The sequence below is a fragment of the Tabrizicola flagellatus genome, from assembly GCF_046295235.1.
Classification (GTDB): domain Bacteria; phylum Pseudomonadota; class Alphaproteobacteria; order Rhodobacterales; family Rhodobacteraceae; genus Tabrizicola; species Tabrizicola flagellata_A.
In genome coordinates this window covers 1-42,950 of sequence record NZ_JBKBLV010000031.1, presented here as the reverse complement: position 1 = coordinate 42,950, position 42,950 = coordinate 1, and the positions used below count along the sequence as shown (strand labels likewise).

The 42,950-nt window shown below is 66.1% G+C and carries 46 protein-coding genes and 1 pseudogene; 34 read left to right on the top strand and 13 right to left on the bottom strand.

The genetic code is table 11. The features are described 5' to 3' along the window. Positions 1-253, top strand: a pseudogene (locus ACK4IU_RS13885) (hypothetical protein); the annotation flags it as partial. 58 nt (positions 254-311) lie between these two features. Here the strand turns inward: ACK4IU_RS13885 and ACK4IU_RS13880 are convergent. Continuing rightward, the gene (locus tag ACK4IU_RS13880; RefSeq protein ID WP_409736210.1) at positions 312-815 is read right to left on the bottom strand and encodes a very short patch repair endonuclease; all 504 of its coding nucleotides are present in this window, start codon (positions 813-815) and stop codon (positions 312-314) included. 67 nt (positions 816-882) lie between these two features. Between ACK4IU_RS13880 and ACK4IU_RS13875 the strand changes: the two genes are divergently transcribed. From ACK4IU_RS13875 to ACK4IU_RS13835, 9 genes are all read left to right on the top strand, one after another. Further along, positions 883-2,436, top strand: a complete 1,554-nt coding sequence (locus ACK4IU_RS13875; RefSeq protein ID WP_409736214.1) for a DNA cytosine methyltransferase — start codon at positions 883-885, stop codon at positions 2,434-2,436. Between the two features lie 73 nt (positions 2,437-2,509). Then, complete coding sequence (locus tag ACK4IU_RS13870) at positions 2,510-4,003, top strand: ATP-binding protein (RefSeq protein WP_409736208.1); 1,494 nt, start codon at positions 2,510-2,512, stop codon at positions 4,001-4,003. Further along, on the top strand, positions 4,000-6,735 hold the full coding sequence (locus tag ACK4IU_RS13865; RefSeq protein ID WP_409736206.1) for a Z1 domain-containing protein: 2,736 nt from the start codon (positions 4,000-4,002) through the stop codon (positions 6,733-6,735). Before ACK4IU_RS13870 ends, ACK4IU_RS13865 begins: the two co-directional genes overlap by 4 nt. After that, entirely contained in the window at positions 6,722-7,696 is a 975-nt protein-coding gene (locus ACK4IU_RS13860; protein WP_409736204.1) for a PD-(D/E)XK motif protein, read from the top strand. The genes ACK4IU_RS13865 and ACK4IU_RS13860 overlap by 14 nt, the downstream gene beginning before the upstream one ends. Then, on the top strand, positions 7,693-9,762 hold the full coding sequence (locus ACK4IU_RS13855; RefSeq protein ID WP_409736202.1) for an AIPR family protein: 2,070 nt from the start codon (positions 7,693-7,695) through the stop codon (positions 9,760-9,762). The genes ACK4IU_RS13860 and ACK4IU_RS13855 overlap by 4 nt, the downstream gene beginning before the upstream one ends. Before the next feature lie 400 nt (positions 9,763-10,162). Beyond that, positions 10,163-11,425 (top strand): site-specific DNA-methyltransferase, encoded by a 1,263-nt coding sequence (locus ACK4IU_RS13850; protein ID WP_409736200.1) that lies wholly within the window; start codon positions 10,163-10,165, stop codon positions 11,423-11,425. After that, positions 11,422-12,795: a site-specific DNA-methyltransferase gene (locus tag ACK4IU_RS13845; protein WP_409736198.1), complete on the top strand. Its 1,374-nt coding sequence runs from the start codon at positions 11,422-11,424 to the stop codon at positions 12,793-12,795. The genes ACK4IU_RS13850 and ACK4IU_RS13845 overlap by 4 nt, the downstream gene beginning before the upstream one ends. Next, positions 12,792-13,001 (top strand): hypothetical protein, encoded by a 210-nt coding sequence (locus ACK4IU_RS13840; protein WP_409736196.1) that lies wholly within the window; start codon positions 12,792-12,794, stop codon positions 12,999-13,001. Before ACK4IU_RS13845 ends, ACK4IU_RS13840 begins: the two co-directional genes overlap by 4 nt. Positions 13,002-13,229: 228 nt before the next feature. After that, positions 13,230-13,610: an HNH endonuclease gene (locus tag ACK4IU_RS13835; RefSeq protein WP_409736194.1), complete on the top strand. Its 381-nt coding sequence runs from the start codon at positions 13,230-13,232 to the stop codon at positions 13,608-13,610. Positions 13,611-13,624: 14 nt separating this feature from the next. Here the strand turns inward: ACK4IU_RS13835 and ACK4IU_RS13830 are convergent, their stop codons facing one another. From ACK4IU_RS13830 to ACK4IU_RS13815, 4 genes are all read right to left on the bottom strand, one after another. Then, on the bottom strand, positions 13,625-14,185 hold the full coding sequence (locus ACK4IU_RS13830; RefSeq protein ID WP_409736192.1) for a DUF3489 domain-containing protein: 561 nt from the start codon (positions 14,183-14,185) through the stop codon (positions 13,625-13,627). A gap of 95 nt (positions 14,186-14,280) precedes the next feature. Continuing rightward, positions 14,281-14,505, bottom strand: a complete 225-nt coding sequence (locus ACK4IU_RS13825; RefSeq protein WP_409736190.1) for a hypothetical protein — start codon at positions 14,503-14,505, stop codon at positions 14,281-14,283. Between the two features lie 112 nt (positions 14,506-14,617). After that, complete coding sequence (locus ACK4IU_RS13820; protein WP_409736188.1) at positions 14,618-14,839, bottom strand: hypothetical protein; 222 nt, start codon at positions 14,837-14,839, stop codon at positions 14,618-14,620. 13 nt (positions 14,840-14,852) lie between these two features. Continuing rightward, positions 14,853-15,047: a DUF6900 domain-containing protein gene (locus tag ACK4IU_RS13815; RefSeq protein ID WP_409736186.1), complete on the bottom strand. Its 195-nt coding sequence runs from the start codon at positions 15,045-15,047 to the stop codon at positions 14,853-14,855. A gap of 123 nt (positions 15,048-15,170) precedes the next feature. On the opposite strand from ACK4IU_RS13815, the gene ACK4IU_RS13810 reads away from it, so the two are divergent. The 4 genes from ACK4IU_RS13810 to ACK4IU_RS13795 are packed head-to-tail and all read left to right on the top strand — an operon-like array spanning position 15,171 to position 19,423. Then, positions 15,171-15,707 (top strand): hypothetical protein, encoded by a 537-nt coding sequence (locus ACK4IU_RS13810; RefSeq protein WP_409736184.1) that lies wholly within the window; start codon positions 15,171-15,173, stop codon positions 15,705-15,707. Further along, entirely contained in the window at positions 15,655-17,697 is a 2,043-nt protein-coding gene (locus ACK4IU_RS13805) for a phage terminase large subunit family protein (protein ID WP_409736182.1), read from the top strand. The genes ACK4IU_RS13810 and ACK4IU_RS13805 overlap by 53 nt, the downstream gene beginning before the upstream one ends. Further along, the gene (locus ACK4IU_RS13800; RefSeq protein WP_409736180.1) at positions 17,697-17,909 is read left to right on the top strand and encodes a phage head-tail joining protein; all 213 of its coding nucleotides are present in this window, start codon (positions 17,697-17,699) and stop codon (positions 17,907-17,909) included. Before ACK4IU_RS13805 ends, ACK4IU_RS13800 begins: the two co-directional genes overlap by 1 nt. A gap of 2 nt (positions 17,910-17,911) precedes the next feature. Then, a complete protein-coding gene (locus tag ACK4IU_RS13795) occupies positions 17,912-19,423 on the top strand; it encodes a phage portal protein (RefSeq protein ID WP_409736178.1) in 1,512 nt (503 codons plus the stop codon). A gap of 14 nt (positions 19,424-19,437) precedes the next feature. On the opposite strand, the gene ACK4IU_RS13790 is transcribed toward ACK4IU_RS13795, so the two are convergent. Together ACK4IU_RS13790 and ACK4IU_RS13785 are read right to left on the bottom strand one after the other, a co-directional pair. Further along, complete coding sequence (locus tag ACK4IU_RS13790) at positions 19,438-19,836, bottom strand: PIN domain-containing protein (protein ID WP_409736176.1); 399 nt, start codon at positions 19,834-19,836, stop codon at positions 19,438-19,440. After that, positions 19,833-20,081: an AbrB/MazE/SpoVT family DNA-binding domain-containing protein gene (locus ACK4IU_RS13785; protein WP_409736174.1), complete on the bottom strand. Its 249-nt coding sequence runs from the start codon at positions 20,079-20,081 to the stop codon at positions 19,833-19,835. Before ACK4IU_RS13785 ends, ACK4IU_RS13790 begins: the two co-directional genes overlap by 4 nt. A 60-nt stretch (positions 20,082-20,141) precedes the next feature. Here ACK4IU_RS13785 and ACK4IU_RS13780 point away from each other — a divergent pair, with 60 nt between their 5' ends. The 8 genes from ACK4IU_RS13780 to ACK4IU_RS13745 all read left to right on the top strand — a co-directional run bounded on the left by ACK4IU_RS13780 (position 20,142) and on the right by ACK4IU_RS13745 (position 25,089). Continuing rightward, the gene (locus ACK4IU_RS13780; RefSeq protein ID WP_409736172.1) at positions 20,142-21,479 is read left to right on the top strand and encodes a S49 family peptidase; all 1,338 of its coding nucleotides are present in this window, start codon (positions 20,142-20,144) and stop codon (positions 21,477-21,479) included. A gap of 81 nt (positions 21,480-21,560) precedes the next feature. Continuing rightward, positions 21,561-21,941 (top strand): head decoration protein, encoded by a 381-nt coding sequence (locus ACK4IU_RS13775; RefSeq protein WP_409736170.1) that lies wholly within the window; start codon positions 21,561-21,563, stop codon positions 21,939-21,941. Between the two features lie 49 nt (positions 21,942-21,990). Next, positions 21,991-23,016 carry a major capsid protein gene (locus ACK4IU_RS13770; protein WP_409736168.1) on the top strand — a complete coding sequence of 342 codons (1,026 nt, stop codon included), beginning with the start codon at positions 21,991-21,993 and terminating at the stop codon, positions 23,014-23,016. Between the two features lie 11 nt (positions 23,017-23,027). Next, entirely contained in the window at positions 23,028-23,342 is a 315-nt protein-coding gene (locus tag ACK4IU_RS13765) for a hypothetical protein (protein ID WP_409736166.1), read from the top strand. After that, positions 23,339-23,968 (top strand): DUF6441 family protein, encoded by a 630-nt coding sequence (locus ACK4IU_RS13760; RefSeq protein ID WP_409736164.1) that lies wholly within the window; start codon positions 23,339-23,341, stop codon positions 23,966-23,968. The genes ACK4IU_RS13765 and ACK4IU_RS13760 overlap by 4 nt, the downstream gene beginning before the upstream one ends. A gap of 63 nt (positions 23,969-24,031) precedes the next feature. Beyond that, positions 24,032-24,289: a type II toxin-antitoxin system ParD family antitoxin gene (locus ACK4IU_RS13755; protein ID WP_409736162.1), complete on the top strand. Its 258-nt coding sequence runs from the start codon at positions 24,032-24,034 to the stop codon at positions 24,287-24,289. Then, positions 24,289-24,633: a type II toxin-antitoxin system RelE/ParE family toxin gene (locus ACK4IU_RS13750; RefSeq protein ID WP_409736160.1), complete on the top strand. Its 345-nt coding sequence runs from the start codon at positions 24,289-24,291 to the stop codon at positions 24,631-24,633. Before ACK4IU_RS13755 ends, ACK4IU_RS13750 begins: the two co-directional genes overlap by 1 nt. Before the next feature lie 33 nt (positions 24,634-24,666). Next, on the top strand, positions 24,667-25,089 hold the full coding sequence (locus tag ACK4IU_RS13745) for an acyl-CoA transferase (RefSeq protein ID WP_409736158.1): 423 nt from the start codon (positions 24,667-24,669) through the stop codon (positions 25,087-25,089). Positions 25,090-25,145: 56 nt separating this feature from the next. On the opposite strand, the gene ACK4IU_RS13740 is transcribed toward ACK4IU_RS13745, so the two are convergent. Together ACK4IU_RS13740 and ACK4IU_RS13735 are read right to left on the bottom strand one after the other, a co-directional pair. Next, entirely contained in the window at positions 25,146-25,346 is a 201-nt protein-coding gene (locus tag ACK4IU_RS13740) for a hypothetical protein (protein WP_409736212.1), read from the bottom strand. 45 nt (positions 25,347-25,391) lie between these two features. Beyond that, a complete protein-coding gene (locus tag ACK4IU_RS13735; RefSeq protein ID WP_409736156.1) occupies positions 25,392-25,835 on the bottom strand; it encodes a thermonuclease family protein in 444 nt (147 codons plus the stop codon). A gap of 76 nt (positions 25,836-25,911) precedes the next feature. Between ACK4IU_RS13735 and ACK4IU_RS13730 the strand changes: the two genes are divergently transcribed. The 3 genes from ACK4IU_RS13730 (at position 25,912) to ACK4IU_RS13720 (ending at position 27,532) form a co-directional block, all read left to right on the top strand. Continuing rightward, positions 25,912-26,850: a phage tail tube protein gene (locus tag ACK4IU_RS13730; protein ID WP_409736154.1), complete on the top strand. Its 939-nt coding sequence runs from the start codon at positions 25,912-25,914 to the stop codon at positions 26,848-26,850. 2 nt (positions 26,851-26,852) lie between these two features. Then, on the top strand, positions 26,853-27,290 hold the full coding sequence (locus tag ACK4IU_RS13725; protein ID WP_409736152.1) for a hypothetical protein: 438 nt from the start codon (positions 26,853-26,855) through the stop codon (positions 27,288-27,290). A 98-nt stretch (positions 27,291-27,388) separates the two neighbouring features. Further along, a complete protein-coding gene (locus ACK4IU_RS13720; RefSeq protein ID WP_409736150.1) occupies positions 27,389-27,532 on the top strand; it encodes a hypothetical protein in 144 nt (47 codons plus the stop codon). On the opposite strand, the gene ACK4IU_RS13715 is transcribed toward ACK4IU_RS13720, so the two are convergent. Both ACK4IU_RS13715 and ACK4IU_RS13710 read right to left on the bottom strand, forming a co-directional pair. Next, complete coding sequence (locus ACK4IU_RS13715; RefSeq protein WP_409736148.1) at positions 27,522-27,902, bottom strand: type II toxin-antitoxin system VapC family toxin; 381 nt, start codon at positions 27,900-27,902, stop codon at positions 27,522-27,524. The genes ACK4IU_RS13720 and ACK4IU_RS13715 overlap by 11 nt on opposite strands. After that, positions 27,902-28,114 (bottom strand): AbrB/MazE/SpoVT family DNA-binding domain-containing protein, encoded by a 213-nt coding sequence (locus tag ACK4IU_RS13710; RefSeq protein ID WP_409736146.1) that lies wholly within the window; start codon positions 28,112-28,114, stop codon positions 27,902-27,904. Before ACK4IU_RS13710 ends, ACK4IU_RS13715 begins: the two co-directional genes overlap by 1 nt. Before the next feature lie 69 nt (positions 28,115-28,183). On the opposite strand from ACK4IU_RS13710, the gene ACK4IU_RS13705 reads away from it, so the two are divergent. The 9 genes from ACK4IU_RS13705 (at position 28,184) to ACK4IU_RS13665 (ending at position 39,846) form a co-directional block, all read left to right on the top strand. Continuing rightward, positions 28,184-30,625 (top strand): phage tail tape measure C-terminal domain-containing protein, encoded by a 2,442-nt coding sequence (locus ACK4IU_RS13705; RefSeq protein ID WP_409736144.1) that lies wholly within the window; start codon positions 28,184-28,186, stop codon positions 30,623-30,625. Further along, positions 30,625-31,251 (top strand): TIGR02217 family protein, encoded by a 627-nt coding sequence (locus ACK4IU_RS13700; protein WP_409736142.1) that lies wholly within the window; start codon positions 30,625-30,627, stop codon positions 31,249-31,251. The genes ACK4IU_RS13705 and ACK4IU_RS13700 overlap by 1 nt, the downstream gene beginning before the upstream one ends. Then, on the top strand, positions 31,248-32,132 hold the full coding sequence (locus tag ACK4IU_RS13695) for a DUF2163 domain-containing protein (protein WP_409736140.1): 885 nt from the start codon (positions 31,248-31,250) through the stop codon (positions 32,130-32,132). The genes ACK4IU_RS13700 and ACK4IU_RS13695 overlap by 4 nt, the downstream gene beginning before the upstream one ends. After that, the gene (locus tag ACK4IU_RS13690) at positions 32,129-32,575 is read left to right on the top strand and encodes an NlpC/P60 family protein (RefSeq protein ID WP_409736138.1); all 447 of its coding nucleotides are present in this window, start codon (positions 32,129-32,131) and stop codon (positions 32,573-32,575) included. Before ACK4IU_RS13695 ends, ACK4IU_RS13690 begins: the two co-directional genes overlap by 4 nt. A gap of 9 nt (positions 32,576-32,584) precedes the next feature. Further along, entirely contained in the window at positions 32,585-36,583 is a 3,999-nt protein-coding gene (locus tag ACK4IU_RS13685; RefSeq protein WP_409736136.1) for a glycoside hydrolase TIM-barrel-like domain-containing protein, read from the top strand. Between the two features lie 11 nt (positions 36,584-36,594). Beyond that, positions 36,595-38,517: a DUF2793 domain-containing protein gene (locus ACK4IU_RS13680; RefSeq protein WP_409736134.1), complete on the top strand. Its 1,923-nt coding sequence runs from the start codon at positions 36,595-36,597 to the stop codon at positions 38,515-38,517. Between the two features lie 33 nt (positions 38,518-38,550). Continuing rightward, positions 38,551-38,859 carry a hypothetical protein gene (locus ACK4IU_RS13675; protein WP_409736132.1) on the top strand — a complete coding sequence of 103 codons (309 nt, stop codon included), beginning with the start codon at positions 38,551-38,553 and terminating at the stop codon, positions 38,857-38,859. A 70-nt stretch (positions 38,860-38,929) separates the two neighbouring features. Beyond that, positions 38,930-39,604: a YcbK family protein gene (locus tag ACK4IU_RS13670; protein WP_409736130.1), complete on the top strand. Its 675-nt coding sequence runs from the start codon at positions 38,930-38,932 to the stop codon at positions 39,602-39,604. Further along, entirely contained in the window at positions 39,601-39,846 is a 246-nt protein-coding gene (locus ACK4IU_RS13665) for a hypothetical protein (RefSeq protein WP_409736128.1), read from the top strand. The genes ACK4IU_RS13670 and ACK4IU_RS13665 overlap by 4 nt, the downstream gene beginning before the upstream one ends. A gap of 353 nt (positions 39,847-40,199) precedes the next feature. Here ACK4IU_RS13665 and ACK4IU_RS13660 read toward each other — a convergent pair whose 3' ends face one another. Together ACK4IU_RS13660 and ACK4IU_RS13655 are read right to left on the bottom strand one after the other, a co-directional pair. Next, the gene (locus ACK4IU_RS13660) at positions 40,200-41,429 is read right to left on the bottom strand and encodes an McrC family protein (RefSeq protein WP_409736126.1); all 1,230 of its coding nucleotides are present in this window, start codon (positions 41,427-41,429) and stop codon (positions 40,200-40,202) included. Between the two features lie 86 nt (positions 41,430-41,515). Then, a partial coding sequence (locus ACK4IU_RS13655; protein ID WP_409736124.1) for an AAA family ATPase occupies positions 41,516-42,950 on the bottom strand: 1,435 nt, incomplete at its 5' end.

Below are 42,950 nucleotides of genomic sequence, written 5' to 3'. Positions count from 1 at the left end.
CGTCGTCGGCACCGAACGCATCCGGGCGCGCGGGCAGGGTGCGCACGCCAAATGGAAGACCGTCGAAATCCTTGCCTGCCCCGTCACATTTGCCCCCCATCCACATCAGATCGAGGCCGCCAGGCGCGGCTATGACGACTGGCGGCAGGCGCTGGACTGGGTGCGCGAGGGGCTCAGCGCGGGCAGGATGTTGAGCGAACTCGAAGTGACCATGGCGATGCCGAAGATTCGACCTTGGGAAGGGAGCCGGTGACATGTCAGACAGACCGTCATTTGGCCGCTCCGGACTTTCCGACCTGTGCTCAGACGGTTCATGTCCGTTCAGACCCTGCCAGGCCGCTTCTCCGGTCTTTGGGCGCCCCGATGTCCGTCTCTCCGACTTCAAGCTCTCGACCATCACCTGGAAGCCATCCCGAAACGGCGTCCCGGACGGCTGCAACACCAGCCTCGGTTCGCAAGGCGCATTCCCAGATTGTCGCAACCCTCCAACCGGCCAGCAACAGCGCCGATCTAACGGCACTGTCCCGTGCCACATTCGCGCTGAACTTCGACGCCCAGAATTCCGAGCGTGTTGCCGGAGTAGTTGCGTAACGGCAGCGCGGGTGCCGGTGCCAGAAGCACCCGTGCACGAAGATGACGGTCTTGTATTTCGGCAGCACGAGATCAGGCTTCCCAAGTATACCCTTGGCATGGAGCCGATAGCGAAAGCCCAGCGCATGCAAGGACCGCCGGAGGGCCAGTTCCGGCTTCGTGTCCTTTCCGCGGATCCCGGCCATCATCCGGGAACGGGTCTGGCTGTCGACGATGTCGGTCATTTGCCTCCTGGCCTCGGCCGGTGGACTTGGTATACAGCCTATGATCCGAATTCGAGAGGTCTCTGATTTGCCAGCCACTTTCGGCATTGTCGATCTGTTTGCAGGTCCGGGAGGCCTTGGAGAGGGGTTCGCCTCGCTGGAGGCTGGCGGCCAGCATCCGTTCCATATCGGGATTTCCGTTGAGAAGGAGGCATCGGCACATCGGACACTTCGGCTCCGCGCCTTTCTGCGTGATCATGTCTCGCGACACGGCACCCTGCCGGAAGCCTTCGTGAAGTTTCATGCTGGTCTGACGGATGAACCTGACTGGTCCGGGGTGGACGCCGCCGCATGGGCAGAGGCGACAGCCGAAGCTCGCTGTCTCGAGCTGGGCAGTGAAGCAGCCGCAGCAGCCATCGACGAGGCTATCGGTCGGCTGCGCCAGCGCTTCGACGACACGATCCTGATCGGGGGCCCTCCCTGCCAGGCCTATTCGCTGGTCGGACGGGCCCGTTCGCGCGGCAAGACGGACTACGTCCCGGAGGAAGACCACCGGCATTACCTTTTCCGCGAGTACATCCGGGTTCTGGACCGGTTGAGACCGGCCGCCTTCGTCATGGAAAACGTCAAGGGCATGCTGTCCTCGACCGTCGAAAGCCGACTGGTCTTCGAGATGATGATGGAAGACCTCGCCTCGCTGGGTACGGGTCACGGCCATCACTACGAGCTTCGAACGATCCGCCTTGCCGATGGAACAGCCACCCTGCAAGAGGCGGCACAGCCATCCGACTTCATCGTGCGGGCCGAACAGTTCGGCGTTCCGCAGCGCCGCCACCGCGTCATCATCGTCGGCATCAGGTCCGATCTGGCGGCCCGGGCGGTCGGCGCAAGCATTTCGGTGTCGGGCTCAACCCGGACGGTCGATGAGACCATCGGCAACATGCCGCCTCTGCGCAGCGGCATCAGCCGCGCGTCAGACACCGCCGAGGCATGGAAAAAGGAGGTCGCAGGGTTCGCCGGACTGCTCGCGAAGATTTCCAAGAGCGCCGAAGACGGTACCCTCGCTTCGGAATTCCGCGAGATCAATGAAGTCCTGAAGCACGGCGCCGAAACCCGCCGCTCCTCCGCCATGCTGCCTTCGGCCTACGGAACGTCGAATGACGACTTGATGCGCTGGTTGGAGCGTCCCGGCTTGTGCGCGCTGGCCCAGCACGAAACCAGGGGCCACATGGCCACGGACCTGGGTCGCTACCTGTTTGCCGCAGTCTTCGGCAAGGTGCGTGGTTACAGCCCAAAGGCGGCCGACTTCCCGATGGCCCTCAGTCCGGATCACCGTAACTGGTACAGCGGCGTCTTCAATGACCGCTTTCGCGTCCAGCTTGCACACGAGCCTTCGACGACCGTGACCAGCCACATCTCGAAGGACGGTCACTACTTCATCCACCCGGACCCGCTCCAGTGCCGCAGCCTGACGGTGCGCGAGGCTGCCCGGTTGCAGACTTTCCCCGACGACTACCTGTTCCTCGGCAACAGGACACAGCAGTATGTGCAGGTTGGAAATGCGGTCCCGCCTTTCCTTGCAAGGCAGATTGCAGCGCTCGTCCATGCATCCCTGACAAAACCGGACACCCTCAAGCTCTGAGGCACCTCCCGCACCTTGTAACGACGATCCGTTCACGCCAGAGTAGATCGTGATCGTACTGCCAAGGGTTCGCATGCAGGAAATTGTCGTTTCAAGACGGGCAGATGCCACTCCTCACGCCGCGGCATTGATCGAGGGCCTGAGGGATATCGGTTATTCCCTCGAAACGGCCATTTCAGACATCATCGACAATTCGATTACCGCTGGTGCGCAGCGGATCGAGATTGTCACGGAGACCTATTCGGACGAGCCCTATATCGCGATCATCGACGATGGCCTGGGCATGACCGAAGACGAACTTGTCGCAGCGATGCGACCCGGCAGCAGGAACCCGCTGGCCACACGTGATGAACCGGACCTCGGTCGGTTTGGTCTCGGCCTGAAGAGCGCCAGCTTCTCTCAGTGCCGTCGGCTCACGGTCGTGTCCCGGCGCTCCGAGCAAACCAGCGCAGCCATCTGGGACCTTGATGATGTTGCCGAACGGAACGAATGGGCGGTCCAATTGCCCGATCATTTCGATCTCATCCCGGGCGTCGAGAAGCTGGGGCAGCATGGTACGCTGGTGCTCTGGCAGAAACTTGACCGACTGACTGGCGGTTATTCCCACAATGCGGCCAAGCGCGCGGAGGTCATCAACCAGAGGATCGCTGAAACAGAGCGCCACCTGCGCCTCGTGTTTCATCGGTTCATGGAGGATGCCAAACCGCTGCGCATTCTCCTGAACGGGCGACTGCTTCGTCCCCTTGATCCGTTTGCCAGAAAGAACCCCGCGACCATTTCAGACCCGGAAGAAAAGCTGACCCTTATCAGGGGCGACGTGGAGATCCAGAGCTTCACGCTTCCCCATCACAAGCAGATGGGAAAGACGGAATGGGAGGATATCGGCGGGCCTGAGGGTCACCTGAAATCACAGGGCTTCTATCTCTATCGCGGCAAGCGCCTGATCCTGCATGGCACATGGTTTGGCCTGTGCCGCCAGTCCGAACTGACCAAGCTGTCCCGGGTCAGGATCGACATTCCCAACAGCATGGACGCGGACTGGAAAATCGACGTCAAGAAGTCCTCGGCACAGCTTCCGCCTGTCGTGCGCGATCGACTGAAAAAGATCATCGAACGCATTCTTGCCGGTTCGAAGCGCACCTACAGCAAGCGGGGACAGAGGCTCGTCGATCATGAACGGCTGCCCATGTGGCACCGGATTCAGGCAGATGGGCAGATACGCTACCGACCGAACATCGAACACCCGGCGTTTGCCGATTTCGCCGAAAGCCTGCCCCCGGACCTCCGGCGTGGCTTCTTCAACTGCATTGCTCTGGTCGGGGCGTCATTGCCCATCGAAACGTTGCACGCAGACATGGCAGGCACGGCCGAACAGATCGTCCCGGATCGGGTGGACGAAGACACGCTCGCCCAAGCCGTGCAGGCAACCCTCTCGGTCCTTCTGGGCGCGCGCAAGGACATCAAGGAAATCAAGTCGCTGATGAAGGACGTCGATCCGTTCAGATCGGCCTGGGAAGACACGGAACGCATCATCGCCGCGACGATCGAGACAAAGGAAGACACGTGAAGCAGATCCTGAGCAGCCTCGAGGGCATGACATCCATGTACATGGCGTCGCAGCCCGGCCCCCATACGGCGCAGTCGATCCGGGAGATCATCGCCCAACTGCGTGTCATGCCGTTGTTCGCAGGCCAGGTCGAAGATGATGACGCAGAGGAACTCGCACGCCTGATCGAGGAGAAATACGGCATCAGCATGGGCTTTGGCGCCATTGTCGATGCAGAGGATTTCCGTCCCTGGCTGCATGACGCCCGGATCAACGGCGAGATCGGAGACTTCTATTGGGGCCGGTACCGCAAACTCTTGAATCTGAAGGGACTGCCGAAGTCGGTGATCGACGCGACGGACGAGGTGACGGATCGTGTGCTGGATCGTCTTGGCGATCCGCGCAATTTGAGCGCTTGGAGCCGCCGCGGGATGGTGGTGGGACATGTGCAAAGCGGCAAGACCGCCAACTACACGGGGTTGATCTGCAAGGCGGCGGATGCAGGCTATCGCCTGATCGTCGTGATCGCGGGCATCCACAACAACCTTCGCAACCAGACCCAGGCCCGCATCGACGAGGGCTTCATCGGCCGGGATACCGGGCGGCTGGCCCATGCCAACAGGGCGCAACGCCAGAAGATCATCGGAGTCGGCCAGTTCGATCAGCGCGAGTTTCCGGTGTCTCTCACAAACACCCTGCGCGATTTCAACAAGGCGACGGCCACCACGAACACCAGCCAGATCGGGCAATACAACGTGCCCGTCGTGCTGGTGATCAAGAAGAACTCCAGCACACTGAAGAACCTTCTGGAATGGCTGAAGGAACATTCCGTCCATCAGGGCACTCAGATGGTCAGCCAGCCGATGCTGCTGATCGACGACGAAGCGGACAATGCCTCAATCAACACGGCCTATGCGCGTGATGAGGTGACCCGCATCAACGGCCAGATCCGCGAACTCCTCTCGCTTTTCCACCGCAGCTGCTACGTCGGCTATACGGCCACGCCCTTCGCCAACATCTTCATCGACCCGGATACCGACGACGAGACGCTGAAGCAGGACCTGTTCCCGCGGCACTTCATCATCGGCCTCGACGCGCCGTCGAACTACTTCGGGGCGCAGAAGGTGTTCCTTGATGCCCGAGAACGGCATGTCCGCCTGATCGACGACAATGAGGACATCCTGCCGATGAAGCACAAGATCGACCATCCGGTCGATGTGCTGCCGGAAAGCCTCATCCGTGCCGTGCGCGCATTCATCGTCGCGCGGGCGATCCGGAATGCCCGGGGCCAACAGGGCGCGCATGCCTCGATGCTGATCAACGCCTCACGCTTCACGGATGTCCAGGGGCGGTTGCGGTCCCGGGTGGCTGATGTGGTCGACAGGATGCGAGACGCGGTCGCGGTTGATGGTGCCAAGGGCAAGGCAGCGCTGCGCAACCCCGAGATTGCTGCCCTGCATGCGGTCTGGGAGGCCGAGTTCGCCGAGGCCGAGGGCGCGGACTGGCCCAACGTCCAGGCTCGCCTGCACGAGGTTCTGGTTGCCGCGCGTGTTGTCGAGGTCAACGCCTCAAAGCGGTCGCAGCCGCTCGACTACGACCAGGGCGGGGAACATGGCGTGACGGTGATTGCCGTCGGCGGTTTCTCTCTCTCGCGCGGGCTGACGCTGGAAGGGCTGACCATCAGCTACTTCCTGCGGAACTCGATGATGTATGACACGCTGATGCAGATGGGCCGGTGGTTCGGCTACCGGCCGGGCTACGAGGACCTGTGCCGGATCTGGATCCCTGCTGATGGCGTTGGCTGGTATGCCCATATCCACGAAGCCATGGACGACCTGCAGACCCAGCTGAAGCGCATGGAGCTGGCCAAGGCCACGCCAGAGCAATTTGGTCTAGCCGTGCGCAGCCATCCGGAATCGCTGATCGTGACGGCGCGGAACAAGATGGGGACGGGGCGCGAGTTCCCGATGAAAGTCGGCCTAGCAGGAAAGCTGGTCGAAACGACACGCATCCGCACAGATCGCGATCAACTGGACCGCAACCGACAGGCCGGGCAGGCACTGGCGGCGGCAATCCGGGCCAGCGGGCGGGCACCGCAAAACCCTTCCCGCGGAACCCTCTTCAGCGGCGTCTCGGTCGATCTGATCCGCGATTTCCTGCGTGCATTCCGAGCCGATGCTTCTGATCCCCTCACCGATCCGAGGCTGATGTCTGACTACATAGATGCACGCGCCGACACCGAGCTCAGGGAGTGGGATGTCCTCTTCGCCAGCGCACAGAAGGCGGATGCGACATCCGCCGATCTGTCCGGGATCGACATGCGGGCCTTCGGCAGATCGGTCGGTGAGCCGGATCTGCGGCAGGGCGTCCTCGCAATCAGCGGCACCAGCAGACGCGTCGGTTCGCCTGGCGACGAGCGTGTAGGGTTAACCAAGGAACAGATCGACGCGGCCACCAATACCTTTCGTGAAGAGCGGATTCGGGACGGCAAGCCTGTTCCGGAAACCCTTCCGCCCCGCATCTTCTGCGAGGTCCGGGGGCGCCGCCCGTTGATCATCCTCCGTTTCGTCGAACCTGTGGTCCCTGACGAACTGAAGGCCAAATCGCCTGGACTGGTTCTGGCATGGAGCATCTGCTTCCCGCCATCCGACGTTCAGGGCGGCACCGTGGAATACATCGTCAACACCATCCGGATGCGCGAGATGTTCGGCGAGGACGAAATCGAGGAGGAGGCGCTTGGTGATCCCGACTGACACGCCGTGGTCCGGTCTCGAGGCCGGAAAGGTGGACACGCGCCGGGTTTCGGCATCGGCACGGTGGAACTGGTTCTGGGCAGTGATGCCGCGCGCCGATGTGGCCCTTGTCCTGCAACTGGCTGACCTGCCGAAGCCTGCTCCGGACCTGCCCAAGCTGCGAAACCTGGAAATCCGGTTCCAGACGCTCCCCGGTGGCCCGATCCTCTACATCCGGCTCAAGGACAACGCCCAGCTTGAACTGTTCGAAACCCTCTGCCGCGATGTAATCGCTGCAGGCGAGCTTGCAGAGACCGAGGCTGAAGCCTTGGAGCGCGCCATCGGCCGCACCTTCCGCTGGCACTATCTGCTGCGCGGCGGAAAGCTCGAGGTTTTGTCGGAAGAAGCCCAGAAGGGCCTGATCGGCGAGATCGAAGTGTTGAAGCTGCTGATTTACACGCTCGGCGCCAAACCGGCGTTGACCGCTTGGACAGGCCCTTCTGGCGCACCGAAGGATTTCGAACTGAAGGCCGACTGCATCGAGGTCAAGGCGAGGCGCGGGGCTTCGCAACCCTTCGTGAATATCACCAACGAGTTCCAGCTGGCAGATGTGCCGGATCGACGCCTGTGGCTGGCGGTGCTGGCCGTCGACAAGGTGCAGCCGCCGCACGGCCGCACGCTGACCGAGTATATCTCGGAAGTCACCGAGCTTCTGGAACAGACCGAGCCTTCAGCCATCATGGACTGGAATCTGCACCTGGCTGATGCCGGATTTGACATCGTGCACGACTATTCGGCCTGGCGCTGGATCGTCTCGGCCCCCGATTTCCATGCCGTGACCGAGGACTTCCCGCGGATTGCCGCCCCCGTGCCACTCGGATTGTCTGCGGTTTCCTACGCCCTTGCCCTTTCTGCCTGCACTCCCTTCCGTACGGATTGGGGCGCGGTGCAGGAGAAGTTGAACGAAGCAGATCAGACATGAACGAATTAGAAGAATATCACCAGAACCTGATGGCGGATATCCGTCGCGAAGCGGACGCCAGCGGAGTCTTTCCTGTGGAAGCCTTCTTCGACCGGATGACCGAGCGGTTGACCGAGGCCGGTGAACTGGAAGTCGCAGATCGCGCCTATTTCCAGAGCGGTGAGGGTGCACAGAGACTGAGGATCGACGGCTATGCAGGTGATCCGCGGGACAGCGAAGGCGTGTTGGGGCTGATCGTGTGCGACTTCGCCGACAGCGACACCGTTCAGACTTTTGGCAAAGGGGATGTGCCCCCGATCCTGAACCCCCTGATCCGATTTCTGAAGAAGGCAAAGACCGAGGAATTCCGCGACTCGCTGAACGAGGCCAACCCCGCCTTCCAGGTCTCGGACCTGATCATCACGACCTGGTCGCAGGTCACAAAGGTCAAATTGATCCTCATTTCCAACCGACAGTACATCGGCCGCGACGATACGGTGAAACTGGCCGACATTGGCGACGTGCCGATCACATGGTCAGTCTGGGATTTGGCGCGCTTCGAACGGTTCGACAGGTCGGGACAGGCCCGCGAGGACATGGTCATCGACTTTGCCCGGGATTTCGGGGCGCCCCTTCCGGCGCTCAAGGCGTCGCAGACGGGAGCTGCCCTCGAAAGCTACCTCCTGATCTTGCCGGGGGAGCAGTTGGCTGCAATCTACGACAAGTGGGGCGCACGCCTTCTCGAGGCCAACGTCCGGTCTTTCCTTCAGGCAAGGGCCAAGACCAACAAGGGAATCCAAAAGACCATCAAAGAGGAACCCGAGCTATTCTTCCCGTACAACAACGGCCTGTCAGCCACAGCCGATGCCGTGTCCTGCGTAAGGACGGATGACGGGCTGGCGGTTGCGTCGATCAGCAACCTGCAGATCGTCAATGGCGCTCAGACAACCGGGTCAATCCACGCTGGGCTGAAGTCTGCGAAGGAACAGCTCCCGCAAGTCTTCGTGCAGATGAAACTCACTGTCGTTCCTTCCGACAGGTCTGAGGACATCGTGCCGAAGATCTCGGAATACGCGAACACTCAGAACAAGGTGAACGCTGCCGATTTCTTCTCGAACCATCCCTTCCATATCCGGATGGAACAGTTTTCGCGCAGCGTCCTCTTCCCGGCGCGCGCTGGCGAACGTCACGACACCAAGTGGTTCTACGAGCGTTCGCGCGGACAGTTCATCAATGCCCGCGCCAAGCTGACACCAGCCCATCTGAAGAAGTTCGATCTTGAATTCCCGAAAACGCAGCTCTTCAGCAAGACCGATCTCGCCAAGTTCGAATTCTCAGCGGCCGGCCAGCCGCACATCGTTTCGCGTGGCGCCCAGAAGAACTTCGCGGAATTCGCCAAGGACATCGGCGAAGCATGGTCCAAGAGCGACGCCCGGTACGACGAGCTCTGGTACAAGCGGCTCATCTCGAAGGCGATCGTGTTTCGCTGGCTCGAGACAGAGGTTCCGAAGCAACCATGGTACGAGGGTGGCTATCGCGCCAACATCGTCACCTACTCCATGGCCAAGGTGTTCCACGATGCCAACGGCGAGAAGCAGGTCCTCGACCTCGATGCGATCTGGAGGCGGCAGTCTGTTCCAGAGGCCCTTCAGCGCGCTCTGCTTCTGGCGGCCGCAGAGGCACACGATGTCATCACCCATCCTCCGGCGGGTGTTCGCAACATGTCGGAATGGGCAAAGCAGCAGGCCTGCTGGAACGGGATGAAGGGTCGGACGCTGAACTATGGCGATGACTTCGATACCTGCCTGACCCTCGTGGATACCGCCAAGGCGGCAAAGCGCGACGAGAAGGCTAAGAAGGCAATGACCGAGGGCATCAATGCCCAATCGGAGGTAGTGACCTTGGGCGCTGAGTTCTGGAAGGAGGTTTTGGCTTGGGGACGCGAGCGGAAACGCCTCACGCCCAAAGACATGCAGATCCTCGAAGTCTGCGCGTCAATTCCGCGCCGGATCCCCTCGGACCTGCAGGCACGCCATGCCCTCGATGCGCTCGGGCGCATGAGAGATCTAGGGTTCAGTGAGTCCTAGACTCCCCCCTCCTCTGGTTCCTCCCCGGCCCCGAACGTATGCGGGGGGGGCGCAGCGCGGCGGTTCGCTAGCGTGAGGCAGTTTCACCGGGGAAGCCAGGCGGAAGCCACCTTGCGACCTGATGCCGGAATTCGTGAGTCAGATCAGCGGTTTGCGGAATCGGGAGCTGGCCGGGGTGGATTCCCGGCGGGAAGCCAGGGAAGCCACCTCCGGGGAAGCCAGGTGGGCGGAAGCCACCACGGGACGCCAATTCATTAGAAGCCGTTGAATCCGCTTCACTTTTCGGGTTGACAGACCTGCCCCCATTGACCTACCCCTTGATCATCGAAGAATTGCGCCCGGAGGAGCCCCCTCGCGGGCGCTTTTCATTTCCCCCTCCCCCTCATCCCGAGCCTGCCCCATGGACCTCGTCTTCGCGCCGAGCCAGGTTGAGTCCTGGCCGATTGCCCGGCTGCGCCCTTATGCCCGCAACGCCAAGATGCATGGCGACGACCAGGTCGCGAAGATCGCCGCCAGCATGGCCAAGTTCGGCTGGACCGTACCCTGCATGGTGGCCGACGACGGCGAACTGATCGCGGGGCATGGCCGGGTGCTGGCGGCGACGATGCTGGGGCTGACCGAGGTGCCGGTAATCCGGCTCAGCCATCTGGACGAGGCCGAGCGCCGGGCCTACCGGATCGCCGACAACAAGCTGACGGAGCTGGGCGAATGGAACGAGGCGCTGCTGCGCGACGAGATCGCGGGGCTGCGGGCCGAGGATTTCGACCTGACCCTGCTTGGCATCAGCGACGATGACCTCGACGCGCTGCTGCGGGATCCGGAGGCGCTGGGCGGGGATGGCCCGGTCGAGGGTGAGGACGACGTTCCGGACCTGCCGGTCACGCCCGTCTCGGTACCGGGTGACCTGTGGCAGCTCGGGCCTCACCGGTTGATCTGTGGTGACAGCACTTTAGCCGATGTGGTCAGGCGGCTGCTGGGAGATGTGCGTCCCCTGCTGATGGTCACCGACCCGCCCTATGGCGTGGAGTACGATCCCTCCTGGCGCAACCAGGCTGGCGCGGCCAAGACGAAACGCACCGGCAAGGTGCTGAACGACGATCGCGCCGACTGGCGCGAGGCATGGGCGCTGTTCCCCGGCGATGTGGCCTATGTCTGGCATGGGGCGCTGCATGCCGCGACTGTGGCCGACAGCTTGGTGTCTGCGGGTTTCGCGATCCGGTCGCAGATCATCTGGGCCAAGGACCGGCTGGTCCTCAGTCGCGGCGATTATCACTGGCAGCATGAACCCTGCTGGTATGCGGTGCGTGCCAAGGGCAAGGGCCATTGGGCAGGGGACCGCAAGCAGACCACGCTGTGGCAGATCGCCAACCGGGATCAGGACGCCGACACCGTGCACGGCACCCAGAAGCCGGTCGAATGCATGCGCCGCCCGATCCTGAACAACTCGTCCCCCGGCCAGTCTGTCTATGAGCCCTTCATGGGTTCCGGCACCACGCTGATCGCGGCCGAAACCACGGGCCGGGTGTGCTTCGGGGTCGAGTTGAACCCGGCCTATGTCGATGTCGCCATAGAACGCTGGCAGTCCTTCACCGGTCAGGAGGCCGTGCTGGCGGACACCGGCGAGAGCTTCGCCGCCCTCAAGGCAAAGCGGCTCGCGGCATGAACGCGCCCCTCCTGCCCGGCCGGATCGAGCATTGGCCCCTCGCCCGTCTTCGACCTTACGCCCGCAATGCCAAGACTCACGATGCCGATCAGGTGGCCAAGATCGCCGCCAGCATGGCCGAGTTCGGCTGGACCGTTCCCTGCCTTGTGGCGGCCGACGGCGAGCTGATTGCAGGGCACGGCCGCATCCTGGCCGCTGCCCAGCTCGGGCTGGCCGAGGCGCCGGTCATCGTGCTGGGCCATCTGACCGAGGCGCAACGTCGTGCCTATCGCCTCGCCGACAACAAGCTGACCGAACTGGGCGGCTGGGACGAGGCGCTGCTGCTCGAGGATCTGCGCGGGTTGATGGCCGAGGATTTCGACCTCGGGCTGATCGGGATCCCGGAGGATGAACTGGACGCGCTGCTGGATGATGCCGACGACCGTGCGTCCATCGACGATGACACCGCCGACACCATCCCTGACGCTCCGGCTGACCCGATCACCCGCCCCGGCGATATCTGGGCGCTGGGCGACCACCGGCTGATCTGCGGCGATGCGACCGACCCGGGTGTGGTGGCGCGGCTGATGGACGGGGCGCAGGCAGCGCTGATGTTCACCTCACCCCCCTATGCCCAGCAGCGCGACTATGGCGCGGCGAAGGAGAAGGTCGGCGATTGGGATGCGCTGATGCAGGGCGTCCTCGCCGCGGCGCCCGTCACCGCCGATGCCCAGCTGCTGGTGAACCTCGGCCTCGTGCACCGCGATGGCGAGTGGATCCCGTATTGGCAAGACTGGGTCGACTGGATGCGTGCGCAGGGCTGGCGGCGGTTCGGCTGGTATGTCTGGGACCAGGGGCCGGGCCTGCCCGGCGACTGGAACGGCCGCCTCGCGCCATCGCACGAGTTCATCTTCCACTTCAACCGCCAGCCCCGCAAACCGAACAAGACGGTCGAGAGCAAGCACGCGGGCGAAACCCTCGGTGGTGGCGGGCTGCGCGGGGCCGACGGCACGGTGCACCGCAAGACCGGCTACGGCAACGCGATCCAGAGCCATCGCATTCCGGACTCTGTGTTCCGGATCATGCGCCACAAGGGCGGGCTGGGCACGGCCGGATCGCACCCGGCCGTGTTCCCGGTGGCGCTGGTCGAGGCGGTGCTGGAGGCCTTCTCCGACCCCGGCGACCTGGTGTTCGAACCCTTCTGCGGCTCGGGCACACAGCTGATCGCCGCGGAACGCACCGGGCGGCGCTGCTCCGCGGTGGAGCTGGATCCGGTCTATTGCGATGTCGCCGTGCGGCGGTGGGAGATGGCGACAAGGCGGACAGCCAGCCGGGTCAAGGAAGCCGAGGCGGCGACAAAGCCTGCGCGCCGGTCGAGAAAGCGCGCATGACCCAGTCCCGCCGCATGTCCATGGTCGAAGCCGCAACCAACGTGATTTTCGGCTATGCGCTCGCGGTCGGAATGCAGATCGTGGTGTTTCCGGTCTTCGGCATCCACATCGCGCTGGACGATCAGCTGGCAATCGGGCTTGCCTTCACAGCCATTTCGCTGGTGCGAGGCTATGTGTTGCGCAGGCTGTTCGAGAGATTCCGTTGACGGGAAATCCGCGGTTCTCTACCGTTCGCCCAAACGAAGGCTCAGAAATGAGCTTTGACGGCGGCATAAGCCCCCTCAGGTCGGCAGTGAAAACCCTGACGGCATCGTTGTACGGACTGCGGAACCACGAACGATCGGGTCTCGCGCGAGCATAAGCTTCCCGCCGGGGAGCGCCCCTCCAAGGCGCCGCGCATTCGCTTCTCACGAAGTTGAATGGAGACCCCTTGGATGGGAAAGCTGTCGAATATTCGTCGAACCAAGATGCTGGCGCAGGGCGGCCGGTGCTATTACTGCGACCTGCCGATGTGGGATCCGGAGCTGGATAATGCCGTGCCGGAAATCTGCCGGGCACCAGCCATGCGGAAGTACCTCCGTTGCACGGCAGAGCATCTGCACCCCCGCTCTGACGGCGGTGCCGACGTGGCCGCGAACATCGTCGCTGCCTGCTGGTACTGCAACACAAGGCGGCATCACAGGAAGGAGCCACCCTCCCCGGACATCCATCGCGCACGAGTCCGAGAGAGGATGGCAAATGGAAAATGGCTGGCCGCGCAACTGAAGGACATCAGCAACGCTGTCGGCCCGGGTTCGGGTGCCAGAAGGGTCTGATGCCGCAATCCTGATCAGGGCAGCTTGTACACAGTCCCCCTGCCCTCGACCTTCTCCGCTGCGATGGGCAGACCCAGCTTTTTCTTGAGTGCCCCTGAAATGGCCCCCCTCGCGGTGTGAGCCTGCCAAGACGTCGCCGCGACGATCTCGGCGACCGTCGCCCCCTCGGGCCGCTGGAGCATGGCGATGATCTGCGCCTGTTTGGTGCCAGCGCGGATGGCGACGGGTTTCGCGGTGTCGGTGTCTTCGGGCGTTTCTGCGGGTTTCGCCTTGGGCCTCGCCTTGCGCACCCTGGCGACGGCGCTGGCCGCCACCGGCTCGATCCCGATGGCCTCCAGCCCGGCCTCGGTCGCGATCAGCGTGGTGCCGTGGCCATCGCCGGTCTCGCGCCACATCGGCTCGCCGCGGCTTGAGGAGGCCTCGACCTCCTCGAGCCAGCCGCGGGCGATCATCTTGCCGACCACCATCTTGGCAGCGGCGCCGACCAGCCCCTCGGGCAGCGGCAGGGCGAGATTGCCGGGCCGGGTCGCGGCGCGGGACAGGATAAGGGATTGGGTGTCGGACGGGGTGGTCATCGGGGCCTCCGGGCGCTGTGGCGCGCGCTGTGCGCGCCTTCTACGGAGGCAAGCCCCGTCGTCGGACGGGGCGGCCGTTGCGCCGGGTGGGCGCGTCAGGCGGCGTGTTCGCCTTCCTTGAAAGCGCTGTCGGTGATCTGGCGCAGCAGGCCCGCGTAGTGCTTCAGCGTGCCGACATGACCCCAGTGGATCTCGTCGGGGTGGGTCTCGAAGTGGTCGTCGCTCAGAACCTTCAGGCGCTCCAGCATCGTGTCGATCTCGGCCTTGGCGGCGATGAAGGCGTCGAGGGCCTTGGAGTTGTCGGTAACGCGGCGGGTCATGGCGGTGGCATCCTTCGCTGAGTTGCATCGTTCTGGTGCGAACACCATCGCTCTGTTGGGCGAATGATCGTAGGCAAATCGGAGCAATATCAGTGCTTTCTGATCGCTCCGGTCAGATCAGCCGCATCTCGGCCAGTGCGCGGCTGGCGGCACCAAGCTGGGCGGTGGGCAGTTCGATCTTCAGGTGCGACAGGACGTCGGAGGCCTCGGCCGGGATCCCGCTCTCGCGCAGCACCTGCTCGATGACTTCGGCGATGGCGTCCGGGCGGCTCAGATCGAACCCCTCGGGAAGGGCGGAATAGTCGATGCGGATGGTGGTGATGGCCATGGTCATGTCAGCGGCCCCCTCAGCGCCGTGTCGCGGCGAGACCCGCGGCATAGGCCTCAATCAGGGCGGCGCGGATCGACCAGATGGCGACGTCGTGGAAGTCGAGCCCGTCGCTGTTCCGGGTATCCAGCGTCTCGACGAAGAAGTGGCGCTTCGCGATGTCGAGCATCAGCGTCTCGGGCGCGGTGGAGGTGGGTTTGGCAGTTGTGGTCATGGTCTGGTCTCCGATCCGGGGGTGAGGTCCTGATCACAGAATCGCTCCGGAGGGGAAGACAATCAACGGGAATGATTGCCTTTTCATGTTTATTTTCAATATCTTGATGGACACCAAAGCGCCATGAAAGGCATGAGCGAACGCGAGTACGCGGCGCATTCCGGCCTGTCCCGCGGCGGGGTGCAGAAGGCGCGCAAGAACGGGCGGCTGGTGGTCTACGACGACGGGTCGATCAATGCCGCAGCCTCGGATGTGCGACGGGCAGAGATGACAGACCCGGACCAGCAGCGGCGCAGCTTGGGTGGCGAAAGCCTCGCCAGCGGTGCGGGCGAGACCTCGTCCTACATCAAGGCGCGCACACTTCTGACGGTCTATGCCGCGCAGGACAAGCAGATCGCGGTCCAGAAGAAAAAGGGCACGCTTGTCGACCGCGCGCGGGCGGAAACACTGGTGTTTCGTCTCGCGCGGCAGGAACGGGATGTCTGGGTCACCTGGCCCGGACGGGTGGCCGCGCTGATGGCGGCGCAGATCATGGCGGAGGTGGAACGGCAATCCGGGGCATCGGTGACGATCGAGACCGCGATCATGCAGAGGGTGCTGGAAGCCCATGTCCGCGAACAGCTCGACGCCCTCGCCGACCTCCGGGTCTCCCTCGGATGACGACAACGACCTGACCGCCGGTCTCGACCTCGGCTTCGATGGCGCCGAGGTCCTGCTCCGGGTCTGGCGGCAAGGGCTGCGCCCCGATCCGAACCTGACGGTGTCGGAATGGGCGGATCAGCATCGCTGGCTGTCGTCGCGGGGCGCGGCGGAGCCGGGGCGGTATCGCACCGCCCGCGCCCCCTACCTGCGCGAGATCATGGATGCGCTGTCGCCCGGCCATCCGGCCCAGCGCATCACCTTCATGAAGGCCGCGCAGGTCGGGGCCACGGAGGCGGGCAACAACTGGATCGGTTTCGTGATCCATCACGCCCCGGGGCCGATGCTGGCGGTGCTGCCAAGCCTGGAACTGGCGAAGCGCACCTCGCGCGGCCGTCTTGATCCTCTGATCGCGGATAGCCCGGCACTACGCGAGCGGGTGAACCCGGCCCGGTCGCGCGATGCCGGGAATTCGATGCTGTCGAAGGAGTTTCCCGGCGGCATCCTCGTGCTGACCGGGGCGAACTCGGCCACCGGCCTGCGGTCGATGCCCGCGCGCTATGTCTTCCTCGACGAGGTCGACGCCTATCCGGCCTCGGCCGACGAGGAAGGCGATCCGGTCACGCTGGCGGAAGCGCGGACCACCACCTTCTCGCACCGGCGCAAGGTGTTCATGGTCTCGACCCCGACGATCCGGGGACTGTCCCGGATCGAGCGTGAGTTTGAAGCCTCCGACCAGCGGCGCTACTTCGTGCCCTGCCCGCATTGCGGGGCGATGCAGTGGCTGCAATTCGACCGGCTGCGCTGGGCGAAGGGCCGACCGGAAACCGCCGCCTATCACTGCGAGGGCTGCGAGAGGCCCATCGCCGAGCACCACAAGACCGAGATGCTGGCCAAGGGGGAATGGCGGGCGACAGCGGTTTCCAGGGATCCGAAGGCCATCGGCTTCCACCTCTCGGCGCTCTATTCACCGCTCGGGTGGAAAAGCTGGTCAGACGTCGCGCGAGAATGGCTGGCGGCCCAAGGGTCGGACGAGACGCTGCGCGCGGCGCGCAACACGCTTCTGGGCGAGACATGGGTCGAAAGTGGCGACGCGCCGGAATGGCAACGGCTGGCGGATCGGCGCGAAGCCTGGAAGCCGGGCACGGTGCCGAAGGCAGGGCTGTTCCTGACCGCCGGGGCCGACGTCCAGAGGGACCGGATCGAGGTCGACATCTGGGCCTGGGGCCGGAGCCTCGAGTCCTGGCTCGTCGATCACATCGTGATCCCGGGCGGGCCTGACGATCCGGCAGCCTGGGACAAGCTGACCGCCCTGCTCGGGCGCAGCTGGCAACATGCCAACGGCGCCTTCATGACTGTGGCGCGGCTTGGCATCGACACCGGTTACGAGGCCGCGGCAGTCTATGCTTGGTCGCGCAACGTCGGCTTCGAACAGGTCGCACCCCTTAAAGGCCTGGAAGGCTTCAATCGGGCAACCCCGGTTTCTGGCCCGACCTATGTCGATGCCACCATCGGCGGCAAACGCTTGCGCCGGGGCGCGAGGCTCTGGTCGGTGGCCACGGCGACGTTCAAGGCGGAGACATACCGCTTCCTGCGGATCGAACGGCCCTCGGACGAGGACCGTGCCACAGGGGTGCTCGATGCCCCAGGGACTATCCATCTGCCTGGCTGGGCCGACACCGAATGGCTGAAGCAGCTGGTGGCCGAGCAGCTGGTCACCATCCGCAACAAGCGCGGCTATGCCCACCAGGAATGGCAGAAGATGCGCGAGCGGAACGAGGCGCTCGACTGCCGGGTCTATGCCCGCGCTGCAGCGTGGATCCTCGGCGCTGACCGTTGGGACGAGGCCACCTGGCGGCGGCTGGAAGCGCAGGCGGGCGTGGAAACGCGCATGCCTGCAGCCATCCCGAATGACACCACACCACCCGATCCGGCCCAGCCCAAGGCCGGAACACTGACCACGCCACGCCGGAAACGGCGGACCTACACCCCGAAGTTCATGAGGGACTGATGGACCTGGAACGCATGCAGGCCCTGCTCACGGCACTGCAGGAAGCCCGCTTCGCCGGGCTGCGCAGCGTCAGCTATGACGGCAAGACCGTGACCTATGGCTCGGATGCGGAACTGGCCGCGGCCATTCGGGACTTGGAGGGCCGGATTGCTACCGCCTCTGCCATGCCGCGTCGCCGCCGCTGGGGCACCGTGGCCACGAAGGGTCTGTGACGATGGTCTTCGACGCCTTCCGTTCGCGGCTCGGGTCCATCATCGGCGGGTTCGACGCGGCGCAGTCCCATCGGCGCATGCGCGGGTTCCGGGCCACCCGTGCCCATGTGAACACGCTGATCGCGGCCTCGGGCGAGACGATCACCGCCCGGGCACGCTGGTTGGTCCGGAACAACGGATATGCCGCGAACGCAGTCGATGCTTTCGCCAACCATGTCGTCGGTGACGGCATCAAGCCCTCGTCGAAGATCGCCGATGCCGCGAAGAAGGAGGAGCTGCAGAAGCTCTGGCTCGCCTGGACCGACGAGGCCGATGCCGAGGGTCTGACCGACTTCTTCGGCCTGCAGCGTCGGGCGGCGCGAGAGGTGTTTCTGGCAGGCGAAGTCTTCCTGCGCATCCGCACGCGGCGGCCGGAGGACGGCCTGACGGTGCCGATGCAGCTGCAGATGCTGCCCTCGGAAATGCTGCCGCAGGACATGACCCGCGTCCTGCCTGGCGCGGGATCGATCCGGCAGGGCATCGAGTTCGATCGCCTAGGGCGACGCGTGGCCTACCACTTCCTGCGCCGCCACCCGGGCGACATGACCGATCCGGGCCTCGCGGGAGAGACGGTGCGGGTTCCAGCCTCCGAGGTGATCCACATCCTCGACCCGGTCGAGGCGGGCCAGCTGCGCGGCGTGTCGCGCTTTGCGGCGGCGGTGGTGAAGCTGTTCACGCTGGACCTCTACGACGACGCCGAACTGGAGCGGAAAAAGACAGCGGCGATGTTCGCGATGTTCATCACCTCGCCCGCCCCGGAAACCGCCCTCGATCCGGCCGAGGACGATCTGGAGGTGGAACCGGGACAGGTGGTTCGCCTCGATCCCGGCGAGGACGTGACGACGCCCTCTACGCCAGACTCGGGCAGCACCTATGAGCCCTTCCAGTATCGCACGCTGTTGCAGATCGGCGCGGCGCTGGGCGTGCCCTATGGCTATCTGACTGGTGATACTGCGAAGGGGAACTTCTCGAACACGCGGATCGCGCTCGTCGACTTCCGCCGTCGTATCTCGGCTTTCCAGCATTCGGTGATGGTCTATCAGCTCTGCCGTGCCGTCTGGACGCGCTGGATGGAGATGGCCGTGCTGGCGGGCGCCATCGACCTGCCGGGCTATGCCACGGAGCGGCGGCAATACCTCGCCTGCGACTGGCTTCCGACCAAGTGGGACTGGATCGACCCGGCCAAGGATGCCGCTGCCGAAATCCTGCAGATCGAGGCCGGGCTGAAATCCCGCACGCAAGCCATCGCCGAACGCGGCTACGACGCCGAACAGGTCGACCGTGAAATCGCCGCCGAACGCAAGCGCGAGGCGGAGTTGGGACTGGACTTCCGGCGGCCGGGGTCGCCCGCGCAGGCGGCCGGTGGCGGCACCGGGCCGAGTGATGTCGAAGGCCAGCAGCAAGGTCGGCAGACCAACGATGACGAGGAGGTCGATGAAGAGGACCAGGAACCGCGGCCGGAGGACGAGGCTTGACCCCTCCGCACCCGTCAGCCCTCGAGCAGGTCCACACCGGGAAGCCGGGCCGCCTTGCGGTCGAAGGTCACCAGGCTCTCCGCCCCGACGCGTCGGCCTGCAGCCGCGATCATCAGATCGGCGAACCCGAAACCCTGATCGCGATAGGCGTGAAGCACTGCGCCGACATCGTCGCTGGCCTCGACCTCAAGTTCGGCCGCAGCCAGCAACCCCTCCAGCGCGGACGCTATCTCACCCCGGCTGTGGCGATAGGCCCGCTCCAGCACCCAGACGAGTTCGACCAGCACCTCTCGGGCGACAAATCCGGGGCTCTCGACGGTCAGCCCGGCAAAGAAGCGTCGCGCAATGCCGCCCTGATCCGGGTCATCCTGCGTCAGGAACCGGACGACGACATTGGTGTCGATGGCAATCACGCGTCGCGACCCTCGTCCGCCGCGCCGGCGGCAATTGCCTCTTCCATCGCCTCGAGGGTGACCGGCTTCGTACCCTGCCGCCGCAAGAGCCCGGCGAGATCGCTCACCGGCCGGGCCTTCAGAAGCCGCACTTCCCCATCGAGGATCACGTAGCGCACACGGTCGCCGGGGTTGAGACCCAGCGCTGCCCGCACGTCGCGTGGCAGCGTGGTCTGACCCTTGGACGTGACGGTCGATTCCCGCATTGCCGATTCCTTACGTTTTACATGAACGCCTTACCATAGCTGAAGCAGACCTTCCTCGCAATGAACCCGGATCGCACCGTCATGCCCCTGCATCACACCCAGATCGCCCAGCGCGTCTTCAACACGCCCTTGATGGTCGATCCCGCCAAGGCACTGGCCTTCCTGACCGGGCTTGGCCCTCGGATCACGGGGCGGGAGATCAGCGTCGAAGGTTTGGAAATCTCGGCCGAAGATCGGGATGCCACCAACCTCCCTGCCCGAGCGTCACTCTTCGGCGATGACCTGACCAGCCGTCAGGCACGGAACGGCGCCCAGCCCTTCGCCGTCGTCGACGGGATCGCGGTCATCGAGATCGCAGGCACGTTGGTCCATCGCGGGGCGTGGATCGGGCAATCCTCGGGGCTGACATCCTACGAAGGGATCGCGGCCCAGCTGCAGGCGGCGCTTGCCGATCCGGCGATCCGCTGCATCGCCCTCGACATCGACAGCTTCGGTGGCGAAGTGGCGGGGGCCTTTGATCTGGCGGATCGCCTCCGCGCCGCGCGTCAGGTGAAACCCATCCGTGCCTTCGTCGCGGATCACGCCCTCTCGGCCGCCTATGCGCTGGCGTCCCAGGCCGACCGGATCATCCTGCCCCGCACCGGCGCCGTTGGCAGTATCGGCGTGGTGGCCATGCATAGCGACATGAGCGGGGCTCTGGACCAGAAGGGCATCGCTGTCACGCTGATCCATGCAGGCGCGCGCAAGGTCGATGCGAACCCCTATCAGCCCCTGCCCGAGACCGTCCGCGCCCGGATCGCGGGCGAGCTGGAAGACCTGCGTCAGCTCTTCGCCGAAACCGTCGCCGGAGGGCGCGGCCGTCGCCTCGACACCCTTCGCGCGCTGGGCACCGAGGCCGCCGTCTTCCGCGGCGAGGCGGCGGTCTTCGCCGGTCTCGCCGACGAGGTGGCCGATCCGGTCACCGCCTTCCGCGCTTTCGCCGCCGCACCCCGCGGCACATCCACCCCCAGAGGAAAGGGCCCGATGATGACCACTGCCCCCGAAGACGATGCGCAGCCTGCGACCGCGCCTGCTGGCAGCCCCCCGCCGGAATCGGCCGCGCCCACGGCAGTCGCGCCGCCGCAAACCGAGGCGGCCGCGATCTCCCCCGAAGCGATCCGCGCCGAGGCGGCCGAGGTTGCGCAGGTCTGCGCGCAGGCCGCCCGGCTCGGCATTCAGATCGATGCCGCCGATGCCGTCGCCAAGGGTGTGAAACCCGAGGCTCTTCGCGCCAAGGTTCTGGCTGATCTTGCCGCCCGCAGCGATGCCGCGGGCATCATCGCCACCGCTCCGGCACCCGGGGCGAAGGAAAGCCCCATCGTGGCGGCCGCGAAGAAATCGGCCGCCGCCTCGCGCTGACATTGGCGCTGGCCACCGGCGGCATTCGTCGCTGCGCCCTCGCCCCGCCTCCGCATCCCCCAACATCCTGGAGACTGAACCATGCCCGTCCTGACGGAACCGCCCAGCATGGGCGATGTCCTCAAATATGAGGTCAACTCGAACTACACCCGCGAGGTGGTGACGCTGTTGATCGGCACCAACTATCCCTCTGGTGCCGTCCTCGGTCGCATCACGGCCAGCGGCAAATACACCCTCTCGCCCGCGACCGGGGCCGACGGTTCGCAAACCGCGGTCGCTGTCCTGCTCTACCCGGTGAACGCCACGCTGGCAGACGCCGTGGGCATCGTGGTCACCCGTGGTCCCGCTATCGTCTCGCGCGCTGCCCTCGCCTACGAGGCGACGGTCAACGACGCGGCCAAGATCGCCGCGAAGATCACCCAGCTGGCCGCCGTCGGCATCATCGCCCGCGACGGCGTCTGACGCTGCCCACCCGGCCGCGCCCATCCCCTCATCCCCCGGAGCATCCCCCATGACCCTCGTCCGCAATCCCTTCGACGCTGGCGGCTATTCGCTGGCCGAGATGACGCAGGCCATCAACATCCTGCCCAACCTCTACACCCGCCTCGCCCAGATCGGCCTCTTCCGCTTCGAAGGGGTCAGCCAGCGCTCGGTCATCATCGAGCAATACGAAGGCGTCCTGAGCCTCCTGCCCTCCGTCCCCCTCGGCGGCCCGGCCACCGTCGGCACGCGCGAGGGCCGGTCCATGCGGTCCTTCGCCCTGCCGTGGATCCCGCATGACGACGTTGTCCTGCCTGCCGACATCCAAGGACAACCTGCGCTGGGCGGCGCGTTCGATGCGGCCGATCCCCTCGTCGAGGTGATGAACCGCAAGCTGCTGCTGATGCGCCGCAAGCATGCCCAGACCCGGGAATACATGGAAATGAACGCGCTCCGCGGCATCGTGAAGGACGGGGCGGGCACGACGCTCTACAACTACTTCACCGAATTCGGCCTCACGCAGATCTCGGTCGACTTCGTCCTCGGCACCGCGGGCACCAACGTGCAAGGCAAGGTCCGCGAGGTGCTGCGGGCCATCGAGGACAGTCTCCTCGGCGAGGCCATGACCTCGGTCCATGCCCTCGTCAGCCGGGAATTCTTCGACAAGCTGATCGCCCATCCGAAGACCGAGGAGGCCTACAAGTTCTACGCCTCGACCGGTGCCCAGCCGCTGCGCGAGGACGTCCGTCGCAACTTCCCCTTCGGCGGGATCCTGTTCGAGGAATACTCGGGCACCGTCACTCTTTCGACCAAGGCCACCGAACGGCTGGTCCCGGCGAACGAGGGCATCGCTTTCCCGCTCGGGACGATGGACACCTTCACCACCTATGGCGGCCCGGCGAACCTGCTGGAGACCGCCAACACCATCGGCCTGCCGCTCTACGCCCGCCAGCATCTCGACGAGAAGGGCCGCTGGATCGACGTGATGACCGAGGCCTCGATCCTGCCGGTCAACAAGCGGCCCCGGCTGGCGATCCGCCTGCACACGTCGAACTGACGGACCCATCCATGTCCGTCTTCGCCGCCGCCATGGACCGCATCTTCACCCATGCCTCCATGGCGGCCCCGGCCCTCTGGATCTCGGCCACGACCTCCGAGGAACGCCCGATCCGCATCATCCGCCGCGCGCCCGACCGCGTCACCGACTTCGGGGCGGGCCGGTTCGTCAGCGACACGACGGTGGTGGATGTGCGCGTGGCCGACCTGCCCACCCCGCGGCCGGGCGACGTGATCGTCATCGGTGCCGACAGCCATGTGATCCAGGGGGAACCGCTGCGCGACCGCGAACGGCTCATCTGGACGCTGGACCTGAGGCCAGCATGAAGCTGAAGCTGGAAATCAGCCCCGACCTCGCCGCCCTGATGCAGGCCGAAATCGCCGCAGGCGAAAAGGCCGTCACCAACGCCATGCGCGAGGCGGGCGCGGGACTCAAATCCGCCTGGCGGGGCCAGATCACCGGCGCTGGGCTTGGTACGCGGCTCGGCAACTCGATCCGGCTTGCAACTTATCCCAAGGGCAGCGAGAGCCTGAACGCCGCTGCGCTGGTCTGGTCGAACGCCCCGGTGATCGTCGGTGCTCATGACGCGGGGCCGATGATCCGGTCGCGCAACGGGTTCTGGCTGGCCATCCCCACCCCGGCCGCGGGCAAATCCACCCGCGGCCGCCGCATGACCCCCGGCGAATGGGAACGCCGCACGGGGTTGCGCCTGCGCTTCATCTACCGCCGCCGCGGTCCGAGCCTGCTGGTGGCCGAGGGGCGGCTGAATTCGAAGGGCCGGGCCGTGGCGTCTCACTCCAAGACCGGCCGCGGGCTGACCACCGTGCCGATCTTCCTCCTCGTGCCCCAGGTCAAGCTGCACAAGCGGCTCGATCTGGCGCGGGATGCCGAGCGGGCCATCGACGGCTTGCCGGGGCGGATCGTCGCGGGGTGGGTGGAGGGGAGGTTCTGAGCGGGACCGTCGACACGCCAATCGGATTGGCATATATTGCCAATGTCACACTCCGAGACTCCCATGGCCACCCGGAACGTCGTCCTGACCGAAACGCAATCCGACCTCGTCGACCGCCTGGTGGCATCCGGTCGGTATCAGAACGCGTCCGAAGCGTTGCGCGCCGGGCTTCGTCTCCTCGAACGAGAAGAGGCGGAACTTGGCGCGTTGCGCAGCCGTCTGACCGCTGGGCTCGAACAGGCCCGGAGCGGGGATCTGGCCGAAGGCAGCGGCGAAGATGCCATCCGCCGGGCATTTGCCGCTGCGATTGCCAATACCTGATGGCGAAACCCTGGCGTCTGACACGGCAGGCGGAGGCCTCGCTGATCGAGATTGCCCGCTGGACCATCGAGACCTTCGGTCCACGACAGGCGGCGGCCTATGAGGATGACCTGATCTCCACCTGCCGCGAGATCGCCGCGGGCACCGCCCTGTCACAGGATTGCCGTCGGCTCATCGATCCCGATCTGCCCGAGGACCTGCGCTTCGCGCGGGCAGGCCAGCATTTCGTGGTGTTCGTCGAGGAGATCGAGAAGGTGATCATCATCGATTTCCTGCACAGCCGCGCTGATCTGCCGCGACGGCTGGCCAACCTGCCCCTCCCGAAAGGCGGCGGGGAACACTGACCCCGGGCCTGTCCCGGAACCCCGGACCGAGAGATGCCCACCACCCGCGAAACCGTCCTCGCCGCGCTGCACGCGCGGCTGCAACCGCTTGCCGCCCTCACCCTGCGTGACGAGGTGCTGCCCGAGAGGATCCCCGCGGCCGGGCTGATCATCCTGCGCGACGGCCAGCCCGGCGAACCAGAAGTGACACTGTCGCCGCTGCGCTATCACTACCGGCACCGGGCCGAGCTGGAGGTCGTCGTCCGGGAGGGCACCGGCCGGGCCAGCGCTTTCGACGACCTGATCACTTCCATCGGCGCGGCACTTGAGGCGGACCAAACGCTGGGCGGCCTCTGCGACTGGGTCGAACCCGAGGCCCCGGCCTCGGTCGACCTGCCCGTCGAGGGCGCAGCCGCCCTGAAGGCGGCGGTGATAACCATCCTTCTACACTACACCACGACGGGCCCTTTGGCCTGACGGGTGAACACAAGATGCCCGTATGAAAGGGCGCCAGCGGTTTCCGCTCAAGGCCGTCAGGATCTGCGGTTCCCGGCATCGCCGAGGAGCCACAGAAAGAAGATCGCGAAGAACGGCGAGAAGATGAGGCTCAGAAGCACCCAAGCGATGGCACTTCGTCCGCGCGCTTCTGCCATCCGGGCGGGCAACAGGATGAACAGCCACAGCGTGAACCAAAGGGCTGCGAGGCCGAAGAGCAGGGCAAAGAGGCCCTCCATCACGCCGCGAAACAAGCTATGGGGTGCTGGAAATCAGTCCGGAAATTACCTGCAGGTTCCATAATAGCCTCCGGAATACCGGCAATACTCGCGGGCGGCGCCGGAGCGGATCATCTCGGCGGCGATGTCACGACCATCGGGCAGGAAGCACTGGGCGACGAGGCGGCCATAGCGGTCTATGTCGCGGATGGCACAGCGCAGGCGCTTTCCGGAGATCAGCCCGCGCAGAGTGGCGGTGGCGGCTGACCCACCCTGATGGTTCCATTCCGGAGCATCGAGGCCCCAGACCCGAATGCGGCGCGACTGACCGCTGAGGGTGAAGGTATCGCCGTCGAGGATCTTGCTGACCCTGGCCTCGAGGTCGATGGCCACGTCGGCCCGGGCGTCCGGCGCGGCGAAGAGTGCCAGGACTGTCGCGAAGGCTGCGATGAGGAGAAACGCTGGACGATGGCGGCGCACGAGCCGCCCGGCGTGGGAATATGCTGTCATGGCCGCATGATGGCGCAGATCGGGTCGGCCCCGCAAGGCGGCCCATACCAACAGTTCGGGAAATAGGAGACAGGACATGGCACGCGGACACGGCGCGCGGTCGCAGATGGCGCTTGCGTTCGAAACCGTCTACGGCACCCCGCCCGCCAGCGGCTATCGGCTGATGCCCTTCGCCCGCACCACTCTGGGCGCGGAACAGCCGCTGTTGAACAGCGAACTGCTGGGCTACGGCCGCGATCCCCTCGCCCCAATCAAGGACGCCGTCACCGCCGATGGCGAGGTGGTGGTGCCGATCGATGTGGAGGCCTTCGGCTTCTGGCTGAAGGCGGCCTTCGGCGCACCGACCACGACCGGGACCACGCCCAAGACCCACACCTTCCAGTCGGGCAACTGGACCCTGCCCTCGATGGCCATCGAAGTCGCGATGCCCGAGGTGCCGCGGTTCGCAATGTATGCGGGCTGCGTGATGGACCAGTTGTCCTGGCAGATGAACCGCTCGGGCCTGCTGACCGCAACCGCGCGTCTGATCGCTCAAGGCGAGGCCATCGCGGCCACCACGGCCGCAGGCACGCCCACCGCGCTGGGCCTGCAACGCTTTGGCCATTTCAACGGCGTGGTGAAGCGCAATGGCACGGCGCTAGGCAACGTGGTCTCGGCCGAGATCACCTATGCCAATGGCCTCGACCGGATCGAGACCATCCGGAACGACGGCAAGATCGAGGGCGCCGATCCCGGCATGGCGGCGCTGACCGGCCGGATCGAAGTCCGTTTCGCGGACTCTGCCCTCGTCACCCAAGCCATCGACGGCACGCCCTGCGAGCTGGAGTTCGCCTACAGCCTTGGGGCCAATGCCAGCTTCACCTTCACGGCCCATGCCGTCTACCTGCCGGTCCCGCGGATCGAAATCCCGGGCCCCCAGGGCATCCAGGCGACCTTCGACTGGCAGGCCGCCAAAGCCACCAGCCCCGCCCGCATGTGCACCGCCGTCCTCGTCAACACCGTCACGGGATACTGACCATGATCCGACTGAACCTTTCGAACCGGCCCGAATGGCTGGACCTCCTGCCCGGCCTGCGCGTGCTGGTGGCGCCCCTCACCACGGCGCTGATGGTCTCCGCCCGCGCCGATCCCGCCATCGATGGCCTGTCGGAAACCTCCAGCCAGGAAGACATGGCGCTGGCCATGGCCAAGGCCGTCGCGCGCCGCGCCGTGCTGGAATGGGAAGGTGTCGGTGACGAGGATGGCAACCTTATGCCCGTCAGCCCAGCGGGGATCGACGCCCTTCTCGAAATCTGGCCCGTCTTCGAGGCCTTCCAGGCGCAATATGTCGCTCGTGGTCTGATGCTGGACGCGGAAAAAAACGCCTCCGCGCCCTTGCTGACTGGTCCTTCGGCGGGGGCGACGGCTACTGCGCGGCCTGCACGGGCCCCTGCCCCGACTGCCCCGCAAGACTGAACCGACCGCAAACCGTCGAGGGCTGGCAGGTCTGGGACCTGACCCAGCGCCTCGGCGGCCAGCTGCGGATCGCGCCGGGGGCCATCGTCGGGTGGGACATGGGCGCCGCCCTCGCGCTGGCACAGGCGCTGGGCGTCAACGCCCTGATCGCCGCCGAACTGCTGCCCGAGATCGAGGCGGTGATGGTGCGGAAACTGAACGAGCAGATGGCGAGTGCCGATGGTTCCAGCGTCAGGCCCTGACCTTGGGGACCAGCGTCACACCCGGTAGACCCTCGAAATGACTGTCGCACGTCAGGAGGGTCGCCCCCCGCGCACGGGCGGTCGCAAAGACGATGGCATCTGCCGTCGCGAGCCTGTGCGTGCGGCAAGCCTCGGCCGCCTCAAGCGCGATGTCTGTGTCGAGCGGGATCACCTGACAGACCTGCGTGAAGGCGATCACCTGATCCGCCTTGTCCTCGCCGACCTCGCGGGTCAGCCATTTGGCGAGTTCCAGTTGCACCATGGTCGGCACCAGCCAGTCGGCCTGATCCGGCAGGTGCTCCGCCAGCCGGTCGCCCGTGGCCGAACCGATCAGCCATTCGATCCATGCGGACGTGTCGACGAGGACCATCAGAACCGATCCGTCCGGTCGCGGTAGTCGGTTGCCGAAGCCCCGCGGGCGAGGCCCTTCAGCGACTCACGCTTTGGAACCGGTACAAGCAAAACGCCCGTCCCCTTGGGAATGAAAGCGAAGGTCAGACCGGCTTCCCAATGCTGGGCCGCCCTTATCGCCTTCGGGATCGAGATCTGGAACTTCGAGGACAGGGTCGCCGTCTCGGACATGGTCATACGCCTCCGTGATCGATGCTACCAACGTAAGAACGAGACCCCGGAAAAGCAAGGAAAGCTGCAATGGCCGAGAAGAAGGTCTCCGTCCGCCTCGTGGCGGAGGGCGGACGTCGCGTGCGTGCCGAACTGGAAGGCATCGGCGAGGCCGGTGCCCATGGCTTCGGTCGGCTCAGCCGCGAGATGGAACTGGCGAACACGCGGCTGGCCTCCTTTGCGCGCCGGGCCGGGATCGCGCTGGCGGCGGTTTCCGCAGCCGCGGCGGCGGCCGGGGTGGCGATGGTGCGCTCGGGGCTCGCCAACATCGACGCACAGGCGAAGCTCGCGCAGTCGATGCGCACGACCGTCGAGAGCATCCAGACCCTGACCTGGGCGGGGGAGCTGGCGGGCGTGTCGCTGGGCGAGATCGAGCAGGCGACGAAGAAGCTGACCACCCGGCTGTCGGAAGCGGCCAGCGGGTCTGGCGCGGCCGTCGGCGCGCTCCGGCGGCTGAACCTGACGGCGGGGGAACTGCAGTCCCTGCCGCTCGACCAGCGTATCGTCGCCATTCAGGACGCCTTGGCCCGCTATGTGCCCGAGGCCGAACGGGCGGCCGTGGCCTCCGACCTCTTCGGCGACCGGGCGGCGCTCGCCTTCCTGCGGATCGACAGCGCGACGCTGCGCGACGCCGCCCGCGACGTGCAGGACTTCGGGGTGGCCGTCAGCGCGGCCGATGCGGCCCAGATCGAGCGGACGGGCGACGCCATCGCGCGGCTCAGCCTGATCTGGACCGGCCTCGTGAACCGCCTGACCGTGGCCGTCGCCCCGGCGCTGGAGACCATCGCCACCAAGCTCGCCGACATGGCGCGGGCGACCGGCCCCATCGGGCAGGCGATCACGGCGCTCTTCGACAACCTCGGGCGACTGGCCACCCATGCCGCGACCTTCGCCGCCGTGATGGCTGGGCGCTGGGTCGCGGGGATGGCCGCCGCCGCTCTCTCCGTCCGGGGCCTTGCCACCGCTCTGGTGTTCCTGCGCGGCGCGCTCATCCGCACCGGCATCGGGGCCCTGATCGTCGGCGCGGGCGAGCTCGTCTACCAGTTCTCGCAGCTCGTCGCCCGCGTCGGCGGCGTGGGCGAGGCGTTCCGCTTGCTCGGCGAACTGGCTCGCGAGGTCTGGTCACGCATCGGTCTCACGCTGGACGCAGCGCTGGCGCGAATGGCGGCCGGATGGGAGGGGCTGAAGGCTGCGGGTCTCTCGGCCATTGAGGGCACCATCGCAGGCGTGGTCAGCTTCGGCGACCGGACGGCCGCGATCTTCCAGGGGGCCTATGACGCGGCGGTGGCGATCTGGGGCAGTCTGCCCGGGGCCATCGGCGACTTCGCCTTCCAGGCGGCGAACGGTCTGATCTCGGGCGTCGAGGCGATGCTGAACGGCGTCGTCACCCGCATCAACAGCTTCATCGAGACGCTGAACGCGGCCCTCGCGCTGCTGCCCGAATGGGCGATCGGCGAAGGCGGTGTCCGGATTGGTATCCTCGACCCGGTCGAACTCGGTCGCGTCGGCAATCCCTTCGAAGGCGCGGCAACGGCCGCAGGGGCCGCGGCGGCGGATGCCTTCTCGGCAGCGCTGTCGCGGACCTACCTCGAGCCGCCCGATCTTGGGCTCGGTGCCATGGCCGACGACGCCCGCGCTCGGGCCGATGGCTATCGCGAGGCGGCCGGGATGCTTGCTGACGCTGCCGGTCGGCCGCTCGCCAGTTGGCAGGCGCTGAAGGATGCAGTGACGGGCACGGGGGCAGAGGCCGAGACCGCGCTGGCGGACGCCGCTGCTGCGGCCGGGGCATTGGGCGGAGAACTGGACGAAACCGGCGGGGCGGCAAGTCGCGCCGGAGCGGCCGGACGACAGGCAGGGGCTGATACTGCCGCCGGAGCCGAGCACGCGCTGACCGGTTGGCAAGCCGTTACGGCGGCCCTCGCCGACTACGCCGCCAAGGCGCGCGACATTGGCTGGGACGTCGGCAGCGCGCTGGTGGGCGCGTTTCAGAGCGCCGAGAACGCCATCGGCGACTTCGTGAAGACCGGCAAACTCGACTTCCGCGAACTGGTCACGTCGATGATCGCCGATCTGGCCAAGCTCGCGGCCCGCCGCTTCATCCTCGGTCCCATCGCCAATGCCCTTTCCGGCGCGCTGGGCGGAGCGGGCGGGATTTTCGCGAACATCCTGCATGCGGGCGGGATGGTCGGTGCCCCTGGTCCCGGACGCATGGTCCCGGCGCTGGCCTTTGCGGGTGCCCCGCGCATGCACAACGGTGGCTGGGCCGGGCTGCGGCCCGACGAGGTGCCAGCGATCCTGCAACGCGGCGAACGGGTGCTCTCGCGCCGGGAGGCGGCAGGGTACGGCCAGGCGGGTGGCTCGACTGTCAACGTCACGATCAACGCCCGCGACGCCGAGAGCTTCCGCCAGTCCCGCACACAGATCGCCAGCGACGTCGCCCGCGCCGTGTCGCTGGGCCGAAGGGGGATGTGATGGCGTTTCACGAGGTCCGGTTTCCGGACAACATCAGCCGCGGGGCGCGCGGCGGTCCCGAACGGCGCACGCAGATCGTCGAACTGGCGAGCGGGTCCGAGGAGCGCAACGCGAGCTGGTCCAACTCGCGCCGCCGCTATGATGTGGCCTATGGCATCCGCCGCGCCGACGATCTGGCGGCGGTCGTCGCCTTCTTCGAGGCCCGCAACGGCCGCCTCCACGGCTTCCGTTTCAAGGACTGGGCCGACTTCAAGTCCTGCCTGCCCTCGCAGACGGTGGGTCCGAGCGACCAGCCGATTGGCACCGGCAACGGGTCGGCCACGCAGTTCCAGCTGACCAAACGCTATACCTCCGGCGCGCAGTTCTGGACCCGAACCATCAACAGGCCCGTCGCGGGCACCGTGACCATCGCGCTGAACGGCACGCCCCAGGCCTCCGGCTGGTCGGTCTCCACGACCACCGGCCTCATCACCTTCACCACAGCTCCCGCCGCAGGCGTCGCCATCACCGCAGGCTTCGAGTTCGACGTCCCCGTCCGCTTCGGCACCGACGCCCTCGACGTCACCCTCGACCTCGAACGGCTCGGGTCGATCACCTCGATCCCGCTTCTGGAGATCCGCACATGAAGTCCCTGAACCCCGCGCTGCAGGCGCATCTCGACGATGGCACCACCACCCTGTCCTGGTGCTGGCGCATCACCAGAGCGGACGGCGTGACCTTCGGTTTCACGGACCATGACCGGACGCTGTCGTTCGATGGCACCGAGTTCGAACCCGAAAGCGGGCTGACGGCGTCAGAGGTGCGGTCGGGGTCGGACCTGTCGGTGGACGCGCAGGATGCCCAAGGCGTGCTGTCCTCCGACCGGATCACCGAGACGGACATCCTCGACGGCCGATGGGACAATGCCGAGGTCGAGGTCTGGCGGGTGAACTGGGCCGATACGAACCAGCGCGTGCTGATGCGGCGCGGTGCCATCGGCCAGATCCGGCGCGGGCGGCTGGCCTTCGTGGCCGAGGTGCGAAGCCTTGCCCATGTGCTCGGCCAGACGGTCGGGCGGACGTTCCAGGCGAGTTGCGATGCCGCGCTGGGCGACACACGCTGCGGCGTGAACCTTGATGCCCCGACCTTCAAGGGCACCGGCGCCGTGATCGATGTGCTGCGGGACCGGGCTTTCACCGCTTCCGGTCTCGGCAGTTTCGCGGCGGGCTGGTTTGCCTTCGGTCTGGTGGAATGGTCGACCGGCGCGAATGCGGGGCGGCGGGTCGAGGTGCTGTCTCACGACCTCGTCGATGGCGTGGCGATCCTGACCCTGCTGGAAGCCCCGGTGCGCCAGATCGCGGCGACGGATGCTTTCATGGTTCGGGCGGGCTGCGACAAGCGGATTGCCACCTGCGGGACAAAGTTCGCCAACGTCGCGAACTTCCGCGGTTTCCCGCATATCCCCGGGCAGGACACTGTCCTGCGCTACGCGACAAAGGACGGCGGCCACGAGGGGGCGGTCTTGTGATCGTGCCCGTCCCGACCGCCGATCCGGCCCGCGTCATCGCCGTCGCGCGATCCTGGCTTGGCACGCCCTACCACGACCAGGCGAGCCTGCGCGGGGTCGGTTGCGACTGCCTCGGCCTCGCGCGGGGTGTCTGGCGCGAGGTGGTCGGGCCGGAGCCATTTCCGATCCCGCCCTACAGCCGGGATTGGGGCGAGACCGGGCCGCGCGAGGTGCTGGCGGACGGGGCGCGGGCGATGATGCCGGAAATCGCACCCGCCGATGCGCCGCCCGGCGCGCTGGTCCTTTTCCGCATGATGCCGCGCGCCATCGCCAAGCATGTGGGCATCCTCACCGGCCCCGACACCTTCCTCCACGCCTACGAACGCCTCGGCGTGATCGAGGAAGCGCTGACACCCACCTGGCGACGCCGCATCGCCTTCGCTTTCCTGTTCCCCGCACGCTGAGAGTCTCCCATGGCCACGCTCGTCCTCGGCGCCGTCGGTTCCGCCATCGGCGGGGCGTTCGGTGGCGCGATCCTCGGCTTTTCCGGGGCTGCCATCGGCGGCTTCATCGGATCGACAGTGGGCACGGTCGTCGACAGCTGGATCGTCTCGTCGCTGGCGCCCGCGCAGAAGATCGAGGGCCAGCGTCTGGACAGCTTGCGCATCACCTCTGCCACCGAAGGCGCTGTCATCCCGCGGCTCTACGGCCGCATGCGGATGGGCGGCAACATCATCTGGGCCACGGATTTCCGCGAGGAGACCAGGACCACCACGCAGGGCGGTGGCAAGGGCGGTGGTGGTGGAAAGGTCCGGACGACCGAATACCTCTACTACGCCAGCTTCGCGGTCGCCTTGTGCGAAGGCCCGATCACCGGCATCGGCCGCATCTGGGCCGACGGCAAGCCGATGGACCTCTCCGGCGTCACATGGCGCTGGTATCCGGGGAACGAGACCCAGACAGCCGACCCGTTCATTGCGGCGAAGATGGGGGCGGCCAACACGCCCGCCTATCGCGGCACGGCCTATGTGGTCTTCGAGGAACTGGCGCTGGCAACCTACGGCAATCGCCTGCCGCAACTGTCGTTCGAGGTGTTCCGCCCGCTGGCCGATCCCGACACCGCCGAGGGGCTGGTCAAGGCCGTGACCATGATCCCGGCCTCGGGCGAGTTCACCTATGCGACCGAGGCTGTTCGCAAGACCGTGGGCGCCACGACCACGGTGTTCGGCCAGACCACCGGCGGCACGACCTCGGCCGAGAACCTGAACGCGCTGCCGGATGAGCCCGACATCGTCGTGGCGCTGGATCGCCTGCAGGCCATGGCCCCGGCTGTCGAGAGCGTCAGCTTGGTGGTCGCCTGGTTCGGCAACGATCTGCGCGCGGGCAACTGCACCATCAAGCCCGGCGTCGAGGTGGCGACAAAGGCCACCAGCCCCAAGGTCTGGACGGTCAACGGGGTTTCCCGCGCTGCAGCCCATCTCGTCAGTCGCGACGTTGAGGATCGCCCGGTCTATGGCGGAACGCCTGCGGATTTCGCGGTGGTGCAGGCGATCCAGGAGATGAAGGCGCGAGGCCTGCGCGTCACCTTCTATCCCTTCCTGCTGATGGACGTCCCTCCCGGTAACACGCTGCCAAACCCCTACAGCGCGAATGCCGCGACGCCTGGCCAGCCGAGTTTCCCATGGCGGGGCCGGATCACCTGTTCCCCGGCGGCAGGCTTTGTGGGGACCGCGGACAAGACCACCGCTGCGGCGACGCAGGTCTCCAGCTTCTTCGGCGCGGCCACTCCGGCGCAGTTCTCGGTGTCGGGCGACAGCGTCAGCTGGACCGGCCCCTCGGGCGACTGGGGCCTGCGCCGGATGATCCTGCACTACGCCCATCTCTGCGCGGTGGCGGGCGGGGTCGATGCCTTCCTGATCGGCACCGAGATGCCTGGCCTCACAACGATCCGGTCCAGCGCCAGTGCCTATCCGGCCGTGACGGCCTTCAAGGCGTTGGCGGCTGACGTGAAGGCGATCCTCGGGCCGGGCACCAAGGTCGGCTACGCCGCCGACTGGTCGGAATACTTCGGCCACCAGCCCGGCGACGGCAGCGGCGACGTCTATTTCCACCTCGACCCGCTCTGGTCGGATGCCAACATCGACTTCATAGGCATCGACAACTACATGCCGCTCTCCGACTGGCGTGACGGCTCCGACCACGCCGATGCGCTGGAAGGCTGGCCCGCCATCCATGACCGGGCCTACCTGCAGGGCAACATCGCGGGCGGCGAGGGTTTCGACTGGTTCTATGCCAGCGCGGCGGATCGCTCCGCACAGGTCCGGACCCCCATCACCGACGGGGCCGCAGGCAAGCCGTGGGTCTTCCGCTACAAGGATCTGCGCGCCTGGTGGTCGAACCCGCACTATGACCGACCCGGTGGGGTGGAAAGCGGGACGCCGACGGCGTGGGCGCCACAGTCCAAGCCGATCTGGTTCACCGAGCTGGGCTGCCCGGCCATCGACCGGGGCACCAACCAGCCGAACGTCTTCTTCGATCCCAAGTCGTCCGAGAGCTTCACGCCGCACTTCTCGCGGGGCTGGCGGGATGACCCGATCCAGCGGGCGTATCTCGAGGCGACGTATCTCTGGTGGGGCGATGCCACGAACAACCCGACGTCGTCCGTCTACGGCGGCCGGATGGTCCATGTGCCCGAATGCGCCGCCTGGACATGGGACGCGCGGCCCTATCCGTTCTTTCCCGAACTGACCGGGGTCTGGACGGATGGTCCGAACTGGCGGCTTGGCCACTGGCTGACCGGACGGCTGGGTGCGGTGTCGCTCGCCGCCCTTGTGCGTCACCTCTGCCTGCGCGCCGGGCTGGCGGAAAGCCTGATCGACGTCTCAGGCCTCTGGGGCGCGGTCGAGGGCTATGTGATCGGCGCGCTGGAAAGCCCCCGCGCGTCGATTTCCACGCTGGCACGGCATTTCGGGTTCGATGCCATCGAGACGGAGGGCGCCATCCGTTTCGTCATGCGCGGGCGGGCATCGAGCCTCACCCTTACGGTGGATGATCTGGTCTCCAGCCGGGAAGGCGAGGCCTTTGAGCTGACCCGGGGCCAGGAGACGGAACTGCCGCAGGCGCTGAAGTGGCAGGTTGCCCGCGCCGACGAGGATTATGACGCGGCCCTTGTCGAAGCCCGCCGCATCACCGTGGACACGACGCGGATCGCCTCGGAAAGCTTCCCGATGGCGGTGCCACCCGAGGAGGCGGAACGCCGGTGCCGCCGCGCGCTGATGGAAGCCTGGATCGGCCGGGAAAGTGCCACCTTCCGCCTTCCGCCCTCAAAGCTGGCCCTCGATCCCGCCGACGTGATCCGGCTGGCACATGACGGCCGAGAGGTCGAGTTTCGGCTGGTCTCCGTCGCCGATGCCGAAGCGCGGGGTATCGAGGCCGTCCGGCAGGACCGCGCCGCTTACGACCTCCCGCCCGGCGATCCCCGACCGGCCTCGCTCGCCAGCCCCGTCGTCTTCGGCACGCCCGAGGTGGTGATGCTGGACCTGCCGCAGATTTCGGAGGACCAGCTCGCGCATCGCCCCCTGATCGCCGCCCATGCCAGCCCCTGGCCGGGCGAGATCGCGGTGTTCCGCAGCGCCTCGACGGATGGCTTCAACCTCCTGACCACCTTCGGCGGTCGGGCGCGGATCGGCACCTTGGCTCTCGACTTCTTTCCGGGGCCAACCTCCCGCTTCGATCTTGGCAACGCACTGGCCGTCGATCTTCTGTCGGGCACGCTGGAGAGCGTGACGGACGTCGCACTGTTCGGCGGGGCGAACGCACTGGCGGTCGAGTCCGCAGCAGGTGTGTGGGAGATCGTCCAGGCGGGCAGAGCCGAACTGATCGCCCCCGGCCGGTACCGCCTGACCCGCCTGCTGCGCGGCCAGCGCGGGACGGAGCATGCGATGGGCAATCCCGCTCCGGCCGGCGCGCGCGTCGTGGTGCTGGACGCCACGCTGGCCTCGCTGCCCATTGCCGAGGCCGATCTCGGTCTACCGTGGAACTGGCGCGTGGGCCCGGCCGCGCGCGCTGTCACCGATGACAGCTATGCCGCGCTGGGCTTCACCTCGACCGGGCGGGGCCTTGTCCCCTTCGCGCCGGTCCATGTCGAACAGCCCTGGCGAACGGCCCGCAGCCCGGGCGATCTGACGATCCGCTGGACGCGCCGGTCCCGCGCGCTGGTCGCCGATGCCTGGGAACAGGTCGAGGTGCCGCTCGCCGAGGACCTGGAAAGCTACGATGTCCAGATCCTCGATGGTACCGCCGTCAAGCGCACGCTGACCAGCACCACGACCTCCGTCCTATATACCGCCGCCCAGCAGACTGCCGATTGGGGTGCGCCGCTCGGGCCCGGCCAAACGCTTGTGATCCGCATCTACCAGCTCTCGAACCGCCTTGGCCGCGGCACGCCCGCCTCCGTGACCCTCCAATTCTGACGGGATTTCCGATGTCCGACACCACGACCCACCTGGGCCTGCCTTACCTCCTGGCCGCCCAAGCCCAGAAACATGTCACGCACAACGAGGCGCTGCGCCTGCTCGATGCCCTGGTGCAGCTCTCGGTCCTCGACCGCACGCGCACAGCGCCGCCGGCCAGTTCCGCCGATGGCGACCGGCATCTGGTCGCGTCGGGCGCGACGGGGCTCTGGGCCGGGTGGGATCTGAACATCGCCTTCTGGATCGACGGCGCGTGGATCCGGCTGGTGCCGCGCACCGGCTGGCTGGTCTGGGTCGCGGCTGAGGGGCTGTTCCTCGTCTGGAACGGTGCGGCCTGGGAGGTGGTGGGCGAGCCGCGCGACGTGTCGGACGCGGTCTTCAGACTGGTGAACGATGCGGACCCGACCAAGAAGGCCACCTTCTCGCTGGCGGGCATCAGCGCCGAGACCACGCGCAGCTTCACCCTGCCGAACACCTCGTCGGAACTGGCGATCCTCGCAGGCACCCAGACCTTCACCGGCAACAAGACCTTCTCCGGCACGTTGACCGCCTCGGGCACGGTCACCGTCTCGGCCGCGTCGGCCAGCATCGGCACGGCGACGACGACCGCCACCTATGGGATGGGCACCGGGGCCACGACGATGGGCGTGACCAAGACGGTGAACATCGGCACCGGCGGTGCCTCCGGGTCGACCACCGTCGTGAACATCGGCTCGGCCACCGCCGGGGCGGGCGGGACGACCGTCATCAATACGCCAACCGTCACCTTCGCAAATGCGGTCACGCAGGTCGGCATGCCGCAGGCGAACCTGACCGCGCAGCTTCTGGGCCTCGGCGGGGCCACGGCCGACAGCTTCAACCGTCTGTCGGTGAACACACCGGCAGTTCTGCTGAACAACGCCGGGGCCGGGATCGAAGCCACAGTAAACAAGGCCGCTGCCGGGAACGACGCGGCCTTTGCCTTCAAGACCGGCTTCTCGGCCCGCGCCCTTATCGGGTTGCTCGGGAATGACGATTTCAGCTTCAAGGTCAGCCCGGACGGGTCGGCCTTCTTCGACGCGATCCGCATCGACCGGACCAGCGGCCAGGTGGAACTGCCGCAGCCTACGGTCCTGCCGGGACTGGCCGCTGCGCCGTCGCCTCCACCGGCAGGCAAAGCCGCTGTGTATGCGCGCAGCCGCGCTGGGGCACCGTGGATCGACGTGATGCGCCCCTCGGGGCGGGACTTTCCTTTGCAGCCGCATTTCGGGGTGAACCGGATCGCCAACTGGGCGCCTTCGACCGGCACCACGATCACGACCGAGGGCCTGCCGATCACCTCGGTCGGCACCGTGTCGCACCCGACGCTGGCCGCGACGAACCTCGCGGCCAGCATGCGGCGATGGCGTCTGACCTCGGCGGCCGCCGTGGACTCGGTTGCCGACCAGCGTTCCGCAGGCTGGGCCTGCTGGCGCGGCAATGCGGCTGGTCTCGGCGGCTGGACCTTCGTCACGCGAATTTCGCTGACGACCTTGCAGGCAACGGGCATGGGCTTCTTCGGCCTCTATGGCTCGACCGCCGCGCTTGCCACCACCCTGACGCTGGCCGCCGTCCTCAACTGCATCGGGATCGGCTTCCAGCGCGGGACGCACATCCGCTGGCAACTGGTCGCGAACGACGGCACCGGCGCGCCGACCCTGACCGACATGGGCGCGTCCTTCGCCATCGCCACGGGCGGCGTGCTGACCCTGTTCATCGCTGCGCCACCGAATGGGTCATCCGTCTGGGTTCGCTTTGTCGATGAGGTCTCCGGTGCGGTCTTCGAGCAGGAGATCACCGCCGACCTGCCCGCCGCGACTCAGTTCCTGTCGCCGCGACTTTTCATGAACACCGGCGCGACCGCCGCCGCTGTCGCCTACGACTGCGCCGGCGTCTACCTGGAAACCGACTTCTGACCGACCGCAGCCTGTGGCAATGAAAGGACCATCATGAACGACCAGACAACACTCGCCAACGCGGTCGCGCGGGCCTTTCGGGACCACGGGATCACCGCCGCGCTGACCGCCCTGATCGGCGGCACCCTGGCCCTGATCGCGGCGATCACGCGCAAGGCGTTCACGAACGAGGCCCTGCTGGACCGGCTTGATCGCGAACTCATCACTGAACGCGACCGCACCGACAAGCAGCGCAGCGAAGATCGCAAGGTTGATGGCGACCGCCTCGACCGGATCGAGACGGACATCCGCTCGATGCGCGACATGCTCTTCGACGCCTTCCAGCGCGGCCGATCCGACTGAATTTCCTGACCCTTGGCAACCGACACCCCACCCGCCCCAGAGGCGGGTTTTTTCATCTGGAGGATCCACCATGCCGACCCTGTCCTACCCCCACTGGCGCGATGTGCCCGCCAACACATGGCGCTGGCCGAACTTCTCGGCCGCCGAGATCGCTTGCCGCGGCACCGGCGCGATAAAGATCAACACGGAAGCCATGGACAAGCTACAGGCCCTGCGCGACCGGCTGGGCAAGCCGCTGATCATCCGCTCAGCCTACCGCAGCCCGGAACACAACCGTGCCGTGGGCGGGGCCCCTGCCTCGAAACACATGCAGGCCACCGCTTTCGACATAGCCATGGCGAACCACGATCCAGCGGCCTTCGAGGCGGCGGCGCGGACGGTCGGGTTCCTGGGGTTCGGATACTATCCCCGCTCCGGCTTCATGCACATCGACCTCGGTCCCGCCCGGTCCTGGGGCGATCCCTTCCCTGCGCGGCCCGTCCCCTTCGCGCCGGAACTGCCGCCCGCGCGCGAAGTCCTGTCGGAAAGCCGCACCCTGCGTGGTGGCGGCGCGGCTGGCGCGGCCACCGTCGGCGCGGCCGGTGTTGAAGTGCTGCAGGACATCCTCGCCGAGACCCAGTCCTCGATCCAGCCGCTGGTGCCCTACCTCGACACCCTGCGCTGGGTGCTGATTGCCATCGCGCTGATCGGCATCGCCATCACCATCCACGCCCGGCTGGACGACTGGAAGCGGGGCCAGCGGTGATCGGCTGGCTCCTCACCCATGGCCCGGCGCGCAAGGCGCTGGGCCTTTTCCTCGCCGCGGCAGCGATCCTGCTGTTCCTGATGAACCTGCGTCGCGCCGGTGAACGCGCCGGGCGCGCTGCCGAACGGCTTGAAGCCAGAGAGAGAAACGATGCTATCCTCCGCCAGATGCTCGACGCCGCCGCCCGCCGCCCTCCTGATCGCGATGCTCTGGCTGAGCGCCTGCGCGACGGCAGGTTCTGACACCAGCGCGCCATGTCCGCCCGTCGTCGAGTACACCGCTGCTGATCAGGTGCGGGCCGCCAGCGAGGTCGAGGCGTTGCCGGAAGGGGCCGTCATCGTCAGGATGCTCGGCGACTACGCCGTGTTGCGGGATCAAGCGCGGGCGTGCAGTTGAAATCCGGGCTGGACAAAGCCCCCCACGCGGCAAGCGCCAGACGCCTCGACCGCAGCGCATTGCCCGGCCCGGACGATAAATTCACGGTGTCAACGAGCGGCAGCGGGGCGCTGCTGGTCGATGATGGCAGTTGCGGTCATTCCAGTCTCCTGCCGCGATGGGCACAATTGTGCACCTGCCATCGGCGTGCCCTTCGCCCTCACGGTTCTGCGGCGGACATTTCTTCGATGCCAGTCAGGATCCGGCCACGAATGCGGTCCACAAGGTCGGCACCGGTGGAGATGTCAAAGCTCGCCGTTTCCAGCAGCGTTTCCTGACCCGTCACCCGGAACCGCGCACGGATCCCTTCCTCGGCACAGAGGCCAGCGTGGTGGGGATAAAGCAGCGTCAGCCGCGGGGCCTTGTAGAGGTGGGCATAGGCCATCATCTGATAGACATCCGCCTGGGAGACCCCTTGCTTCGGATCGTCGATCCGGTCGGAAATCCGTTTCCACTTGGTGTCGATCACATGGGCGACCTGACCAGCGCGCCAGATCAGGATGTCGGGCTTGGTCTGGAACACCGCCCGATCATCCTCAATCGACGTCAGACAGAACAGGCGGCCACCCTGCAGCGTCACTCGGAATTCGGACCCTGCAAGTGCTCGCGTCACCAGACGGCCGATGTACTCCTCGAACAGGGCGTTCATCTCGAACAGCAGTGCCGATCCCTGCCCCGATCCGGCGCTGGTGGTCTGGTATCGGTTGCGCAGGAACAGCTGAGCCATTCCAAAGAGTTCCTGCCACGCGCTGTTCGTGCGGTCGATGACAACATCGTCCCACCGCAAGGCGGGGAGTTGTACCTCCGCAACCTCGGCATAGACGAAGGCCAGTTCCCTCAGCCGCTGCACGTTCGTCGCGTTGCGCGACATGCCCGCCAGATGCGCGATGGTCGCCTTCATGATCCGGTTGATAGCGATATCCTCGGACAACTCGTCATATCGGCACGCGAGGCGGCCCGGGTTGGCGAGATGGCGGGTGAACTGGCGCGGGATATCCAGCGATCCCCGCAAAGTCGGCAGATCGTCGTCGTGGAGGGTATAGCGCCGCGGCATTCCTCGGCGAACCGCCTCGGTCAGCTTGTCGCAGAAGATGCGGATCAGGATCTCCAGCAGCGTTTCTCGCTGCCAGTCGAGGTCGGTCATGCGTCCGGTCTCGATGTTCAGGTTGAGGGCCACCGCGAGCATGTGAACAAGGCGCTTGCGGATTTCACCCGTCTCTTGCGCCGAGCCTTCCTTTTCGCCGACGTCGATCTTCGGCAGGATTTCCAGCGTGCAGCCCGGCACCGCCAGAACGCCAACCACCCCGCGCGCTCGTAGGTCATGGCGCCGATCCTCCAGCACGCCACCGCCACCGCGCCCGGCGAAGGGAGATGCCTTGGCCAATGCCACAAGGCGCTGGGCAAGATGCGGCGGAATGCATCCCTTTCCATCGCCATGGGGCACAGCCTCCCATTCGCGAACGGAGTATGCGGACATCAGGCCGCGAACTCTGAGAGGTCGAACCGGTCCTTCACCCGCCAGCGCAGTCGCTCGCCGCTGAAATCATCCGCGGCAATTCCCGGCGGCGCCGTCAGGCGGCGCGCCTCCAGAAACCGGGACGGCCCCTGCGGGCCATCGCCCAGAACGGCGGCGACCTTGGACCAATCCTCGTAGAAATACTCGGACAGGAGCGGAATGACCTTGTGCCGCATCACGTCCTCGACCATTTCGGCAGACTTGCAGCCCGTGAAATAGGCGTGCCCGATCTGGTGTTCGCGGTCGAAGAGATACTCGATGCGGTCGTTGATCGTGGCCAGCAGCTTCTGCAGGTTGATCCCGCCGACATTCGGGGACAGAACCGCCGGGTTCGGCATCAGTTCCTTGAAGGTGAACCGACGGCGCAGGGCGGTATCCAGCAGCGCAATCGAGCGGTCGGCCGTGTTCATGGTGCCGATGATGTGCAGGTTGGGCGGCACCCCAAAGCGCTTTTTCGAATAGGGCAAGGTCAGCTGGATTTCGTCGCGCCGCCCGAGGCGCTTGTCCGATTCCAAGAGCGTGATCAGTTCGCCGAAAACCTTCGAGATGTTGGCGCGGTTGATCTCGTCGATGATCAGGACGAAGGGGCGAGCGGTCGATGTGGGGTAATCTCGCCGCTTGGGAAAAATTGCGCCTTCAAGACCGTCCCAGTCAACGCGTTCCGTCATGCCGTAAAGCGGCTGAAACGCACTGAAGCTTTCCGGATAGAACTTCGGGCGTTCGAGACCCTTCGGATCCTGCCAGAGCCATTCGACCCTGCGGGAGTGTGGCGTATCTTCAACCTCGGCGGCACCGAGATCGGGGCGATATTCGTAAGGACCAACGACCCGCCCCACAGCCACAGCCCGGTTTTTGCCTACTGTCAGAATGACATAGTCGCCGATCTCCATCACTGAGCGGAAATACCAGGTTCCGCTCACACTTGCATGCTGACCGGTTGCTTCTGGATGATCTTGCTGCCAACGGACCTTGATCGCCTCGAATTGCTCGAAGTCGGGCGGTGACCAGTCAACTCGACCGCCAAACAGCCAATAGATTCTGCTGCTCCTGATGGCGTGATCGAAGCCCGAGCGCCAGTTGTTGCCGATCATGCTGAGCTTGAATACGCTTTTGCCCCGATCAAGCCATGGGGAACTATCTTCCCCGACATGATCGAGGCGAGCACGCTCGCTGATCGTCTTGAATACCCCTTCGGCAGGTTCCAAACGAAACCCTGCGCGGCGTGAATCAGTGTTCGTCGAAGTGTCTTCCCCTGCATGGCCGGTATCGGGCCTCTGAACCGCGCCGGGTTTGCCGGAGGCTCCAACTCCTGAGTAGGATGGAGCATCATGAGCAAGACAACGAACAAGTTTTCCCCTGAAGTGCGCGAACGCGCCGTGCGGCTGGTCCTCGACA

What these genes read in the sequence shown, in the direction of transcription:
- ACK4IU_RS13850 (WP_409736200.1), top strand. Translation starts at nt 10,163, where the DNA reads ATGGACCTCGTCTTCGCGCCGAGCCAGGTTGAGTCCTGGCCGATTGCC.
- ACK4IU_RS13730 (WP_409736154.1), top strand. Translation starts at nt 25,912, where the DNA reads ATGGCACGCGGACACGGCGCGCGGTCGCAGATGGCGCTTGCGTTCGAA.
- ACK4IU_RS13715 (WP_409736148.1), bottom strand. Translation starts at nt 27,902, where the DNA reads ATGGTCCTCGTCGACACGTCCGCATGGATCGAATGGCTGATCGGTTCG.
- ACK4IU_RS13780 (WP_409736172.1), top strand. Translation starts at nt 20,142, where the DNA reads ATGAACCCGGATCGCACCGTCATGCCCCTGCATCACACCCAGATCGCC.
- ACK4IU_RS13830 (WP_409736192.1), bottom strand. Translation starts at nt 14,185, where the DNA reads ATGACCACCCCGTCCGACACCCAATCCCTTATCCTGTCCCGCGCCGCG.
- ACK4IU_RS13870 (WP_409736208.1), top strand. Translation starts at nt 2,510, where the DNA reads ATGCAGGAAATTGTCGTTTCAAGACGGGCAGATGCCACTCCTCACGCC.
- ACK4IU_RS13805 (WP_409736182.1), top strand. Translation starts at nt 15,655, where the DNA reads ATGTCCGCGAACAGCTCGACGCCCTCGCCGACCTCCGGGTCTCCCTCG.
- ACK4IU_RS13800 (WP_409736180.1), top strand. Translation starts at nt 17,697, where the DNA reads ATGGACCTGGAACGCATGCAGGCCCTGCTCACGGCACTGCAGGAAGCC.
- ACK4IU_RS13675 (WP_409736132.1), top strand. Translation starts at nt 38,551, where the DNA reads ATGAACGACCAGACAACACTCGCCAACGCGGTCGCGCGGGCCTTTCGG.
- ACK4IU_RS13820 (WP_409736188.1), bottom strand. Translation starts at nt 14,839, where the DNA reads ATGACCATGGCCATCACCACCATCCGCATCGACTATTCCGCCCTTCCC.
- ACK4IU_RS13755 (WP_409736162.1), top strand. Translation starts at nt 24,032, where the DNA reads ATGGCCACCCGGAACGTCGTCCTGACCGAAACGCAATCCGACCTCGTC.
- ACK4IU_RS13680 (WP_409736134.1), top strand. Translation starts at nt 36,595, where the DNA reads ATGTCCGACACCACGACCCACCTGGGCCTGCCTTACCTCCTGGCCGCC.
- ACK4IU_RS13845 (WP_409736198.1), top strand. Translation starts at nt 11,422, where the DNA reads ATGAACGCGCCCCTCCTGCCCGGCCGGATCGAGCATTGGCCCCTCGCC.
- ACK4IU_RS13685 (WP_409736136.1), top strand. Translation starts at nt 32,585, where the DNA reads ATGGCCACGCTCGTCCTCGGCGCCGTCGGTTCCGCCATCGGCGGGGCG.
- ACK4IU_RS13810 (WP_409736184.1), top strand. Translation starts at nt 15,171, where the DNA reads ATGAAAGGCATGAGCGAACGCGAGTACGCGGCGCATTCCGGCCTGTCC.
- ACK4IU_RS13785 (WP_409736174.1), bottom strand. Translation starts at nt 20,081, where the DNA reads ATGCGGGAATCGACCGTCACGTCCAAGGGTCAGACCACGCTGCCACGC.
- ACK4IU_RS13855 (WP_409736202.1), top strand. Translation starts at nt 7,693, where the DNA reads ATGAACGAATTAGAAGAATATCACCAGAACCTGATGGCGGATATCCGT.
- ACK4IU_RS13740 (WP_409736212.1), bottom strand. Translation starts at nt 25,346, where the DNA reads ATGGAGGGCCTCTTTGCCCTGCTCTTCGGCCTCGCAGCCCTTTGGTTC.
- ACK4IU_RS13695 (WP_409736140.1), top strand. Translation starts at nt 31,248, where the DNA reads ATGAAGTCCCTGAACCCCGCGCTGCAGGCGCATCTCGACGATGGCACC.
- ACK4IU_RS13765 (WP_409736166.1), top strand. Translation starts at nt 23,028, where the DNA reads ATGTCCGTCTTCGCCGCCGCCATGGACCGCATCTTCACCCATGCCTCC.
- ACK4IU_RS13725 (WP_409736152.1), top strand. Translation starts at nt 26,853, where the DNA reads ATGATCCGACTGAACCTTTCGAACCGGCCCGAATGGCTGGACCTCCTG.
- ACK4IU_RS13840 (WP_409736196.1), top strand. Translation starts at nt 12,792, where the DNA reads ATGACCCAGTCCCGCCGCATGTCCATGGTCGAAGCCGCAACCAACGTG.
- ACK4IU_RS13700 (WP_409736142.1), top strand. Translation starts at nt 30,625, where the DNA reads ATGGCGTTTCACGAGGTCCGGTTTCCGGACAACATCAGCCGCGGGGCG.
- ACK4IU_RS13815 (WP_409736186.1), bottom strand. Translation starts at nt 15,047, where the DNA reads ATGACCACAACTGCCAAACCCACCTCCACCGCGCCCGAGACGCTGATG.
- ACK4IU_RS13880 (WP_409736210.1), bottom strand. Translation starts at nt 815, where the DNA reads ATGACCGACATCGTCGACAGCCAGACCCGTTCCCGGATGATGGCCGGG.
- ACK4IU_RS13760 (WP_409736164.1), top strand. Translation starts at nt 23,339, where the DNA reads ATGAAGCTGAAGCTGGAAATCAGCCCCGACCTCGCCGCCCTGATGCAG.
- ACK4IU_RS13710 (WP_409736146.1), bottom strand. Translation starts at nt 28,114, where the DNA reads ATGTCCGAGACGGCGACCCTGTCCTCGAAGTTCCAGATCTCGATCCCG.
- ACK4IU_RS13705 (WP_409736144.1), top strand. Translation starts at nt 28,184, where the DNA reads ATGGCCGAGAAGAAGGTCTCCGTCCGCCTCGTGGCGGAGGGCGGACGT.
- ACK4IU_RS13745 (WP_409736158.1), top strand. Translation starts at nt 24,667, where the DNA reads ATGCCCACCACCCGCGAAACCGTCCTCGCCGCGCTGCACGCGCGGCTG.
- ACK4IU_RS13670 (WP_409736130.1), top strand. Translation starts at nt 38,930, where the DNA reads ATGCCGACCCTGTCCTACCCCCACTGGCGCGATGTGCCCGCCAACACA.
- ACK4IU_RS13835 (WP_409736194.1), top strand. Translation starts at nt 13,230, where the DNA reads ATGGGAAAGCTGTCGAATATTCGTCGAACCAAGATGCTGGCGCAGGGC.
- ACK4IU_RS13770 (WP_409736168.1), top strand. Translation starts at nt 21,991, where the DNA reads ATGACCCTCGTCCGCAATCCCTTCGACGCTGGCGGCTATTCGCTGGCC.
- ACK4IU_RS13735 (WP_409736156.1), bottom strand. Translation starts at nt 25,835, where the DNA reads ATGACAGCATATTCCCACGCCGGGCGGCTCGTGCGCCGCCATCGTCCA.
- ACK4IU_RS13825 (WP_409736190.1), bottom strand. Translation starts at nt 14,505, where the DNA reads ATGACCCGCCGCGTTACCGACAACTCCAAGGCCCTCGACGCCTTCATC.
- ACK4IU_RS13795 (WP_409736178.1), top strand. Translation starts at nt 17,912, where the DNA reads ATGGTCTTCGACGCCTTCCGTTCGCGGCTCGGGTCCATCATCGGCGGG.
- ACK4IU_RS13750 (WP_409736160.1), top strand. Translation starts at nt 24,289, where the DNA reads ATGGCGAAACCCTGGCGTCTGACACGGCAGGCGGAGGCCTCGCTGATC.
- ACK4IU_RS13720 (WP_409736150.1), top strand. Translation starts at nt 27,389, where the DNA reads ATGGGCGCCGCCCTCGCGCTGGCACAGGCGCTGGGCGTCAACGCCCTG.
- ACK4IU_RS13775 (WP_409736170.1), top strand. Translation starts at nt 21,561, where the DNA reads ATGCCCGTCCTGACGGAACCGCCCAGCATGGGCGATGTCCTCAAATAT.